The following is a 47,648-nucleotide window of genomic DNA, read 5'->3' as shown; positions in this document are numbered from 1 at the left end:
GGGCCGGCTTGGGAGGCGGCTCGAAGGTGGAGGGGAAGTCGCTGAAGATTTCAGGGAAGTCCGGGGGAGCGCCGTGCTGTTCGTCGAAGTAGTGGCCCAGGGCGGTGCCCAGGATGAGGGCGAGCACGATGGCCCAGGGCCCGCCAATGAGGAGGCCGGCCATGAGACCCAACATCGCCCCGAGAACTTTTCCCGCGCCCATGCCTTCGCTTCGCTCCCTTGTGCCGGGCCAGTCTTGCATAAGGTGGGTCGCATGACGGCTCAGTTGATTGACGGCAAGGCAGTGGCGGCGCGCGTGCGGGCGGAGATCAAGGAGGAGGTGACGCGCCTGAAGGCCGAGCGCGGCATCACCCCGGGGCTCGCCGTGGTGCGCGTGGGTGAGGACCCGGCGTCCAAGATTTATGTGACGGGGAAGAAGAAGGCCGCCGAGGAGGTGGGCTTCAACTCCTGGGAGCACCACCCGGACGAGACCATCACCCAGGACGCGCTCCTGGCGTTGGTGCACCAGCTGAACGAGGATCCGGCGGTGCACGGCATCCTGGTGCAGCTACCGTTGCCCAAGCACATCGACGCGGACGCCATCATCGCGGCGGTGAAGCCGGAGAAGGACGCGGACGGCTTCCACCCGATGAACGCGGGCAATCTGCTCCTGGGCAGGCCGGCGACGCGGGCGTGCACGCCCTATGGCGTGATGCGGCTGTTGGAAGAGGTCGGGTGCAATCCGGCCGGCAAGCGCGCGGTGGTGGTGGGCCGCAGCAACATCGTGGGCAAGCCGCAGGCACTGATGCTGCTGCAGAAGGACGCGACGGTGACGGTGTGCCACCGCAAGAGCGACCTGCCGGCGGAGGTGGCGCAGGCGGACATCCTGGTGGTGGCGGTGGGCGTGCCGGAGCTGGTGAAGGGCGCGTGGATCAAGCCCGGCGCGGTGGTGATTGACGTGGGGATGAACCGCAAGGCGGATGGGAAGCTGGTGGGGGATGTGGAGTTCGCCGCCGCGGCGGAGCGCGCGTCGTTCATCACGCCGGTGCCGGGTGGGGTGGGGCCGATGACGATCGCGATGCTGATGAAGAACACGCTGGAGGCGGCTCAGCGCGTGGGGAAGTGAGCTGAGACTCCGGATTCCCCTGCCCATGCTCGGGCAGGGAGGCGGGGCAGCGCCAATGACGCCAATCCATCAGGGGCTTTCGGAGCGCGTGTTCGCCCTTCTTTCGGAGGGCACGCGGCACGATCCCATCCTTGACGTTGAGCAGGTGAGGGCATGGCTTGTCGAGCGTGGCGTCTCGGAGTGCTCTCAGTTCCTGGATTTCCATTCTCGTTTCGGGGGGCTTGAATACTGGATACCCGGGACGACTGTGTATCTTGGATTGTGGGAACGAGACGTCACGGGGAAGCCCGTGGCTCCTAGTTGTTGGCGGGACACCCAGGGAAGGTTCCACGTTTCGTGTGGGAATCTCCTGATTTCGCAAATCAATCTGTCAATGCGTGAGGATGGCTTTATCTTCGAAGACGAAGACCTTGCGTACACCAGCGTGGCCAAATGCCTTGAAGACCATGCTGCTCTCGCATGGGACGCGCGGAAGAATCCCCGGTGGCATCGGAGAAGCATCAGGGTTCAGTCTGAGCAGTCATTGGATGAGCTTGGGCGCGCTGGCATGGAAATAATGCACGAGGCCAGCGACCAGGATGTTGTCTGGTGGCGCGGTGACGGCTTGCTTGTCCGGGATGTCGCCATGACACCTCCCGAGGAAAAGCTTCGAAGCGTCTTCGTGAGTGCTGAGGACCCACGACAGATCGAGAACGTCCGGGCGTTGCTGCGGGAGAAGATTGTTGTTGGATGAAGCCGGGGCGCGCGTCGTTCATCACGCCGGTGCCGGGTGGCGTGTGTCCGATGACGATCGCGATGCTGATGAAGAACACGCTGGATGCGGCGCAGCACGCGGGGAAATAATCGCTGTCCGCCCCCCGGATGCAGGTGCCCGGGGCGGAGCCCGCCGCGCTCTCTACGGTGCGCTGGTTCCGTCGCTGTTGATGGCCCAGGCGCCGTTCGCGAACCGGACCCAGCTCGTCTTGCGGCCGCAGCCCGTCACGCCGACACCGCGTGCGTCGGTGGGAAGCTTCGGGTCGCCCGCCACGGACAGGACCTGGAGTTCGAGCTGCTCGGAGGGGCAGTTCGTGGCGAACGAGGCCTGCGAACGGATGGCTCGCTCGTCATTCTCCCAGGAGTGTTTTCCGAGCTGGAAGCCATCGCGCTCAACAGTGGGAATCGTGGCGCACGCGGGGCCAAGCAACACGAGGGAGGAGAGGCAGAGCAGGGGGCTTCGCATGCGCGCGCCAGATAGCACCGGCTCTTCGGCGCGGCAAGAAATGGAGGCTCACGTGGATGTGTCACCAAGCTACGCCCTCGGTGCGACCGGCCGCCCTGTCCGATGTCAGGGCCGGGAGGCCAGGTGCGCGGACGCCGACAAAGGACAGACGTACTGCCCGCCGTGGTTCTTACAGGCGGCGTAACGGATGTGCCGGCCAGCTGGATTTGAATAGGCATACGTGTTGAGTCCGTTGGTGCCGTAGACGCTATCAGTGAGAATCCGGCGCCAGCCGACATCCACATCTGGAACAAAATTGGTCGATGGTGCCATGGCGAGCACCCGGTTCTCGTTCGATTCAGTGTGTCCGTGATGGGACTGCCCATGTTCCACGGCCGACAGGTGCTTTCCTTATGCTGAATGTCACCATGGACGTTTGTCGTTTCGTCGCGCTCATGAGCAAGAGGGACTTCACGGCTCGCCGTGACTCTTCTGTGTGTCCGTGGGGAGGAGCCAGTTGCTTGGAGTCTACGGGCAATGCCCTTGCCTTGGTCACCATCACCGCTATTGTGTGTGCATGGCGGAAAACGCGATTGATCCTGATTGGAAAATACGTACAGCGGCATTTTTGGCGCTGGAGAATTTGGTTGCGCACCATGGCCCGGAGGTCACATATGACCAGATTGCTCAGGGTTTTGAGGTGAATGGCGAGCGCATTTTTTTTGCGAATAGAACCAGGGGGGTGTTTTGGCCTCGTCAGATGAAGGGTTCCGTACTGTCGCTTAGGGCTACAGTGCCTCGCGGAAGCGCGGACTTCAAACAAGATAGGCTGGAACTGCCAAAGTCGCTTGGCTACAAGTTGTCGGGCAATGAGAGAGAGCGCGTGCTTGTGTCGAGAGCGCGAGATATAGGTGCTCCGCTCATTTTTTTCTTTGGAGTTAGGCCCTCCGTATATCGCCCAATCTGGCCTGTGTTCGTCGGCGGGGTTGATTCAACTACGGGTGAATGCTCCGTTCTGTTGGAACCAGGAAGGTTCGACATTCAGCGCATTGGCGCGCCTCCAGCCCTCATTTCGGAACCTGAGTTTCAAATTCAAATTGCCGAGGTGAGTCAGGAATTGTTGGAGTGGTTGGCTAGGCATCCTGAGCGGCTTAGGGATTTGAGTTCTCGGAAGTTTGAGCAGGTTGTGGCTGAGATACTTGTGAATCAGGGATTTGAGGTTGTGCTTACAGGGCAGACGAGAGATGGCGGGCGTGACATTCAGGCTGCTCACAAGGGGCCATTTGGTACGTTTATGTACTATGTTGAGTGCAAGCGCTATGCTGAGGACCGTCACGTCGGTGTGGAGATCGTCCGTAATCTCTATGGGGTAGTCCAGCATTCGCGAGTTACGGCAGGGATTCTTGCCACCACCTCGTCGTTTACTCCTGGCGCTGTCAGTTTTGCGCAAGAGGTTCAGTATCAGTTGAGCTTAAGGGATTTTGTGGCGCTCAAGGGGTGGCTTGGGAAATATCTAAAATGAGCTGTTGATTTTGTTTGACTGTTCGATGGTGAAGGCTGGTTTTGGGTGGCAGAACTGCCCGTGTCCGTACCTCCCTGTCCGCTTGAGGGCAGGGAGGCCGGGCACTGGGGGTTACAGACCGCAGACGTACGGCCCGCCCTGGTTCTTGCAGGCGTCGTAACGGATGCACCAGCCGTCCGGCGTCGAATAGGCATACATGTAGAAGCCATTCGCGCAGCGGACGCGGTCCGTGGGAATACGGCACCAGCCGACATCGGTGTCCGGATCACAGCTGGTCGGTGGTGCCATGGCGTGCACCGGACGGCCTGACTCCGAGGACTGCGTCTCCGACGGTGCTTCCTGCGCTGCTTCAGGCCCGCAGGCGACGAGAAGCATCGCAGCGCCAACCGCCATTCCAACTGACTTCGCGAACGAATGCCATTGCATGGCTGCCTCCGTGATGGGGTAGGGACCGCTGGATCAGTCTAGCTTGGAAATCCGAATTGGAAGCCATGGCCCGAGTTACAATCGGCAGCGACTGGAATCGTCACTGTGGACAGATAATTTCGGGACCCTGGCTGTACTTGCAGACGTCGCGCGGGATGCACCAGCCATCCGGTGTCCAGATGGCATACATCTCGATGCCGTTGTTGCAGGGCACGCGGTCGCTGTAGACGCGACACCAGCCGACATCCACGCTTTCGTCACAGCTGTTGGGCGGAGTCATGGCGCGCACCGGGCGGTCTGATGCCGACGCCTGGTCCGCGGGGGATGCCTCCTGCGCGGCTTCGGGGCCGCATCCGGCGAACAGCAACGCGCCAACCAACAGGCTCCAAGACTTCTTTGACGGCTGCATTTGCATGAGCGTGTCTCCAAGCGGAGAGGGGAGTCTAATACTACCCGGTCACTTGAATCCAGGTGGCTGCCATGATCTACGGTCGGGATGACACCGGGACAGCTGCGCAAGCTGGACGAGGCGCTGAGCGCCTACCTTGAGGAGATGGTCGCCGGCATGGGGCGGCTGGAGCGCAGGCGCGCCATGGAGGCCTACGTGACGGGCCTGCTGTTGGACGGGGAGCGCAAGAGCATTGAGCCGATGGCGGCGCGGCTGGTGGAGGACGCGGGCGAAGTCGAGGCGATGCGCCAGCGACTGCAGCAGTGCGTGTCGCAAGGGACGTGGAGCGACGAGGCCCTCCGGGAGCGACTGGCGCGGAAGTTGGAGCGGCGGCTTCCGGAGTTGGAAGCGCTGGTGGTGGACGACACGGGCTTTCCGAAGAAAGGAAAGCACTCGGTGGGAGTCGCCCGGCAGTACTCAGGCACGCTGGGGCGCACGGACAACTGCCAGGTGGCCGTCAGCCTGCATCTGGCCGGGCCTCGGGGAAGCGGGTGCATCGGCATGCGGCTGTACCTGCCCGAGGAGTGGGTGAAGGACACGGCCCGGCGCAAGGCGGCCAGCGTCCCCGAGGCGGTGGGCGCGTCACGCAAGTGGGAACTGGCGCTGGAGCAGGTGGACGACGCGCTGAAGTGGGGCGTGCGCAAGCACGTCGTGCTGGCGGATGCGGGGTATGGCAACTGCCGAGAGTTTCGTGAGGGCCTGACGGCGCGAGGACTGCCGTACCTCGTCGCAGTGCCAGGGCAGCACAAGGTGTGGCCGCCAGGAGCTACGCCGCATCGTCCAGTGAAGAAGGCGGGTGAGAACGGGCGTCCCCGGACGCGCTTCGTCGACGACAGCGGCGTGCAACCCTGGACGATTGAAGAGCTTGCGCGTCAGTTGCCCGAAGAAGAGTACCGCCGGGTCAGCTGGCGCGAGGGCAGTCGCGGCACGCAGTCTTCCACCTTCGCCGCGGTGCGAATCCAGGTCGCCGAAGGCCACGTCATCCGCAAGGCGCCAGGTGCTCCCGAATGGCTGCTGTGTGAATGGCCGCAGGGGGAAGCCGCGCCGACGAAGTTCTATCTCTCATCATTACCGTCCGACACGCCTCTCAAACGCCTCGTCACCCTGGCGAAGCTGCGCTGGCGAGTGGAGCGGGACTACCAGGAGATGAAGGGCGAAGTCGGCCTGGACCACTTTGAGGGCCGCACATGGAGAGGCTTTCACCACCACGCCACGCTCTGCATGGTGGCCCATGGATTCCTCGCGCTCCGTCGAGCGCTTTCCCCCCCGGAGGAGGATTCCTTGGACGCTGCCCCAGGTGCGCCGGCGGCTCCAGCATCTGCTGCTGCGCCGCCTCGGCCATTGTCCGCTGTGCCTCCGCAGACTCGGCGCTCGCGCTCCTCCTCGAGGACCGTCACGCATCTGATCAAGTAGTACTAACCGCCATTCTCCTTCGCCCCGGGCGGGTCCTGACGGATGATGCGCGCATGGGTCCGGCCTTGCACCGATGCGTACGTGGCGGGGCCGCGCTGGGACTGCTGCTGCTCGCAACCCCCGCGCGTGCCCAGGACGCCACGCCCCTGCCCACGTTCTCCCTGGAGCGCCTGGACCCGAACCCGGGCCTGGGGCCCCTGACGATGGGGAGCGGGGAGCTGCTGGCGCCCGGCGCGCTGCGCATCTCCCTGCTGGCGCACTACCAGCGGAGATCGCTGACGGTCCGTAACGGGCCGGACGAATACCCACTCGTCCTGTCCCGGACCACCGGCGTGGTGTCGCTGGCCGTCGGCGTGCTGCCCTGGCTGGAGCTTCAGGCCCAGCTCCCTGGCGTCATCCATCAGAGCGGCGCGGACGTGAGCACCGTGCTGTCCATCTCCCCGCCGTCACGCAGCGGGCTGGGGGCGCCGCGGCTCGCGGCCCGACTGGGGCTGCTGGGGACCACCGCTCCCGAGGCCTTCCATCTGGCGCTCGACCTGGACGTGCGGTTGCCGGTGGGTGGTTCGGGCGCACTCGCGCGTGATCAGGGCGTCCGTGGACAGGGACGGATCATGATGGGCAAGCGCTGGGGGCCCGTGGCTCCGGCGCTGGAAGTGGGCGTGCTCCTGCGTCGCGCCGTTTCGACGGACTCCGGCGTGGACAGCCTCAACGGCGTGGGCAACGAGCTGAGGGCCGGGGTGGGGCTGACCGTAGGGTACGCCCTGCGCGCGGAGGTGTCGGCGCTCGGCGCGTACTCGTGGCGGCAGCAGCGCACCAGCGGAGAGCTGCTGGGCGGCCTGCGATACGCACCGGCCCGGCCCTGGGAGTTCTTCGCGTTGGGTGGGGCGGGCCTGGGCGCGGAGCCGGGGGCGCCCCGATACCGGGTGCTCGCGGGCTTCGCGCTTCTCTTCGACAAGCCGCCACCTCCGCCCCCGGAGGACATCGTCTACGAGCTGGTCCAGGGGCTCCCGCGTGCCCCTGCCGAGCCACAGCTCGAACCCGAACCCACGCCTTCCGAACCTCCACCTCCCGAGCCCGCCAAGGACGAGCCGGTCTCCGAGACCGACTCGGATGGTGACGGTGTCGTGGATGTGTTGGACGCCTGCATCCACGAGCGGGGAACCCGAGAGCACGGCGGCTGCCCGGAGACGGGTGACTCGCTCGTCTCCCTGACCCGCGAGCGCCTCGTCCTCCATGGCCAGGTCTTCTTCGAGGTCGGCGCGACGACGCTGCCGGGCCGCTCGCGCGTCCTGGATCAGGTCGCGCGGGTGCTGCTGGAGCATCCCGAAGTGGAGCGCGTCGTCATCGAAGGGCACACGGATGCGGAGGGGTCGTCCGCATCCAACCAGCGCCTGTCCCTGGCTCGCGCGGAGGCGGTGCGCGACTACCTGGTGCGAAAGGGCGTTCCAGCTCACCGCTTGGAAGCCCGGGGCCTCGGTGCGCGCCGGCCCGCGGGCTCCAACGGAACGTCGGCGGGCCGGGGCGAGAACCGCCGCGCGGAGCTGCTGCTGATCCTGGGCGAGCCCACGTCGGCCCGCACCGTCCCCGCGCCTCCTCCCCCCTGAGTCCAGGAGGGCCTCCCCGGCGGAGGCACCCTGCGGAAACCTGTCCGACAGTCGGACAGCCGTGGCCCGCGGAACCCTGTCCGACAGTCGGACAGGTTTTGGCAGTACCGGGCCCGGGGGCCTAGCGGGCCTGCTGACCGCGACGGGCCCTTCGCCTGGCCAGCATCCACGCCGCCAGCACCCAGACCCCGCCGCTCCCGCCCACCGCGCAGCCGCTGCCCTCCACGGTGACGGCCTCGCCAATCCCCTCCACGGGAACGACCGTGGGGCCCAGTCCGCCACCGCTCGGCACTACGCGGACCTCGCCGCGCACCGTGCCCGTGCGCGTCGGATGGAACGTCACCGGGATGGAGGCTCGGCCACCGGCCGCGATGGCACCGCTCACCGCGCTCGTGTCCACGCGGAACGCGGCATCGGAGGACTTCACCTCCACGGTGACGGGCACGTTGCCCGTGTTGACGAGCTCCAACGAAAGGGGCTGGCTGGTGGCGTCCACCCGCTGGTTGCCGAACACGATGGCTCCGGGCGTCACCGTCAGCCCCTGCGCCACGCCGGACCCCTGCACCGTGATCGTCAGCGGCGTGGAGGACGCATCGTGCCGCACCGCAAGCGACCCTGCGTAATCGCCCGGCCGCGGCGGCTCGAAGACGACGTAGAAGGGATGGCTGGTGCCGGGCCCCACGACATGGGGCAACGGGAGCCCCGACAGGGAGAACCCGTCCACCGGATCCAGTCCCGTGATGGTGACAGGGCTCGTGCCGGTGTTGCGCAACTCCACGACGCGCTGCGAGGCCTCCCCGAGGAACTGGGAACCGAAGGTCAGCGCCGTCACGGAGGTTTCCATCGAGGCAGTGGTCCCCGTGCCCCGCAGCGTCACCTGGGCGGCGCGCGGCGCGTTGCTCTGGACCTCCAGCACGCCGTTCTCCGCGGTGGTCTCGGTGGGCTTGTAGCTGACCTGGAACGTGCGGTTTCCGAGCGGCGGCACGCTGGTGCCCACGTTGAGCCCTGAAACCTGGAACGGGCCGCTCACGTTCACCGCCGTCACGTTCAGCGACTCGCTCCCCATGTTGAACAGCGTGAGCTCCCGGGGCGGGCTCAGGCCCCCCAACCGCTGGCCGCCGAACTCCATCACGTCGCTCGCCATCCGGCCGACGGCCTGGAGCCCCTCTCCGTCCAGCTTCACCACCGTGGGAGACGACGGCGCGTTCGAGAACACACGGAGCACGCCGGTCGCGGCGCCGTCCTCGACCGGGATGAAGGTGACCTCCATGGTGAAGGCGTCGCGCGGCGTGAGCTCCTTCGGCAGCTCCGGAAGCACCACCGAGAACGGCCCCGCCACCGCGATGGTGCTGAGGGTGAGCGTGTCCGTCCCCGAATTGACGATCGTCACCTGCACCGCCTTGCTGTTGTTCCCCACTTCCGTCCGCGCGAAGGACAGCGCCGAGGGAGTGGCGGTCAGCTTTCCTTCGACGCCTTGTCCGCTGAGCAGCACGGTCTGGGAGGAGCCACCCGGGCCGTCCGCGCTCAGCATCAGCTCCTGCGCGAACTGGGCGATATGCGGAGGCTCGAAGGTCACCTGGACCTGGGTCGTGGCACCGGGGGCCAGGCTGAACCGGCCCGCGGGGGTCACGGCGAAGCCCGTGGGCGGCTGGATGGGCTCCACCACGAGCGTCCCGGCCCCCTCGTTCTTGAGCGTCAACGTCTGGGGCGCGCTCACGGAGCTGACCTCGCGCGAGCCGAACTCCAGCGCCGTGCCGCCATCGGACGCGGTGACCTTGAGCGCGGGGACCTCCACGCCCGTGCCGGTGAGCGCCACCTTCACGGCGGGGGTGCGCGGATCATTGCTCCGCAGGATGAGGTCCTTCGCGGCGCGGCCCGCCCCCGGGGCGTAGGTCACCGTCAGGCTCGCCTGCTCCCGGGCCTGGATCGTCAGCGGAAGGCCGGACTCCACCGTGAACGGCGCCTCGACGTCGAAGGCGGTGAGGATGAGGTCGTCCAGGCCGCTGTTGCTGACCGCCAGCGTCTTGCGAACAGGGTCGACCCCCGCGGTGTGCACACCGAAGTCCAGCGAGGTCGCCGCCACGACGATGGCGGGTTCGATGCCCGTGCCATGCAGAGAGACCTCCGCGAGCGGCGTGGCGGACCCCTGGGCCTGGATGTACATCGGCAGGGACGACACTCCCGCCGTCGCCGTGAAGGTCACCGTGAGCGGGAGGACCGTCCCTGGCTGCACCACGCTGCCCCCCGGAGGCAGGCCGCTCACGGTGAAGGGAGCCTGTGTCAGCACGGCGGGAATCGTGAGCGGTAGGCTCCCCACGTTCTTCACCTGGAGGAGCAGGCTGCTGCTCGTGCCCACGCGCACGGCGCCGAAGTCGAGCGCGGCCGGCGCGAGCTCGAGCTTCGGGGCGCCGCCCGTCCCCTCGAGCTTGATCGGCAGGGAGCCCTTGTCGGGGTCGCTGCTCAGCAGGCTCAGGATTCCGGAGTCCACGCGGTCGGCCGTGGGCGCGTATGTGACGGTCACGTCCAGGAACGCGCCTTCCTTGAGTGTGAAGGGCAGGGACACCGGTGTCAGCTTGAAGGGGAGGGGAAGCGACATGGCGTCGATGATCAGCGGGACGGCGCCCTCGTTGCTCAGCCTCACCTTCTGGGAGGCGGACGTGCCCACCGCGATCGAGCCGAAGGACAGACTCGATGGATTGACCTTGAGCAGGGGCCGCCCTGTCCTCAGGCGGATCCGGGCGGCGGCGAAGCAGTTGGTCCGCTCCGAACGCAGCGTGAGGGTATTGGTGTTGCCGTAGCGATAGCCGGGCATCCCCGTGGAGTCGGGCGCCTTGAAGCCGACTTCCGGCGTATAGCAGCCACCGCACACCCGGTAGGGATTCGGGGGCATGCTGAAGGCCCCCAGTTCCTGGCTGTTCAGCAGGACGGTCGTGAGTCCGCCGTCGTAGCCACGGCCGAAGAGTTCCACGTCGGCGGAAATCACGATCCAACCGGTCTTGACGGGATCCGTGAAGCTCCGGGCCCCTCCGTTCCAGTTTCCGGTGTTGTCCGAGCAGGCGTAGGACGGGTACTGGCACGTGGGGCACTTCGCCGCGCCGTCCCACCTCAACTCGAAGTGGTAATCCTGTTGCACCAGCGAGGACTGCGCCCGCGAGGTTTCGCCAAACATCTCGGGCTCATCCGGCGCCTCGGGCTCCACGGTGGAGCAGGCGGTCAGGACAGACAAGCCAAGGACAAGCAGCAGGGGGAGCCGACGCATCCGGAGCGCCTCTCGTGAGGATGGGGAAGCCAGGCCCGAGAAAGAAGGGCGCGAGAGCTTCGCATGAACCGTGGACGGCGCGCGAGCCTTCAGCCTTTACAAGGATGGTGTTTTCGATACACTAAGCTCGGCCCACGGACCTGGGAGATGGGGGAATGATGAACCGCGAGGAGCGCATTGGGGGAGGACTGTATGGGTTGCTCATCGGTGATGCGTTGGGCGTCCCCTATGAGTTCCACCGGCCGGAGACGATTCCGTCTCCCGAGGCCATCGAGTACGACCCACCTCCGGGGTTCGACCGCGCGCATGACCGCGTCCCTCCGGGCACCTGGTCGGATGACGGTGCCCACGCGCTGTGCCTGCTGGACTCACTGACGTATCAGAAGCGGCTCGACTGCGAGGACCTGGGCCGGCGGCTGGTGAACTGGCAGGATTGGGGTTACCTCGCCGTGGATGGCGACGTGTTCGACGTGGGCATCCAGACCAGCACCGCCCTGCGCCGGTTGCGCGACGGCACTCCGGCGATGCTCGCGGGTCCCAGTGGCACGATGGACAACGGCAATGGCTCACTGATGCGTGTGTTGCCATTGGCCCTGTGGCACAAGGGCAAGGACGCCGCGCTCGTCTCGGATGCCATGGCCCAGTCTCGCGTGACACATGGCCATGTGCGCGCCCAGGTGTGCTGCGCGCTGTATTGCCTCTGGGCCCGCCGCATCCTGGAGGGCGCGGCGGACCCCTGGGCCGAAGCCGTGGCCACCTTCCGGGACCTGTACGTGGAAGGCTTCCCGCAACGGGAGGAGTTGGAAGCCCACATCCGCCCGGACGACCCGGCACCGGGGACGGGCGGCGGCTACGTCGTGGACTGCCTGCGCTCCGCCCGCGCTTGCGTGGCGAACGGGAAGACCTACGAAGAGGTCGTCAAATCCGCCATCCGGCTGGGCCACGACACGGACACGACCGCCTGCGTGGCGGGCGGCATCGCGGGTCTCATCCACGGCCTGAACGGGATTCCGCACCGCTGGCGTTCGCAGCTGCGCGGGCAGGAACTCGTGGACCCGCTCCTGGAGCGGCTCATGAAGTCGCTGGGCTGAGACGTCACTGGGATGTGTGAGCCGGGCGAGCGCCTGTGCGCTGTGAGGACTCCACTCCTTCCAACTTGCCGGATGTTGGAGTGGAGCCACGCGGCACTCGAAGGATTTCTTGGGATGCGGGCCGGGCCATTCCCTCTTTGCCCCTGAGAGCTCGGGGATGACCCGAGCCGCCTCCCGCTGACCTGGCGTTTCCGTCCACCCCACTGGACCCACGTGTACCTCCGGGCATGCGTATGCCCGCCCACCGGAGTTCCCCATGGCTCGCGTCGATGAGAAGAAGCCGGTCGTCGTTCCGCCGCCGCCCCCCAAATCGGAGGCGCCCCAGGTCGAGCCGAAGGTGAAGGCCGCCAAGGACTTCCAGAAGGTGGCCCAGCGGCGGCGCGAAGACGCGGCGGTGGGGCAGCAGAAGGCGCATCAGGACGCGACGACGGCCAAGAAGGCCGCGGACGCGGACAAGGTCGCGCAGGCGCAGAAGCGCGAGGCCCGGGAGGACTTGGACCGGGCCCTTGGCAAACGGGATTCGCAGCAGACGCAGCAACTGGACCGGGGCTCCCGCCCGGGAGACGCCGAGCGCCAGAATGCCACCGACCGGAGGGTCGAGGAGTCGCAGGCGAAGTTCGACAAGGCCTCCACTCGCGCCGACAAGACCGCTCGCACGGCGCGGGAGGCCAGGGAGACCGCGGACACGTCCTGGCGCGCGGCCCACGACACGGCCAACGCCGCGCTGGACGCGGAGCGGAAGGCCAATACGAAGGCGAAGGAAGCGGGACTCACGCAGCCCTACCCGGATGCGAACAAGGTCCGGGACGTCTTCGATGCGGGGAGCCTGGACCCAAAGGCGCAGGAGCGGCTGTTCGGGACCCGCGCGGCGGTCACGCCACAGGAGGCCGCGAAGGAGGATGTGAAGCGCGTCGCCGAAGCCACCCAGCGCAGTCCCCGCGAGGGCGCCGAGGAACTCCAGCGTCAGCTCGAGCAGGGACACGACCCCGTCTACCGCCAGTCGCTCGTGAAGGAGAGCGCGCCGCAGACAGAGAAGATGGCGGCGTCCCTGGCGGACTCGTACGTGCGCCCCGAGGACACGAACGCCACCGTGAAGGCCCTCGCCCAGAGCGCGTCGCTGGCGGGGCCGGAGGCGCGCAAGGAACTGGTCCGACAGCTCCTCCAGAATGAGCGAAGCCATGGCACGCTCGGTCAGGCGCTGAAGGCCAACGCGAAGGATCCCAAGGTGGTGGAGCTCGGCGCGGAGGCGAGCCGTCAGCACCGCGCGGCGGGCCGTCAAGAGGCCGCGGACGCCATCTCCGACATCAGCCCCGAGTTCAAGGCCAGCGCCCCCGAGACCCGCCAGGAAGCGGCGCTGCGCGAGGAGGTGGCCCTCCACACGGGGCTAGAGGAGAAGGAGGCGGTGGATGCCGCGCAGGAGCAGACCGACACCCGGGCCCGTGAACGGGCCCGGGAGCTCCTCGACCTGGCGGGCAAGGACCCCAAGGACCTGCCCCCGGGCATATCCGTGGAGCCAGGCTCGACGAAGAACCGCGCCGTCCTGGTCCAGAAGGACAAGGAGGGGAAGGTCGTCGAGCGCACCGAGGCCCGTGTCGAGGGGGGCAAGGTCGCCCTGGACAGCACCCGGTACGACCAGGGGCGCGCCGAGCGCAGCATCGTGGAGAGCACGGGCGTGGGCACCGACACCTCCACCACCGTCACCCAGGCGAGCTGGAAGGAGAGTGCGTCCGGCGCGCCCGCGACACCGCCATCTCCGGACACCCTGTCCTGGGTGCAGGACCCGGACGTGAGGTACTCGTCCGTCAAGGTGGAGAGGACGCGTGGCGAGCTGGCACAGACGTCCATTACGCGGACTCCGGAAGGCGGGTACACCCAGACGGAGAAGCGATACAGCAGCCAGCAGGGCACGGGAGGCATCAAACGGGACTTCGGCGAGCAGTTCGATGACCCCGGCAATCCCATCAACAAGGTGGCGACGACCACGACCCAGCTGCCGCCCGCCGGCGCGAAGGACCCGGACGGGAAGCCGGCCCAGGCCACCGTCACCCAGGGCACGTCGTACTTCCAGGAAGGCACTCCGCTGCGGGTCACCGAGACGCAGAGCAAGGTGCTGGAGTCGCCCGCGGAGGGGAAGCGGGCTCCGACGACGGACGACCTGAGGAAGGTCCGCGAGGAGTCGAAGGACGCGGACAGCTCGCCGAAGACGTGGACGCTGGAGAAGAGCAAGCCCAACGAGCTGAACACCCAGGTGTTCGTCGAGGGGCAGCCTGACCTGACGGTCACCACCCGCAAGAAGGTGCAGGGCGACACCGTCACCGAGACCTCCGAGGGCAAGGTCCCGAACCCGGATGGCAAGGGCGGCCTGGTGGACATCCAGGGCACCACGTCCCGGACCTACAATGCGAAGGGCCAGGTCACGTCCTTCCACTCGGACCAGACGGACGCGAACGGCGCGCGGACGGTGCAGGACTACGCACGCACCGAAACACGCAACAAGAGGGGTGAGCGGGAGGTCACCGAGCGTGCCACGCGCAGCGAGACGCCCCGGGGCGGCCCTTCGCTCACCACCCAGCACGAGCAGACGTCTGTCCTCACGGACAAGGGCCCTCAGCTCACGCGCGCCTCGTTCTCCGTGACCGGTCCGGAGGGGAGCGCCCGGGCTTCAATCGCGGAGGGCGAGGGCACCCGGCTCACCGTCAATGGCAAGCAGGTCAAGACCGCCGACGACCTCCAGAAGTTCCCCAGGGAGCAGGGCGCGCTCGGCGCTCTCAGCATGGATGGGCTGTCGCAGCAGGTGAGCGACTTCAGCAAGACGGCGGCACTCTGGGACGGCAAGCCGAACGCCCCTGAGGCCGGGTATGGGCGGCCTGACCCCGCGGCCATCAAAACCGCGGAGAGCACCAGCGCGTACGGTCTCTTCCTCCTGAAGAAGGAAATCACCACCGACAGCCACAAGAAGCTTGGCATTGGCGACCCGTCCGCGATCAAGGACCGGGCCAGCTGGTCCAAGCGGCCGGAGTTCACCAAGCAGGCTCTTTCCATCAGCCTGAACCCCGAGCAGCGCCTTACGGGTGGAGCCTCTGGCGCCCTCCAGGCCGGCGCGGGCCTCCTGACCGCCTGGGCTGGCGGACGGCAGCTCCTGAACGGCCTGAGCCAGGGGAACCTGACCCAAGAGCAAGCCGTCACCGCGACCAAGTCACTCGGGATGGGGGGGTGGGACCTCTATTCCGGTGGGTTGGCTCTGGCGACGTCGCTGAGCGGCAAGGGCAAGGGGCTCTCCCTGGGCTCATTGGAGGGCCGGCGCAACCCGGCCATTGCCGGAGCGCTGTCCGCGAGGGCCTCCGCGGGCCTGGGGGTGGTCACGGGGGGCTGGGACATCTTCCAGGGCGTCCGGGCGGATGATCCGTGGAGGATTGCCCAGGGTGCGGTGACGGCTGGCGGCTCGGCTGCGGGCTACTTCGCGACGGCCGCGGCCGTGGGAGCCTTCGGTGGCCCGGCGGGCGTGGCGGTGGGCCTGGGCATCGCCGCCATCACCCTGGGCGCGAGCTCCGCCATCAACGCCCACAAGCAGCGCACCATCGCGGACCAGCGCATTTGAGCCTTCGGATGGTGACCCATGGAGCTGATCGGCAGGAGGAGCGGAACGATGAAAACACAGCAAGGTTCCAATGCCAGAATCCGCCGCGTGCGCGTGGGTCCCATCAACCACATCCACATTGCTGGCGTCATCGATGAGACGTTTCCGCTGACGTCGTCCTCGCCAGACCTGGATGGGTTCATCATCGTCGACCTCGGCCGGGTGGAGCGAATCAGCTCCTTCGGTGTGCGGAGGTGGGTGGAGTTCGTCAGCAAGCTGCCTCCGGGAGGCCTGTCGCTCTCCGTGGTCAACGCGCCACCGGTGATGGTGGACCAGCTCAACATGGTGGAAGGCTTCGCCGGCGTGTCGCGGGTGCTGTCGGTGCTGGCACCCTTCGCGTGCCGCGCCTGCGGCAAGGGCCGGTTGCGCCTGGTGGATCTCCGGTCGGAGGCTCCCAGCCTCGCCGAGGGCCGGGTCCCCGGGCATGCCTGCCCGGTGTGCGCCGGCACGCTGGAGTTCGCGGAGCAGCCGAGCGAGTTCTTCGACTACGTGAGGCATCAGCAGCCCGGCACGGTGGAGCCGGTGGTGATGGGCTACCTGCGCGCCGCCACGCCGGGCGCGTCCTTCTCGCTCCCCACGCCCCTGAAGATTCTCCAGGACGACATCACGTACATCACCCTGGCCAGCGAGCTGAAGGGGAGCCTGAACGTGCGACGGTTGGCCTCGGGCCTGGACGGGCGCGTCGCCTTCGACTTCTCCCATGTCACCCGAGTGGAGCCCCAGGCGGTTCCCAAACTGGAGCAGGTGCTGGCCACGGCGGCGCAGGGCGCCAAGGTGGTGCTGTGCCGGGTGCCACCGCCGGTGCTGGGCGCGCTGACGCGCTTCACCCAACAGCTCACCGCGCGGATCGGCACGTTGTGGTTGCCGTGCGAGTGTTGCGACTGCGGCCACTCGCATCACCAACGCGTCCTGGCCTCCGAGTACCTGTCCAGGCTGCGCGCCAATGACAGCCTCGAACGAGAGTGCCCCGTCTGCGGCGGGACCGCGCGCCTGCCGTCCCTTCCCCAGTGGGTGCCGCTGCTGCGCCGCTCGTCGCTGGTAAAGCAGCCGCTGAAAGACATCGAGGCGCTCGAGCTGCGGGCCCTCAGCCAGTGCCTGTTCGGCCCCATTCACCTGGCGCCGAACGCTAGGAGTGGTAGCCCGGACCTCGGCGGCTCCATGGGAGGAGCTACCCGAGTGCAGATCATCCGCCGGTTGGGGCAGGGCGGCATGGCCGGGGTGTTCCTCGCCAGACGGGTGGGCGTGAAGGGGTTCGAGAGTTTCGTGGTGATGAAGAAGCTCCTCCCGCAGCTCGCGGAGAACGCGGAGTTCGTCGACATGCTCTTCGCCGAGGCGCGTGCCAATGCGCGCCTCACGCACCCCAACATCGTGCAGACGTTCGACGTGGGCATGAACGACGGCGCGGCGTGCATCCTCATGGAGTACGTGCGTGGCCCGGATCTCCAGAGGTTGATGAACGAGCTGCGGCGCAAGGGAATCGTCCTCCCCATCGAGCACGCGCTGCGCATCGTCGCCGAGACCGCCGCGGGCCTGCACTACGCGCACAGCTACGTGGACCCGGCCGGTGTGCCCCATCCGGTGGTGCACCGCGACGTGAGTCCCCACAACGTCCTTGTCTCGCTCGACGGCGCCATCAAGCTGAGCGACTTCGGCATCGCCAAGGTGCAGGGCGAGGGGAACACCCAGGCGGGTGTGCTCAAGGGGAAGATCGCCTATCTCTCCCCTGAGGCCATCGTGGGCCAGCCCCTGGACGCGCGCAATGACGTGTTTGCCCTGGGCGTGGTGCTCTTCGAACTGCTCACCGGCCAGGTGCCCTTCAAGCGCGACAACAACGCGGCCACGCTCAGCGCCATCGTGCGGGAGCCGGCGCCCGTGCCGTCGCAACTCGAGCCGGGCATCCCCCGGGATGTGTCGGAGCTCATCCTGCGCGCACTCGTGAAGGATCCTGCGCGTCGCACGCCATCCGCAGCGGCCATGCGCGAGGAGATCGAGGCGGTGATGGCACACCACCGGCTCAACTCGTCGGCGGCGGCCGTGGCCCGGTTCTTCAAGGCCTCGCTGGGCGACTGGCTCGCGGAGTTCGGACCCACCCGGGACGGTCCGTTCATGGGCGCGCTCCCGAGCATGGGAGAACCGCTGCGCACGGGCTCTGGCGGTTCTCCTCGTGTGCACGCGGACCCGCGCCCCCGGCCGGGTGCCGGACCGCATGGAACCGTGCCGCGCAGAGGCCTGGCTCGAGGGCCCGCCGCGACCGCCGGCACCAGCCCAGCTCTCGCGGCCCGGCCCGCCGGGGCTCCGGCCAGGGCCCGGGCGAGACCCGCCACCTCCAGGCCCTCGCCGCTCAAGTGGGTGGTCATGGGCGTCATCGGGCTCGTGGTTGTTGTTGGGGTCGGAGTGGTGGCTCCCAGGCTGCTCTCGGGTGGAGGCGTCGAGGTGAACGACCGCGAGCGGGTTGAGCCGAGACGGCCAGGAGGGGGACGCGAGGGTGATGGGCGTCCTGGCGACGCAGACGCCTCAGGCCGCTCAGCGGAGAGCCCAATCCGTCGGCATGCCGTGGGCGTGGCGCCACCCCTCCGTGTCGCGGAGCGCGCCCACTGATGTCGTCTGCCGCTGACTGGCGTCGATGACCCGGCTGGCGGCGGACGGTGACGGGTTCGACGTGGAGGTCCAGACCCGCGCGGCCTTGCGACGGCTGGGGCTCGGTACGCCCACGATGCTCGCGGACCCGAGCGACACGATGGACCACCACCCTGGCCGCGACGCGCGGATGAGACGCGAAGCCCCCGGACCTGTTCCGTCCGGGGGCGCGCGGCCAGGAACTACAGCGACTGGCTCTGCTCCGGAGCCGTCTGGGGCTGGCTCTGGGGCGCGCACGCCAGGAGCTCCTCCGCGGAGGCTTCGTTCTCGACGCTGGCAGTGCTGGCGAACGGGCAGCCGCACCACGCGGTCCAGAGCACCACGCAGCAGGGGGCAGGGCCGCAGACGGAGCACTTATCGTCTTCGACGGGCGCCTGCACCGAGGACACCTGGGTGTCTTCCGCCGCGAACGCGGGCGCCGCGAACAGCATCAGGAGGGAAGCCATCTTCGGGAGGTCGGAGCGGCGGAGCAGCTTCATGGTGTACCTCGGGGAGAACGGCGCGTCGGGTCCACGCCGGTGGGACCCAGGAGCTTCGCACATCTTCCCCGTGCCCCGTGACGCCCCCTCAGTCCGGGAAGATCTCCAGCACGTCCTTCAGCATCGCCGCGCCCGTGCCCCGCGCGCCCTGCTCACCGTTGATGACGGTGTTCACGCCGTGCAGGTCGCTGCGGAACACCGCGCCCATCTCCATCGCGCCCAGCCGGGCCAGGGGATGGGCCGAGTCCACGGCGGTGGGCCGCACGCTCCACTCCCACTGCTCACCGCCCACGGGCTCGCCGCGCGCCAGCAGCAGCACCTGGCCGCCCTTCGCCGTCGCCGCGTCCAGCTCCGCGCGCGTCACGCCGCGCATGCCCGTTACGGCCACGTCCTTCAGCATCGTCGGCACGCGCATCACCGCGTTGGCCAGGATGACCAGCTTGCCCGCAGTGTCCCAGCCATCCACGTCGAGCGTGGGGTCCGTCTCCGCGATGCCCAGCGACTGCGCCTCCGCCAGCGCGGCCTCGTACGTCCTGCCCTCCGCCATGCGGCACAGCAGCAGGTGGCTGGTGCTGTTGAGCACGCCCTCGAACCGGCCCAGCTTCCCCAGCGCCAGGTCCCGGCGGCCCACGTTCACCAGCGGCATCGACGCGCCCACCGCCGCGCTGAAGCGCAGGGGAGGGCGGCCCGGCGACTCCAGGTCGCTCATGCCCGCCAGCTCCTGGAACCCCAGCACCAGCGGCCCCTTGCTCGCGAGCACCGCCGCCATGCCTCGCGACAGCGCGTCCCGCGTGATGTCCAACCCGGGCTGCCCGTCCTGGAAACTCGTGGGCGTGGCCTCCAGCAAGAGGTCCGCCTTCACCTCGCGCACCAGGTCTCGCCCGCTCAACCCCGGACGCCCCACCACCGGCAGCGACGCCACGGAATGCCGCGCCCGCTTCACCGCCAGCACCGCGCCGATGTCCAATCCGTGCGGGGACACCGCCGCGCCGCCCGAGTCCGCCAACCCCACCGGCAACAGCTCCAGCCGGTAGCGCTCCATCAAGAGAGACGCGCGCGACTGGATGATCTCCAGGAGCGGCACGCCCACGTTCCCAAGGCCCGTGAGCAGGAAGCGCACCGTGCGGACGGCGCGCGGGTTCATGGTGCGAAGGCCTCGCGCACCCCGTCACGGCGCAGCGTGAAGAGCATCCACACCGCCACCGGCACGCCCACGAAACAGCCGGGCGTCAGCGTGTACATCGCGCAGATGGCGCCCACCGTCGCCAGGCCGTACCCCTTGAGGTTCATCGCGTTCCACGCGCCCCAGACGGCGAGCACCCCGCAGAGGATCCCGCCCAGGATGGCCAGCGTGAAGCCCGTCGTGAACTCCAGCACCACCGGCGCCTGCCCCGGCGTCGAGAAGGGCGACGCCACCTTCAGCGCCGCCAGCAGCCCGCCGAGCAGGCTGAAGGTGACGTGCAGCACGCCCACGACGAGCAGGAAGAACGCCGGGAAGCGCACGATCTGGAAGATCTTGATGCGCGGGTCGCCCGACTCCAGCTGAGGACCAGGACCGCTCATGACCGCCCCTTCAGCGCGCCCACGATCATCCGCGTCGCGGGAGACTTGTTCAGCGTGTAGAAGTGGATGCCCGGCACGCCGCGCGCGAGCAGCTCCATGCACTGCACCGTGGCGTGCGCGACACCCAGCTGCACGACGGCGTCAGGCTGATCCTTCACGCGCTCCATCTGCAACGCCAGACGCATGGGCACTGTCGCGCCACACATGCGCGTGAAGCGCTGGACCTGCTCGTAGTTGGTGATGGGCATGATGCCGGGAACGATGGGGACGTTGATGCCCGCCCGCCGCGCCCGCTCCACGAAGTCGAAATAGAAGGCGTTGTCGAAGAAGAGCTGCGTCACCACGAAGTCCATCCCCGCATCCACCTTGGCCTTCAGGTGCTTGAGGTCGTCCTCGCGCGACGCCGTCTCCACGTGGCCCTCCGGATAGCACGCGCCTCCCAGGCAGAAGTTGAAATCCTCTTCTCGAACGAATCGGACCAACTCCTCCGCGTAGCGGAAGCCTCCGGGCACCGGCTCGAACGTCGCCTGCCCCAGCGGCGGGTCCCCTCGCAGCAGGAGCACGTTCTCGATGCCTGCCGCGTCGAGCCGGCGCAGCACGTCACGAAGCTCGTCGCGGGTGTGTCCCACGCACGTCAGGTGCGCCATCGCCTCGATGCCGGTGTGCTTCTTGATGTGCGTGACCAGGTCCACCGTCCGGTCGCGCGTGCTCCCGCCCGCCCCGTACGTCACCGACACGAACCCCGGTTCCAGCGGCGCAAGCTCCTCCACCGTGCGCAGGAGCGAGGCCACGCCCGCGTCCGTCTTGGGAGGAAAAAACTCGAAGGAGAAGCTCGGCTTGGAGGGGTTGAGGCAGTTGCGAATCTTCATGTCGGGAGGAGTTTAGTCCCTTCCGCGTCGGCCTTGATCGGAGAAGGTGCGCCGCTATAGTCCGCGCCGTTTCGCCACCCCCTGCCCATCATGGAGAAGTCAATGACCCGGCGTACGCCCCTCAACGAGGCCCACCGCAAGCTGGGGGCCCGCATGGTCGACTTCGCCGGCTGGGACATGCCGGTGCAGTACTCGTCCCTCACCGCCGAGCACGAGGCCGTGCGCACCGCTGTCGGCCTCTTCGACGTCTCCCACATGGGCGAGATCGAGTTCACCGGCCCGGGCGCCCTGGAGACCGTGAACCGGCTCATCTCCAACGACCTCTCCCGAATCCAGGACGGCCAGGCCGTCTACGCGGGCCTGCTCAACGACCTGGGCGGCTTCGTGGACGACGTCGTCGCCTACCGCTTCAGCCCCGAGCGCATCCTCATCTGCGTCAACTCCAGCAACCGCGAGAAGGACTTCGCCTGGATGAACGCGCGCGCGGAAGGCGTCAAGCCCGTGGACAAGAGCGACGACTACGCGCAGATCGCCATCCAGGGTCCCAAGGCCGTGGGGCTGGTGCAGCGCCTGACGAAGTCGGACCTGTCCCAGGTGGGCACCTACCGCTTCACGGAAGGGGAGGTCGCTGGCGTGAAGGCCATCATCTCCCGCACGGGTTACACCGGTGAGGACGGCTTCGAGCTGTACTGCGCCGCCGGCGACGCCGTGAAGCTCTGGGACGCGCTCCTGGAGGCCGGGCAGCCGGACGGCGTGAAGCCCTGTGGCCTGGGCGCGCGCGACTCGCTTCGCACGGAGATGAAGTACGCGCTGTACGGCAACGACATCGACGACGCGCACACCGCCCTGGAGGCGGGCCTGGGGTGGATCGTCAAGCTGGACAAGGCGGGCGGCTTCATCGGCAAGGACGCGCTCGCCGCGCAGAAGGCCGCGGGCGTGCCGCGCAAGCTGGTGGGCTTCGAGCTCACCGACAAGGGCATCCCCCGCCACGGCTACTCCGTCCTCAAGAACGGTGAGCGCGTGGGCGAGGTGACGAGCGGCACCATGGGCCCCACGGTGAAGAAGTCCATCGGCATGGCCTACGTGCCGGCGAACCTCGCCGCGGAAGGCTCCACCTTCGACGTGGACATCCGCGGCCGCGCCGTGCCCGCCGTCGTCGTGAAGACCCCCTTCCTCAAGAAGTCCTGATTTCCTTCCTTCCCCACCTGTTGTGAGGAGCTGAAACCCCATGGCCAACATCCCGCAGGACCTGAAGTACACCCAGGAGCACGAGTGGGCCCGCGTCGCGGGCAAGAGCGTCGTGGTGGGCATCACCGACCACGCCCAGACCACACTGGGCGACATCGTCTACGTGGAGCTGCCCAAGCTGGGCGCCCAGGTGTCGGCCGGCGACTCGTTCGGCACCGTCGAGTCCGTCAAGGCCGTGTCGGAGCTGTTCGCACCTGTCTCCGGCACGATCGTGAAGGTGAACACCGACCTCACGGAAGAGCCCGAGAACCTCAACACGGATCCGTACGGGGACGGGTGGCTCGTGGAGATCGAGCTCTCGGACGCCGGGCAGCTGAGCAACCTGCTGGACGCCGCCGCCTACGAGAAGCTCACCAAGGAGTAGTTCCGCGCGCGCAAGAAGTCGGGCGTCCCGGTTGTTAGAGACGCTCCATGGAGTGCCGAGCCCGCTCGGACGCCGAACTTCCTACCGCACCTCACGCGAGCCCTTCGACCATGTCCCTCAACTGGAAGTACCAGGAGTCCTTCGCCGGCCGGCACATCGGCCCGGAGACCCCTGAAGTGAAGCAGATGCTGTCCACGCTGGGCGTGGACTCGCTGGACGCCTTCGTGGAGTCCACCGTGCCGCCCGTCATCCGCTCCCCGGAGCCCCTGCGGCTGCCCGCGGGCAAGGGTGAGAACGAGGTGCTGGCGCAGCTGGAGGCCATCGCGGCGAAGAACCAGGTGTTCCGGTCCTTCATCGGCATGGGCTACAGCGACACCCACGTCCCCAACGTCATCCTGCGCAACATCTTCCAGAACCCGGGCTGGTACACCCAGTACACGCCCTACCAGGCGGAGATCGCCCAGGGCCGGTTGGAAGCGCTGCTCAACTTCCAGACGATGGTGACGGACCTCACCGGCATGGAAGTGGCCAACGCCTCCATGCTGGATGAAGGCACCGCCGCGGCGGAGGCCATGGCGCTCGCGCTGCACGCCAAGGGCACCGACGCCGGGGGCGCGTTCTTCGTCTCCGACGGCTGCCACCCGCAGACGGTGGACGTGGTGCGTACGCGCGCCCTCCCGCTGGGCGTGGAGGTCGTCGTGGGCGACCACCGCACGGTGGACCTGTCCCAGAAGAAGTTCTTCGGCGCGCTGGTGCAGTACCCGGCGACGGACGGCGTGGCGCACGACTACCGCGCCTTCGGTGAGAAGGTGCACGCGGCGGACGGCCTGCTCGTCGTCGCGGCGGACCTGCTGGCCTTGACGCTGCTCACCGCGCCCGGCGAGTTCGGCGCGGACGTGGTGGTGGGCAGTGCGCAGCGCTTCGGCGTTCCGCTGGGCTACGGCGGCCCGCACGCCGCCTACTTCGCCACGAAGCACGCCTACACCCGCGTGATGCCGGGCCGCCTCATCGGCGTGTCCGAGGACTCCGGGGGCCGGCCCGCGCTGCGAATGGCGCTGCAGACGCGCGAGCAGCACATCCGCCGTGAGAAGGCCACGAGCAACATCTGCACCGCGCAGGTGCTGCTGGCCGTGATGGCCGGCATGTACGCCGTCTACCACGGGCCGGAGGGGCTCAAGGCCATCGCGGAGCGCGTGCACGGACTCACCGTGGTGCTGTCTCGCGGCCTGGCGAAGCTGGGCTTCAAGCCGAAGCACGAGCAGTTCTTCGACACGCTGCGCGTGGAGCTGACGGCCCCGCAGGTGCGGGGCGTGCTGGCCGCCGCGGAAGGCGCGAAGATGAACTTCCGCCGCATCGACGAGAAGACGCTCGGCCTGTCGCTGGACGAGACGACGCGCGCCAAGGACGTGGAGGACATCCTCGCGGCCTTCATCCAGGGCGCGAACAAGTCCGCGTCCCCGGTGAACCTGGACGAGGTCGCCGAAGGCCTGGAGAGCCCGCTCGCCCCCGAGCTGCGCCGCCAGAGCGCGTACCTCACGCACCCGGTCTTCAACCGCTACCACTCCGAGACGGAGATGCTGCGGTACGTGCGCCGGCTGGAGGCGAAGGACCTGTCCCTCACGCACTCCATGATTCCGCTGGGCAGCTGCACCATGAAGCTCAACGCCACCGCGGAGATGATCCCGGTGACGTGGCCCCAGTTCAGCAAGCTGCACCCGTTCGCACCCACCTCGCAGGCGGCCGGCTACAAGGTCATCTTCGAGCAGCTGGAGCACGCGCTGTCGCAGGTGACGGGCTTCGCCGGGTGCTCGCTGCAGCCCAACGCGGGCAGCCAGGGTGAGTACGCGGGCCTGCTCGTGATTCGCGCCTACCACCAGGCGCGCGGGCAGGGGCACCGCGACGTGTGCCTCATCCCGTCCTCCGCGCACGGCACCAACCCCGCCTCCGCGGTGATGGCCGGCTATCGGGTCGTCGTCACGAAGTGCGACGAGAACGGCAACATCGACCTGAACGACCTGCGCGCCAAGGCGGACCAGCACAAGGACAAGCTGGCCGCGCTGATGGTGACGTACCCCTCCACGCACGGCGTGTTCGAGGAGGAGATCCGGGAAATCTGCTCCGCCATCCACGAGCGCGGCGGCCAGGTGTACATGGACGGCGCCAACCTCAACGCGCAGGTGGGCCTCACCGCGCCGGGCCTGGTGGGCGCGGACGTCTGCCACATCAACCTGCACAAGACGTTCTGCATCCCGCACGGCGGTGGCGGCCCGGGCATGGGCCCCATCTGCGTGGCGTCCCACCTGGTGAAGTTCCTCCCCGGACACCCCGTCATCCAGACGGGCGGAGGGGACGCCATCGGCGCCATCTCCGCGGCGCCGTGGGGCAGCGCGAGCATCCTGCTCATCTCCTGGATGTACATCCAGATGATGGGCGGCGAGGGCCTGACGCAGGCCACGAAGATGGCCATCCTCAACGCCAACTACGTCGCGGAGCGGCTCCAGCCGCACTACCCGGTGCTCTACCGGGGCAAGCGCGGCCGGGTGGCCCACGAGTGCATCGTGGACCTGCGCCCGCTCAAGAAGACCGCGGGCGTGGAGGTGGAGGACGTGGCCAAGCGCCTCATGGACTACGGCTTCCACGCGCCCACCGTGTCGTTCCCGGTGGCGGGCACGCTGATGATTGAACCCACGGAGTCCGAGTCCAAGGCGGAGTTGGATCGCTTCTGCGACGCGATGATCGCCATCCGCCAGGAGATCCGCGACGTGGAGGAGGGCCGTGCGCCCAAGGACAACAACGTCCTGAAGAACGCGCCGCACACCGCGCGCACGCTCACCGCGCCGGAGTGGAACCGCCCGTACACCCGCGAGCAGGCCGTGTTCCCCACGCCGTGGGTCCGCGACAACAAGTTCTGGCCGTCCGTGGGACGCCTGAACAACGTGCTGGGTGACCGCAAGCTCGTGTGCTCGTGCCCTCCCATCGAGGACTACGACACGCCCGCGCAGAAGGTCGCTTAAGCCGTCTTCGACAGCAGCAGTCACCGGGGCCGTCTTCCAGCGCATCGGAAGGCGGCCCTCGTGTTTTCAGCGGGCCCGCGCGGGCTCCACGTGGACCACCACGTCCACCACCTGCGGATAGGCCCCTTGCAGCGTCTCCTCCACCTTGTCGGCCACTTCGTGGGCCTGCGCGGTGGTGAGCTGCGGGTCGACCTCGATCTTCAGGTCCACGTAGACGCTCTCCTCCATGCCCCGGCTGCGCACGTCGCGGCAGGAGCGCACGCCGGCCACCGCCAGCGTGTGCTGGGACACCTGCGCCGGGTCCAGGCGCGCGGTGTCGGAGAGGATGCCCACCGCCTGCCGGACGATGCCGTAGGCCACCCGCGCGACGAAGACCATCACGGCCAGCGCCACCAGCCCGTCCGCGCGAGGGAAGCCCATCGCCACCAGGCCAATGGAGATGAGCACGGCGATGGTCACGAACACGTCCGACAGCGTGTGCTGCGCGTCCGCGAGCAGCAGGGCGCTCTTGTACTTCTCCCCGTAGTGCCGCTCCACGCGGGTGACGGCCAGGTTGATGAACAGCGTGGCGACCATCACCGCCGCCATCGTCACCGACACCGTGGGGTGCTTGTCGTGCAGGAGCGAGTCGAACGCCATGCGCCCCAGCTCCAGCATGCCCACGCCAATCATCGCGCCAATGCCCAGCGACGCGAGCGCCTCGAACTTGCCGTGGCCGTAGGGGTGGTCCGCGTCCGCCGGCTGCGACGCGACGCCCATGGCGACCAGGCCCAGCACGTTGGAGCCGCCGTCAATGAACGAGTGCAACCCGTCCGCCGTCACCGACGCGGACTGGGCCATGAGGCCGAAGACGAGCTTGGCCACGGCCACGACCCAGTTGGCCACGAGGATGGCCAACAGGACGAAGCGGACCTTCCGGTTGCGCTCCTGGAGCGCGGCGCCACGGTCGACGAAAGAGGCTTCCACGGCGGGGCAGGGTAGTGCCTTCGCGCCGTCCACCGCGAGGCCTCCGTGGGTCCTACTGTCGGAACAGCCGCATCCGGGGGCCGCCGCCCATCTCCAGGAAGAAGCCGAACTGGAAGCGCACCGTCGCGTCCTGGCTCAGCAGGCCGGACGGCGGGTTGGGGAAGGGCTGCGCGCGCTTGAAGGACGCCACGGCCTCCATGTCCAGGAAGTCCAGGCCGCTGCTCTTCTCCACCTGGATGTCCTTCACCGCGCCGCGCTCGTCCAGGGTGATGGTCAGCAGCGTCTGGCGGTCGCGCCCGGAGTAGATGTTCCCCGTCGGGTCGCGCATGCGCAGTTGCTCGTTGGGGTTCCAGTGCATGCCCACGCTCTGCTTCACGCGGTTGAAGAAGCTGGCGTACTTCCACTCGCGCGTGTTGAGGAAGGTGCCGTCGCCTTCCTCCTGGTCGCGGAGCATGTCGTTGGGCGCCGCGCCCACGACCTTGTCCATGGCCGCCTGCGACGGCATCAGCGTGGCCAGGCCCGGGGAGCCCACGCGGCCCGTGGAGCCCTCCTGCTCGCTTTCCTCGCCCTGGCCGGGCTGGATGCGCAGGCGCTTGGCGTTGCCTTGCGTGGCGTCGCTCTCCGACTGGTTCTTCACCGCCATGCCCGGGCCGCGCTCGCGCGGATCCGTCCTCATGGCGATCTCCTCCTTGCGGCGCGTCTCCGGCATCTCGAAGACGGGCTTCTTGCCACCCTGGGACTGGGCCCGGTCGTCCGCGCCCGTGCCGTTGTTGCCGGACACGCGCGGGGGCTGCACCTGGTCCTGCGCCGCGCCCTCCTGCTTCTGGGGCGCGGTCCGCTGGGGCATGGCGTTGCGGTAGAAGGCCGTCTGGTCGCGCGCGCGCGTCTCCTTCTCCGTCGTGTTGTTGTGCTCGGCCAGGTACTTCGCGTCCGGGGACTGCTGATCATTCCCCGGCGCCACGTCCACCACCTGGCCCTGGGGCTTCGTCTCGTCCGGCTTCTTCTCTTCCTTCGGCTCGCGCTTCTCCGTGGGGCGGGGCTTCGTCTGCTGCGGCGTCACCGCCCCCCGGTTCTTCGCCCACTGGTCCGACGTGAGCGGCCTCACCGCCACGGACGTGGGCCGGGCGGGGCGCTTCTCGTGAGGGAAGTTCGCCTGCACGGCCGACACCAGGAGCACGAAGCCCACGAAGGCGACCTGGGCCAGGAGCGCCAGGATGCCCGCCACCAGGTAGCGCAAGGGCCCACGCTGCTTCCGCGCGCGCCGCTGACGCCAGTCTGTCGAGGAACCCGTGCCCACGGCCTGATGATAAACCTCCGGACCGCTTCTACAGTCCCGAACGTGCGGCCCGTAACACCTGGGACATGGAAGAGATTCGCGAGCGCGTGCGTTGGTGCGTTCGAAATGTCCGCTTCATCTCAGTAGATGGGGGCGACCTCCGCCCCGTTGAAGTAGAAGCGAAGGATCTCCGGATAGCTCTGCCCGGCCTCCGCCCGGCCGATGGCGCCTGTCTGACACATGCCCACGCCGTGGCCCCAGCCGCCGCCCCGGAACAGCCATCCGGTGGGCCGGCCCTCGGCGTCCCGCTCGGCCTCCACGGTGGCCATGCTGCTGTTGAGCATCCCGAAGAGCCGCCGGATGTTCAGCTCCCCGCGCACCTGGGTGGCGCCCTTCGTCCCGGACACGGTGAGCAGCCGGGCGCGCCCGGACACCCCGCGCTCGGACAGGGCGAGCCCCTGGATGGACCCCACGCCCAGCTTCTCCGTGAGCGCGTCCACCTGGTTTTGCGTGAAGCGCTTCTCCCACCGGAATTTCGTGGGCTGCGCGAAGCTGGACAGCTTGCACGCGGCGGGCACGTCCGAGGTCGCCAGCCACGCCTTGAGGTTCGACGGGCCGGGGACGCCCGGCGCGGGCTCCAGCAGGTCCGGCCGCCCGCGCAGGCTGGGGTCCGGCGCGCCACCCCACACCACGTCGTTGTCCTCGGTGTGGCCGCCGCACACGGCGCTGTAGACGGAGTCCACCAGCCGGCCCTCCTGGCTGAAGAGGGCCTGGCCCCGGGTGGCCTCCACCGCGGCGGTGGTGCTGGCCGCCTCGCCGGTGCGGCCCCGGTACACCGCGCAGTGCTGCTCCGAGCAGAGCAGGTACGGATCCGCCAGGTGCTTGATGCCCACCTTCGCCAGCACCTCGCCACGCGCGGTGACGGCCTGGGCCTTGAGCGCCTCCGGGTGCGCGCGCGCGAAGATTTCGGACGGCACCAGCCCCTTGAGCAGGTCCTCCAGGCCCACCACGTTCACCACCGCGAGCTTGCCGCCGCGGTCCACCGCGAACTGGAGCGCGCCGCGGAAGCTGCGGTCCTCGAAGGCGTGGAAGTCGTAGCCCACGCCGTACTCCACCTGCCGCACGTCGAAGCCGGTGCCGTCCGGCGTCTCCGCGTCCAGCCTGTCTTGCGCCAGACCCACCACGGCGTCGTTCTCGTCCTTCAGCTCCAGGATGGCGCGGGAAGGCTTGCGGACCTCCTCGAAGAGCGTGGTGCGCAGGCCGTAGCGGCGCAGCAGCTCCGCCTGCTGCTTCGCCGCGGCCTCGGGTGTCAGCGCCTCGTCGCCCAGGAGGAGATAGCGCCGGTTGTCGATGACCTTCCCGGCGATGCCGTACACGGAGCCCAGCGTGTGCGTGCGCACCGCGAGCCCTCGCGCGCGCCATGTCTCCTGCGCCTCCGCGAGCCCCGCCTTGTCCGCGAAGCGGAACTCGCCCAGTTGCAGCCGCGCGCTCCACTGGGCCGGTTCGCCCTGCGTCACCCGCACCGTCCAGCGCGAGCCCGCGGGCGCGTCCAGCACCTTGTCTCCCGGCCCGCCGAAGCGCAGCCGCATCCGCGCGCGCGGCGAGAACGTCACGACCTCGCGCCCCTCCATCAGCTTGATGGGGAGTCGCGGCTCGCCGTTGCGGAAGTCCAGGCGCTTCAGGTCCTGCGGCCCGGGCAGGCCCGACGTGAGCGGATCCTCCAGGCCACTCGGAGCGGGGGGCTTCACGCCCGCGTCAGCCGGCTTCGCGGGGATGGAGACCTCCGGCTCGCCCAGGCCCCGGGTGCTGGGGGCAGGTGAGGGCGCCGGCGTGGCGCAGGAGGCGAGCAGCAGGGCGGTCAGGAGCAGGACGGCTTTGGACACGGCGGCGGCACCGTAGCCGCCATGGGGCCGAGCGTCACGGTTCTCCCTCCCGCTGCGGCGCGTCTCGGCCTGGATGACCGGCAGTGAATAGAACGCCCAACGCCGTGCGTTGCCCCTGCTCATGCAAATTCTTGGAGGCAACGGCTTGAAGACGCGACACACCCTGGTGGCCTCCCTGGCTGCCTGCACCCTGGCTCTTGGGCTGACCGCTTGTGGCGGCGGCGGTGGCTCTGGCGGAGGCACTGGCGGTTCGTCGGGCGCCGGTACCCAGGCCCCCGCGACGAACACGGGGACCCCCAAGGTCGAGAAGGCTCCCACCGCTCCGGGCAAGGCGCCCCCCATCGGCGTGCAGCCGGTGGAGAACACGCCCGCCGCGCAGATGCCGGATCATGCGGACCACACGCCCATCGCGGAGCCCGGTCCCCAGCCCGCCGTCAGTGCCCAGGCGATGCAGGAGACCCCCGCCACCACGCCCGCCCATGATTGGGTTGTGTCGCCCAACGGCGACGACGGCGCCCAGGGCACGGAGGCCGCGCCGCTGCGCACCATCGCCATGGCGGTGAGCAAGGCGGGCCCTGGCGACCGCATCCGCGTGCTCGCGGGCGCCTACGCCGAGCGCGTGGTGCTGGGCGACAACACCAAGGCCGGAACTCCCGAGGCGAAGATCACCCTCCAGGGCGAGGGCCGTCCCAAGCTCACCCCGGGCAGCGGCTCCGGTGCGGCGGTGCAGGTGCGCCGCGCGAACTGGGTCATCGACGGGTTCGACATCGACGTGGAGGGACAGCCCATCTTCGGCGTCACCTTCGAGGGCGACGTGCAGGGCACGGTGCTGGCCAACTCGGAGCTGCACAACGGCACCGGCGGCGCGGGCGTCACCATGTTCAACAACGCCAAGGGCCCCACCATCGAGAACAACAACATCCACGACTTCGTGCGCACCACCGGCAACAAGGACTCGCACGGCATCGTGATGCAGCCCGCGTCCTACGACGCGACGGTGCGCAACAACGACATCCACGACAACTCGGGTGACTCCGTGCAGTGCCTGGGGCCCGAGGGCTTCAGCGACCTGCCGCCCGCCACGGGCCTGCTGGTGGAGAACAACCACTTCTTCAACAACCGGGAGAACGCCGTGGACATCAAGACGTGCCACGACGTCACCATCCGCAACAACCGGATGCACAAGTTCCAGCCGTCGGAGACGGCGAAGGGCGATGCGCTCGTCATCCACTACTCCGCCAAGAACGTGCTGGTGGAGGACAACGAGCTGTATGACGCCGCGAAGGGCATCTCCGTGGGCGGCAACCACGAGGGCCCCGTGCCCGAGGCCGTCGTCGTGCGCCGCAACCGCGTGCACGACATCACCGACGCGGGCGGCGGCGAAGGCACCGCCATCCGCCTGGAGAACTCCAAGGGCACCGTGGTGGTGAACAACACCATCACCCGCGCCAAGGCCGGCATCATCCTGGGCCACGGCACGGGCGGCCCCACGGAGTCTCTGCGCGTGGAGAACAACCTCGTGGACGCGCCCGTCAGCGTGGACGTGGGCGGCCAGGCTCCCGGCCTCCAGATGAGCAACAACCTCTATCCGTCCGGCGCGCAGTTCAAGACCAACGGCCAGCTCCAGGCCCTGGACGCCTTCAAGGCCGCCGCGAAGGACACCACCTCCAACGGGGGTGACGTGACGGTGTCGGACACCTTCGCCCCGTCCGCCGCCGCCCAGGACCAGGGCCAGGACCAGGGCCAGCCCTTCTGCGGCGCGGCCCCGGACATCGGCGCGGTGGAAATGGGCTGCTAGGCCCACCCGGGAAAGCACCCCCGGAAAAGCAGAAGGCCCGATGCGGAGACTTCCGCATCGGGCCTTTTGTCTTATGAGGCGCCACCCGGATTCGAACCGGGGAATGAAGGTTTTGCAGACCTTTGCCTTACCACTTGGCTATGGCGCCGCAGCGATTGGGGCCGGGGTTATACGCAGCCCGGTAGGAGCCGGTCAAGGAAGCAACACCATCCAGCCCCGCTTCTCGTCCCGCTACCATACGGCGCGGGGTGTCAGACCCTGACAAGCGAGGGAGCACACGATGCTGCACGGCCATGGCGTCTTCCAAGAGGAGCACGAAGCCTTCCGCCGCACCGTCCGGGCGGTGGTGGACAAGGAGCTGCGCCCGTTCGCGGCGGAGTGGGAGTCCCGGGAGGAGTTCCCCCGGGAGCTCTTCACCCGCTTCGGCGAGCTGGGCTTCCTGGGCCTGAAGTACCCGGAGGCCTACGGGGGCACGGCGGCCGGGGAGCTGTACGAGGCGGTGCTCCTGGAGGAGTTGGGCCGCTGCGGCTCCGGCGGTGTGGCCGCGGGGCTGGCAGGGCAGTTCACCATCGCCACCGGCCCCGTGCACCTGTTCGGCACGGAGGCCCAGAAGCAGCGCTGGCTGGCCCACGCCATCCGGGGGGAGAAGATTGGCGCCCTGGGCATCACCGAACCGGACGCCGGCTCGGATGTGGCGGGGCTGCGCACCACCGCCCGCCGCGACGGTGACCACTACGTCATCAACGGCTCCAAGACGTACATCACCAACGGGGTGCGGGCGGACTTCGTGGTGCTGGCGGTGAAGACCGACCCGTCGCGCGGCCACAAGGGCCTGTCCATGCTGGTGGTGGAGAAGGGCACGCCGGGCTTCAGCGTGGGGCGCAAGCTCCAGAAGGTGGGCTGGCGCGCGTCCGACACGGCGGAGCTCTTCTTCGAGGACTGCCGCGTGCCCGCGGAGAACCTGCTGGGCGTGGAGGGGCAGGGTTTCTCGCAGATCATGGGCAACTTCCAGTGGGAGCGCCTGTCGCTCGCGCTGGGCGCGGTGGGCGCCATGGACGACATGCTGGAGACCGTGCTCAAGCACGTGAAGCAGCGCCGCGCCTTCAATCAGACGCTGGCCGGCTTCCAGGTGGTGCGCCACAAGCTGGCGGACCTGCACACCGCCCGCGAATGCGCGCGGCAGCTCACCTACCACGCGCTGCGCCTGCACGTGGCCGGCGAGTACGCCGTCGCGCAGACCTCCATGGCCAAGAAGGTCGCCACGGAGACGTGCTGCCGCGTGGCCGACGAGTGCCTCCAGCTCCACGGCGGCGCGGGCTACATGATGGAGTACGACATCCAGCGCCACTGGCGCGACGCGCGGCTGGGTCCCATTGGCGGCGGCACCAGTGAGGTGATGAACGAAATCATCGCGAAGCAGCTGGGCCTCTGAGCCCGCGGGCCTTCCGGGAAGCAGGCGGGCGGACAGGCGGGAAGAGGGGAAAAAGCCCCCTGGTTCATGTTCGATGGAGCCCGTCGCCTCGGGGAGGTCCCGGTGGAGCCCAGCATCATTTGCGAGGAGCTGTTCATGCGTCTGGGGGACGAGGAGGTGCTCGTCCTGGATTGCCGCGACGCGATGGACTGGGAGCGGTTCGAGATCCACATCCCCGGCGCGCTGCGTATGACGGCCTCGGAGATTGCCCGGGACCTGGCGATGCTGCCGGACGACGAGCTCATCGTCCTGTGCGGCACCACCCAGGACTGCGCGGACATCCGCCGCATCTGCCGCGTGTTGCGCCTGAGGGGGCGCAACGCCGTGTGTCTCGCCGGCGGGCTCCACGCCTGGGTGACGGGGGGCTACCCCACGGAACGCCACGCACGCGCCCCCTCCCACGCCCACCGTTGAGCGGCGGATGCAGCGCGTCGTGAAACGGTGTAAGGAGCGCCCTGCCTCCCCCACCGGAGATCCCCCACGATGGCCAAGCTTCGCGCCGTACTCATTGGCGCCACCGGACTCGCGGGTCAGCAGTTCATCGCTGCCCTGAAGGACCACCCGCTCATCGAGCTGACCGGGCTCGCCGCTTCGCCCCGCTCCGCTGGAAAAACGTACGCGGACGCCCTGCGCGCCTCCAACGGCATGCTGGCCTGGTTCGTCCCGGAGCCGCTCCCGGAGTCCATCGCCCGCATGACCGTGGTCAGCGGCGACGCCGTCCAGGCGAAGGACTACGACATCGCCTTCTCCGCCGTGGAGGCGGACGTCGCCCGTGAAATCGAGCCGCGCCTGGCCCGGGACATCCCGGTGTTCTCCGCCGCGAGCGCCTTCCGCTACGACGAGGACGTGCCCCTGCTCCTCCCCCCCGTGAACGCCGCCCACGCCCCGCTCATCAACGAGCAGCGCCGGCAGCGCGGGTGGAAGGGCTTCATCGTCCCCATCCCCAACTGCACCACCACGGGCCTCGCCGTGACGCTGGCCCCCCTGGCCGAGCGCTTCGGCGTGAAGGCCGTGCTGATGACCAGCCTCCAGGCCATGTCCGGCGCCGGACGTTCGCCCGGCGTCATCGGCCTGGACATCCTCGACAACGTCGTGCCCTACATTCCCAAGGAGGAGCACAAGGTCGAGGTGGAGACGAAGAAGATCCTCGGGGCGCTCAACCCCGCGGGCGCGGCGCTCACTCCGCACGACGTGCGCGTCTCCTGCACCTGCACCCGCGTCGCCGTCCTGGAAGGCCACACCGAGTCCGTCTTCGTGTCGCTCGGGAAGAAAACCACCGTGGCGGAGGTCGCCCAGGCGATGCGCGAGTGGCAGGGCGCTCAGGTGGCGAAGGACCTGCCGTCCGCTCCGCCCCGGTGGATTGAAGTGCTGGACGACCCGTTCCGCCCCCAGCCCCGCATGGACCGGGACACCCACGGCGGCATGGCCACCACGGTGGGCCGCATCCGCGAGGACGGTGTGCTGGAGAACGGCTTCAAGTACGTGCTCGTCTCCCACAACACGAAGATGGGAGCCGCAAAGGGCGCCATCCTTGTCGCGGAGCTGCTGCGGGCGCAGGGCTTGCTGGGCTGACCGGGGAAGCGGGCCGGGCTGGTACCTAAATTCAGGGTGCCAACACTGGCCGCAACCATCTACTGTGCGCGGCCACGGACGCGCGGAATTCCGCACAGAGGAGACATCCACATGGCCTACGTCGTCGCCGAGCCTTGCATCAAGTGCAAGTACACCGACTGTGTCGAGGTGTGCCCGGTCAACTGCTTCTACGAGGGCGCGAACTTCCTCGTGATCCACCCGGACGAGTGCATCGACTGTGGCGCTTGCGAGCCCGTCTGCCCGACCAAGGCGATCTTCCCCGAGACCGAGCTGCCCTCGGAGTGGTCGGAGTACAAGAAGCTCAACACCGACTTCGCCTCCAAGTGGCCCAACATCGCGGAGAAGAAGGCCGCCCTGCCCGAAGCCGAGGAGTACAAGGACAAGAAGGGCAAGCGCGCGGAGCTGAACCCCGCCGGCGGGAAGTAGCCGCGGGCCGAATCGCCCGAGCGCGCCCGTCGTGATGCAGGCCCTCGCGCCCCCTGGCGTGAGGGCCTTCATCGTTCCTGGAGTCTGGCGCGGAAAGGGCATCGTCGGACGTTCACTCCGCCTGGAGGACGCTGAGCCGCAGCCCCCGGGCTTCCAGCGCGTCGCGCAGCCGCGCCACGTCCTCGGTGGGAACGGGCCCATGGCGGCCCTGGATGCGCAGGGCCACCTCCCGGGGCCCCGTGCGCTCCACCTCCACGGTGGCCTCCAGCGCCCCGCGCAGGCTGAGGCCCAGCGCCGGCCGCTGTGACTTCACGAAGACCTCGATCTTCTCGATGAGCGCCAGCGCGGACTCGACCTGCGCGCCGGGAGGGCTGGCCGGTGCGGCGCTCTCCGTGGCTCCACCCGCCGCGCGAGCACCTTCGGGTGCGGAGACGCGCGACAGGCCTTCCGAGGAACGGTCGTCACGCGTGGGCGAGGGGAGGGGACACGGCGCCGGACGGGGCTCCGCGCGGAAGGAGCGCTCCACCTCGCGGGCCAGCAACTCCGTCACACGATGAGAGGCCTGCGTGCCGCCGTCCGCGAGCGCCTCCTGGCGCACCGACCCCAGCCGCTGCGCCTCCACGTGCATGCCCTGCCGGGCCTGGCGGAGCGTCTCAGTGCTTCCCAGGGCGCTGCGCGTCGTTGCGAGGAGCGCCCCCGCCGCACGGACGCCGGGAAGCGCCGGAGTGGCCCGCGTCGCTGGCCCTGGCCCCTGCCCACCGGTACGGAGCAGGCCGGGTTTCGGAAGCAGCGTCCCTGGAGCCACCGGCTCGCGGCGGGCCCCGGGACGAGGTGGGGTGTCATTCCGTCCAGAGGTCCGCTGGAGGACCTGTTTGAACGCGTCCTTCTCCGGGGGGGCCTTCTCGTTTCCGGAAGGGGCGTCCTGACCTTCGACCTTCATGGCATGCCTCGCGCGCAAGGGATGCGCGGGCATGAGCAGCGGCCGTGCCAGTCAGGCGGGGCGCGCTCCCGGGAGGAGGGCGCGGAAGGAGGCGGCACGGCAGGGGTGCCGCCCCCGGGATGGGCGTGCGGAACGTGAGACGGCGCGCTTTTAGCGCTTGCCGCCGAAGCCGCCCGGCTGCACGGGCGCGGTGCCCGTCAGGTCGTTGAACGCGAGCGGGCAGGACGCCACGGCGTTGGGATCCGCGAGCGCGGGGTTCTGGGCCCAGTCGCGGTCCTGGAAGAGGTACGCGTCGCGCACCTCCAGCTCCTTGAGCTGCTTGCGGTACTCCCAGAAGCGGCCGCGCAGGACCACGCGCGCTCCCTTCGGCAGCTGCGTCAGCGGCGTGTACTGGTCGTCCTTCAGCCGCGCCGTGATGTTGATGGAGGGCCGCACCTTGGGCTTGCCGTAGGTGAGCCCGGACAGCAGGCCGTCATTGCCCGGATCCGGCAGGTAGAAGACGAGCCGGGCCACCAGCGCGGGAGGCTCCGGCGGAGGGCCCTTCTTGCTCTTCTTCTTGGGCTTCTCCAGCTTCGCGTCGATGAACTCCAGCCCTCCGAAGGCCACCTCCTTGTCGAGGTAGTCGTCGCGGAACTTCGCGTCCGCCACGCTGGCCGCGGTGGTGTTGGCCTTGAGGACCTCCGTGTCGTAGCGCTCCAGCATCGCGGGCAGCGTGAAGAAGAAGCTGTCCACGGGCTTCACGCCATCCGCGATGAAGCGCAGCTTGCTCAGGTCCAGCGGCGGGTAGTACGGCGCGAGCGCCACCGCCGTCTGCATCCACTCCGGCGGCAGCCGCTTGTCGATGAGCACCCGGCGCATCATCGACACCAGGAACATGTTGGCGGGGAAGCGCGGCGTGGACAGCTGCGTGCCCAGCACCTGGATCAACACGGGGTCCAGGTAGAAGTTCTCGTCGCGCTTGTGCAGGTACGGCGCGGACTCGCCCACGATGGTGAGCAGCGCGCCCACGAGCTGCGCGCAGTTCGCGTCGCTCGTGCCCTGCACCAGGGCCTGATTGACGCGGGAGCGGAGGAACCGCTTGTCCATGTCCGCTTCGCGGAACACGGGCGGCTCTCCCGTTCCGAAAAAGAACTCCTTCTGGGCGAGCGCGGGCGTCGACAGCAGGCCCAGGGCCAGGGCGATGAGGGCACGGGTACGCATCGGCCTGAACCCTACCACGCCCTCCCCTGGATGATCCTCCTCCGCTCCGCCCGCCCATGCGCGGAGTGGAACCCGCCCGAGAGCCCGACGTGAGAGGGCAATTGCAACCGGATGACCCGATGCGGCGGGGCTTTCGCGACAAGCCCTTTCACGGGCAGGCGGCAGGTGACGGGCCGACCGCGCGGGGGGCATGGCGGGCCGGCCGGCGGTGGTTTTTTCCGCCTGTTGGCGGCGCGGGCTTTTGTGTACCTTGCCCTCAGCCATGCCGACGCCTCCCGAGACCTCCCCGGCACCCGTCACCGTCGCCCACATCAAGGACGAGGCGGAGCTCATGCAGGCCCTCGCCATCCGTGAGGTGGTGTTCATCGAGGAGCAGCACGTCCCCGAGGGCATCGAGCGCGACGCCGAGGACGCCCTCGCCTACCACGTCATCGCCTACCAGGGCGGTCACGCCATCGGTACCGGCCGGCTGGTGAAGCTGCCGGAGCCGCCCGCCGGGCAGCCTGGAACGTGGGGCCAGATTGGCCGCATGGCGGTGCTCCAGGCGCACCGCAAGGCCCGAGTGGGTTCGCTGCTCCTCACGTCGCTGGAGGAGGAGGCGCGCCGCCGCAACGTGAGCGGCATCATGCTGCACGCCCAGCTCTACGCGCTCGACTTCTACAAGAAGCACGGCTACCAGCCCGTCGGCGCCGTCTTCGACGAGGCCGGCATCGACCACCTGGAGATGCACAAGCGGCTGTAGTCCCGCGCCGCGCGCTTCAGCGCCTCGGAGGACGGGGTGCGGGCGGCTCGGCGTGGCGCGGATCCTCCGGCCACGAGTGCCGGGGGTACTTGCGGCACAGCTCCTTGCGGATCGCCGGGTAGTGACGTTCCCAGAAGCCCGCCAGGTCGGTGGTCACCTGCACGGCGCGCATGTTGGGAGCCAGCAGGTGCAGCACCAGCGGCACGCGGCCCGCGCCAACGCTGGGCCCCTGCGCCATCCCGAAGAAGTCCTGCAGCCGTGACTCCACCCAGGGTGGCTTGTTGGGCTCGTAGTGCACCTTCACGCCGCGACCGCCGGGCAGGGTGACGCGCTCGGGGGCGTGGTTCGCCAGCAGGCGCTGCTGCTCGGAGGTGAGGCGCGCGTAGAGCGCGTCCAGCAGCGACACGCCCTCCAGGTCGGAGAAGCTGCGCGCGCCCACGCACAGGGACGCCAGCGCGTCGCGCATGAAGCCCGCGTCCACGGTGGGAAAGCCCGTTTCGGGGAACGCCTTGCCCAGGAGCTCCACGCGGGTGCGCCACTGCTCCAGCGCCTCGGGTTCCGCGAAGCGCTCCGGGCCCGCGGCCAGGGCCGCCTCGGCCAGCACGCGCGCGGCCTCCTCGGACGGGGGCGCGGGTGTGCGCGTCTCCTCCAGCATGAGGTTGCCGTAGGCCAGCCGGGTGAGGCGCTCCACGCGGCGCGAGTCCGCGTTCCACTGGAGGGTGTCCACCTCCTCCAGCGCGTCCGGGTAGAGGTCCAGCAGCCACTCGGCCTCCACGGTGCTGGCGAGCCGCACGACGGCGCCGCGGCCGGGGCGCTCCTCCGCGTCCACGGCGACCATCAGCTCCGCGTCCTGGACGACGCTGAACTCGGACAGGCTGGTGGTGCCGCCGCCGAACATGAGCAGCTCCGGGGAGCGGGGCCGCCGCCTGCGGGCCACGCGGTCCGGGTAGCCCGCGAGCACGCTGAGCATCAGCGCCTGCTCCACGTCCTCGGGGCGGCCGGGGCGGGAGCCCTGTTCCCGCACCGTGCGGCGCAGCTGCTTCTGCACGCGCTCCACGGCCTGCACCGCGCCCGCGTCCAGTGACAGCGACTGCATGCGGCCGGAGGCGAAGCCCGAACGGCCGGCCTCGCGGAAGCGCTCCAGGAGCTCCAGCAGGTCGGAAGGCCCGCTGACGAGCGCGGACGCGCGGCCTCCGCCGCCCAGGTTGGCGCGGGCCTCGCGGCGGATGTCGCGTTCGCCCATGAGGGCCGCGAGCACGGCGGCATCACCGCCCACGCCCCGGCGCTCGCCCTCGACGATGACGCGCGCCTGGCGAGGGTGGACGGGGAATCGCAAGAGCCGCTGGCCCACGTCCGTGACCTGGCCCTTCGCGTTCACCGCGCCCAGGCGGCGCAGCAGCGTCTCCGCGGCCTCCAGGGCGGGGGCGGGGGGCGGCTCGAAGAACGGGAACGCCGTCAGGTCCTTCACGCCCGACGCGCGCAGCGAGAGCACCGTTTCGGCCAGGTCGGTGCGGCGGATCTCCGGGGCCTCCTGATCAGGCCGGCCATCGAAGTCGTGCTGGGTGTAGAGGCGCACGCAATGCCCGGCGCGGGTGCGGCCCGCGCGACCGGCGCGCTGGACGGCGGAGGCCCGGCTCACCTTGCCCAGCTTGAGCTGCGGCAGACCGGACCAGGGCGAGTGGGACGCCACGCGAGCAAGCCCGCTGTCGATGACGACCGCGACGCCGTCGATGGTGACGGACGTCTCCGCGACGTTGGTGGACAGGATGATCTTCCGGCGCGAGCTGCGGCGCACGGCGCGGTCCTGTTCCGCGGGAGAGAGGTCGCCATGGAGCGGGAGCACGTCGGCGTCGTGGCGCTCGGCGAACTCCGCGCAGGTGTCTCGCGCGCGGCGGATCTCCCCGGCCCCGGGAAGGAACACGAGCACGTCGCCATCGACGCCCTGGGTGAACAAGCGCTTGAGCGCGGAGAGCACCTGTTGATCCAGGTGCCGCTCATCCGGGGCGGCAAGGTATTCGACGCTGACGTCGAAGCGGCGGCCCTCGGAGCGCAAGGAAGGAGCGCCACCCAGATACGCGCGGACGGGCTCGGCCTCCAGGGTCGCGGACATCACCACGAGCTTGAGGTCCGGGCGGGCCGTCTCCTGCAGCCGCCGCAGAAGAGCGAGCGAGATGTCCGCGGACAGGTGCCGCTCGTGGAACTCATCGAGCACGACGATGCCTACGTCGCGCAGGGTGGGGTCGGTGAGCAGGCGGCGTCCGAGCACGCCTTCGGTGACGAAGGACATGCGCGTCTTGGGCCCGCGGACGTCCTCGAAGCGGACCTGGTAGCCGACGGTCTCGCCCACGCGCTCGCCAATCTCCTCGGACACGCGCTGCGCGGCGAGCCGGGTGGGCAGACGCCTGGGCTGGAGGACGACGATCTCCTTGCCCGCGCCCAGCCCAGCCTCCAGCAGCGCGCGGGGAACGCGGGTCGTCTTGCCCGCGCCAGGGGGCGCCTCCAGCACGAGCGACCGCGAGCTCCGGAGCGTGGAGACGATGTCTGGCAGGAGGGGATCGATGGGAAGGGCGACGTCCGCCATGTCCGGGTTCCTCTTCACGGCGGGGGACTCACCGCGCGTCGGGTCTCAAGGCGTGCCAGCCTCGGACGGGTCGGTCTTCTTGCGTCGCTTGGGGCGCACGGCCTCCGGAGCACCGGAATCGGGGGCATCCGTAGAAGCGTCGGTCTGGGTGGTCTCGGCAGCCGGAGCGGCGTTCTTCGGAGGCCGCCCCCGCCGAGTGGGACGCGCCGCGACGGGAGCCTCCGGAGCCACGGGTTCGGAAGCAGCGGTGACATCCTCGGATCCACTGTTCGAAGCCTCAGCCTCGGAGCCGCCAGCCTCCGCCGCGGTCTCATCGAGGGGCGCCTGGGCCTCCGACTCGTCGGGAGCCGCCTCCATCGATTCGTCCCCGGAATCCTCCTCGAAAGCCTCCTCCTGGCTGGCATCGCCCTCTTCACCAAAGAGGTCCGAAGCCCCGTCCTCGGCGGAGAGCGCGAGCGACTTGCCCGCGCGCTTCCGGGGCTTGAGGGTGAGGCCCGCGGCCTCGAAGACCCCGGGCACGGGAACGAGCGCGGCCTCGGCGAGCAGCCGTCCCTGCCGCAGCGCCACGTCCAGCCGCCGTCCCAGTGCCACCAGCGCCTCGCGCAGAGCGGCTTCCTGATCCGGGGGCAGGGGAGTCGGGGACAGGCTCGCGGTCCACGCGGCGAACGTCGCGGCGACCTGATCCACGACAGGGCGGACCATGGCGAAGTCGTCGCGGGAGAAGATGCGGGTGACGTAGGCGCTCTTGAACCGCCGCTCGTACGACGTGGCGTACTCGTTGACCAGCTCCAAGGGTGCCCGGCGCAGCTGCGGGAACTTGAGGTGGGGGAAGAGGGCCTCGATGACGGGGGCGCGGCTGCTGGCGGTGAAGGTGATGCCGGCGTGCAGCTTCTCCAGCGCATCCACCCAGCGGCCCTGCTGATCGAACGAGAACTCCTCGCGGGCCTCGTCGAGCTCCGGCAGGTCCTTCACCTGTTCCAGCAGACCGCCCGCGGGCTCACGGGCCTCGCGCAGGCGCTCCAGCGCGGAGGCCAGCCATTGCTTCTCGGCCTCCAACCCCGGCCGGCCGACGACCATCTCCTCCGCCGTGGCGAGTCGGGCCTCGAAGGCCTCGGCGAAGCGGATCAGCTCATAGGATTCGAGCGTGGACGACATGCGTGGACGACTCCTCGGAGGGGCGGCGGAGATACCACACCTTCACCGTCCGACGAGCAGGGCCTCCATGGCGCCGGGGGCGGAGAAGTCCGCGAAGGCCCACTCGGCGCCGGCGTCGCGCAGCGCCTGGGGCGTGAAGTTGCCCGTGCCCACGCCAATCGTCTCCGCCCCAATGCCCTTGGCGGCCGCGACGTCCTTCGGCGTGTCGCCAATGATCACCACCCGGCACTCCTCCAGCGGCTGACCCAGCTGCGCCGCCCCGGCCTGGGCGCCGTGACGGATGAGCGCCACGCGGTCCTCGAAGTCGCAGCCAAAACCGCCGAAGGCGAACTGGTCGTGGATGCTCACGCGGTCCAGCTTCACCTTGGCGCCCGCGCGCACGTTGCCGGTGCCCAGGCCCACCGCGTATCCCGACCGCGAGCGAGCCTCCATCACGGCCTCGCGCATGCCCGGATGCAGCCGGTACTCACGTGCATCGACCTTGGGAACCTCCAGTCCCAGGTGGGCGACGTACGCGTCGATGACCGCGCTGATGGTGTCCTCGGTGTCGGACTGGCCGATGACGCCCAGGCCCTTGCGGACGATGGCCCGGTCCGTCATGCCGGACATGCTGAAGCCGTCGCACGCGTCGCGCCGCCGGTGGAGCTGCTCGAAGGCCAGGCCCATGGCGCGGCGGCCTGCACCGCCGGTGGTGACGAGGGTGCCATCGATATCGAAGAGAAGGACGGTGGGGCGCATGGCCTCCCATCTAACGGAAGGCCCCGCCCGACGCGAGCCCCGAGCAGCCCACCAGGGCGGCCGCCACCGCCATGCCCGGCGCCCGCTCAGGGCTCCGCGAGCGTGAGGCCCTGCTGGAGCGCTTCACGCACCTGGGGAACGTCCTCCAGGGGGAGCCGCTCCTCCAGCACCTCGCGCACCCGCTGACCGCCCAGCCGGCCAAGCGCCTGGGCGACGGCCTCACGCAGTCGCAGGTCGCGGTCCTCCAACCGGGCCTGCAGCGTCTTGACGGCCTCGAACCCCAGCCGCTGGCCCAGCGCGGCCGCGGCTTGTGAGCGGACATCCGAAGGCCGGTGCGGATCCTCCAGCATCGCCTGGAGCGTCTGGCCCGCTTCGGGCGACTCCACGCGAGCCAGCGCCGTCACGGCCCGCATCCGCTGCGCATCCGGGACGCTCGTGTCCTCCGCCAGCGCCGCGAGCACGGGCACGACCTCCGGCCCGAACCTGCGCCACGCCGCCTCGGGCGCCACGGAAGCTTGTGAGAGCAATCCCAGTGCCTCCATGCGCAGCGGTCCGGGAACAGGGGGGGGAGGCACGGGCACGGAAGCCGCGGTCGGGGCCTTCGCGCTGGCGGGAGCCGCTTCGGACACGGGCCCCACGCCCGCGAGCACGGCGAGACCCGCCAGCGCCACCCATCGCGAGGAGGCGGAACGGGACGGGACCCGCGAGGGACGAACACCGCGGGGGCGGGACGGCTGGCTCGGCATGCGGAGCTCCCGGTGGGGAAGGGGAGCCCCGTTATACGACGGCTGCCGGTCCGGACTCGATAACGCTAAGGTCGGTCCACCATGGCCGGACGCGTCTTCTTCTTCCTCCAGCACGCCACGTACGAGCCCGCCTATCAGGCGGCCTCCATGGGCATCACCGCCGCCGCGATGGGCGACGACGTCTACTTCGTCTTCGCCTTCGAGGCCCTGCGCCAGCTGGTCCGCGGCGGCTTCGGCCTGGCGCACAGCGAGCGGGAGCGCACCGAGGCGGCCCGGGCCGAAGGGCTCAATGTCCCCACACCGGCCCGCATGCTGGAGGAAGCCCGAGCCCTGGGCGCGAAGCTCGTGGCCTGCGACACCACGGTGCGCATCTGTGGCCTCTCACCCCAGGAACTGCACGGCACGCTGGACGACGTCATGGGCCTGGCCTCCATCTGGAGGCTGACCGACGGCGCGCGCGTCCTCACGCTCTGAGCGGACACCCGAGCCGGTCCCCTCCCTCCAGAAGGAGGCGGATGTCCGACAGGGGAACCGGACTCGCCCTCGCGGATCGCCTGACGTTGCAACTTGGCAGCATTACCTGAATGGAACCTGCCTGCCGCGCGTCGCTGTAGCCTCGGTGGGCGTCCACGCGTTACGCTGGGGCATTCGCAGTTCGTTGTTCCCCCCGGAAGGAATCCTCAAAGCCTATGCGCGCCAAGTCGACCCCCCTGAGCGCACTGCTGGCCGGCACGCTCGGTGTTGCCGTGATGGCCGGCTGTCAGACCTATGACTTCGAGCCGGTGGATCCACTCGCGATCGCCCAGACGACCGTGGAGTCGGTGATCACCGCCCGCAGGAGCAAGCCGGACGTGATGCTCCTCGTGGACATCTCCGGCTCCATGACAAAGCCGGTCAACAAGGACCTGGTCGTCAACGGCACGCGCGTGTGTGACTTCCAAGCCGAAGACGGCAAGTTCTACATGTGTGAGGACGACAATCCCTGCGACACCTCGAAGTGCCCCACGCGCTGGTCTGAGCTCCAGGGCGCCATGGGCCCGTTCCTCGCGGAGAGCGGCAAGCTGGTCCGTTTCGGCCTGACGACCTACCCGGAGCCTCCTCCCGTCAAGCCACCGCCGCAGACGACGACCGTGCCCGAACTGTGCGCACCTGCCACCGCCGCCGCTGGCAGTCTGAGCATCCGCGCCAGTGTTCCGTTCGAGCTGGATTCAGACACGGAGCTCCAGGACTATGCGAGCCTGGTTAACGACAAGCTTCAGGGTATCCCCAATGGTGGCGCTGGCCGGCCCCGGGGCGGTACGCCGACGAGCGCGAGCCTGGAGTTCGTAGGCACGCAGCTGCGGGCCAACTCCGAAGATCGCGATCAGATCATCATCCTGCTGACCGACGGTCTTCCCAACTGCAACGACAAGAACGAATACGATGGCAGCAGCGCTGAGTGCCGCTGCACGCTCGATGTTCTGTCGCAGTGCACGACGAAGGGGAGCCCGTATTACCAGCGGGGTTGCCTTGACAAGAACGCCTCCGTGTCGGCGGTGTCGGCGCTCAAGGCGAACATGATCTCCACCATCGTCATCGGCTTCGGCGCTGAGACGTCGGCGGGTGATGGCCCCAGCGTCCTCAACGAGATGGCGCGCGCGGGTGGCTACGCACGTGACTGCAAGGCCAGCGTCGATTGCGGAGCGGGGGACACCTGCGACGTCGCTACCGGCTTGTGCGGCCGCTCCTTCTACCAGGCGGGCAATCGCGAGGAGCTGGCGGCCGCGCTGAAGTCGATCAGCGAGGAGATCCAGCCGGGCGAGCCGTGCTTCACCAAGCTTGAGCCGAGCCAGCTGCCCTCCGATGAAAAGCTCATCGTCGTCTACATCGACGGCGAGCGCACGCTCGCGGGCCCCGACACCTGGTCGCTGGACCTGTCGGTTCCCGAGAAGCCGGGCGTGCGGTTCACGGGCAGCGCCTGCGCGAAGCTGGAGTCGTCGCGTCCGGAGGACCCCGTCAGCGTCGAAGTCCGCGCCATCCGCCAGCTCTAGGCGGCAGGCAGGCGGAGGCGGCTTTACGCGGGCGGAGGCGAGGATTATAGGGTCCTCGCCGGGCCGGTCGCCTCCGCCATGAAAATCACTGTCCTCTCGCGCTCCGCTTCCATCTCGTCCACGCGGCGAATTGTCGAAGCAGGCCGCGCGAGAGGACACCGGGTCCGCGTGCTCAACCCGCTCCGGGTGCAGATGCATCTGGACGGGGGCAGCCAGGCGACCCTGTTCTACGACCGCAAGAAGCTCACGCCCACCGACGTCGTCATCCCGCGTATCGCCCTGTCCATCAGCACCTACGGGCTCGCGGTGGTGAACCAGTTCGGTCTGGCGCGCGTGCCCTTGGTGAACCACGCCCAGGCCATCGCGCAGTCGCGCAACAAGATGCGCGCGCTCCAGCTCCTGTCCGCCCACGGGATCGACATCCCCGCCACGGTGATGGCCCGGGACGCGGCCCACCTGAAGGAGATGGTCGGCCTGGTGGGCGGGGTGCCCGTGCTGGTGAAGCTCCTCCAGGGCCAGGAGAAGCACGGCGTGATGGTCTGCGAAAGCCTCCAGTCGCTGGAGGCCGCGCTCGAGGCGGTGCTCGGTCTGGGGCACAACCTCGTCATGCAGGAGTACGTGCGGAGCACCGGCCAGGACGTGCGCGTGCTCGTGGTGGGCGGTGAGGCCATCGCCGGAGTGCTGCGCAAGCCGCGCCCCGGGCGCCTCTCGCACACGCTGAACCGGGGCGCCCGCCTGGAAGCCCTGCCACTGTCCCCCAGCCATCGCGCCATGGCGGAGAAGGTCGCCCGGCTGGTGGGCCTGGAGGTGGCCGCGGTGGACATCCTGGACGTCCAGGGACACCCTAAGGTCTTCGAAGTGAACAGCTCGCCCGCGCTCCTGGAGATGGAGGCCGCGACGGGCCTGGACCTGGCCACGCCCATCATCCAGCGGGCGGAGGCCCTCGTCGCCGGCGCTGTCCCCGTCTGGACCGCCGCGCTGGAGACGCCCCAGGCCCTGCCCCCGCCGTCGCCGGGGCGCAAGGGCGCCGTGAAGGTGAACGCGCCGCGGAGTTAGAAGAGAAAGCGCTCCCCGCGCGTCCGAAGCCCCGGTATACGAACGCCGCCTTCCTGGAGACACCCATGCCCAGCACCCGCCGCCTCCCGACCCTGGCCCCCCTGCTGCTGACGCTCGTCGGCGCGCCGGTGCTGGCCCAGGACGTGGACCCCGCCACCCTCTACGAAGTCACCACCGAGGGGACGTCGACGCAGGTGAAGGCCGGAGGGCAGGGCTCGTTCGTGCTCGCCATCAAGTCGAAGCCCGGCGCCCACGTCTCCGACGAGGCCCCGCTGAAGCTGGAACTGACGGGCAAGCAGCTGACGCCCGCCCAGAAGACGCTGACCCGTGAACAGTCGGTGGCGAAGAAGGCGGACGGCCAGCAGTTCGTGGATCCCCGCTTCGAGGTCCCCTTCACCGCGGTGTCCGCCGGCAAGGGCACGCTGGACGCGACGCTGACCTTCTTCATCTGCACGGAGAAGATCTGCGCCCGTCAGAAGAAGACCTTCTCGCTGCCCGTGGAGGTCCAGTAGCCCCCATGCGCGAGCGCTCCCCCAAGCCTTCCAGTGGTGAACGCGGCGGCCACGAAGCCCCGCGCTACGTCCATGGCGTCAACCCCGTGCTGGAGGCCCTGCGCGCCCATCCCGACGCGGTGGAGCGCCTCTTCATCGTCGACGGGCAGGTTGGCGCCAAGGCCGCGGGCGAACTGCTCAGCCGCGCGCGTGACGCGGGCGTCCGGGTGGAGAAGGTCGGCCGGGAACGGTTGACCTCCATGGCCGAGGGCGGCGTGCACCAGGGCGTCGTCGCCGAGCTGCGCGGCTTCCAGTACGTCGAACTGGAGGACGTGCTGGAAGTGGCGAAGGCCAAGAAGCAGCCCGCGCTCGTCGTCGTGCTCGACGGCATCCAGGATCCGCACAACCTGGGCGCCATCATCCGCTCGGCCCATGCGCTCGGGGCCCATGGCGTCGTCCTGGCGAAGGACCGCGCCGTACAGGTGACCGGCACGGTGGCCAAGGCCTCCGCGGGCGCCGTCGAGTACTGCCCCATCGCGCGCGTCACCAACATCTCCCGCGCCCTGGAGCAGTTGAAGGAAGCGGGCCTCTGGGTCGCGGCCGCGGACGTGGAAGGCGCCGAGCCTCTGTGGAGCGCCCGTCTGGACGGGCCCCTGGCGCTGGTGGTGGGGGCCGAGGG

At 69.2% G+C, this 47,648-nt stretch carries 39 protein-coding genes, 1 tRNA gene and 1 pseudogene; 23 read left to right on the top strand and 18 right to left on the bottom strand.

Going from position 1 to position 47,648, the window contains the following annotated elements; translation table 11 throughout:
• Window positions 1-253 precede the first annotated feature (253 nt).
• The 3 genes and pseudogenes from folD to D7Y11_RS13120 all read left to right on the top strand — a co-directional run.
• Window positions 254-1,105 carry a bifunctional methylenetetrahydrofolate dehydrogenase/methenyltetrahydrofolate cyclohydrolase FolD gene (gene folD, locus D7Y11_RS13130; protein WP_121756199.1) on the top strand — a complete coding sequence of 284 codons (852 nt, stop codon included), beginning with the start codon at window positions 254-256 and terminating at the stop codon, window positions 1,103-1,105.
• 25 nt (window positions 1,106-1,130) lie between these two features.
• On the top strand, window positions 1,131-1,838 hold the full coding sequence (locus D7Y11_RS13125; protein WP_126933861.1) for a hypothetical protein: 708 nt from the start codon (window positions 1,131-1,133) through the stop codon (window positions 1,836-1,838).
• Between the two features lie 8 nt (window positions 1,839-1,846).
• A pseudogene (locus tag D7Y11_RS13120) lies at window positions 1,847-1,948 on the top strand (bifunctional methylenetetrahydrofolate dehydrogenase/methenyltetrahydrofolate cyclohydrolase); the annotation flags it as partial.
• Window positions 1,949-2,000: 52 nt separating this feature from the next.
• Here D7Y11_RS13120 and D7Y11_RS13115 read toward each other — a convergent pair.
• Window positions 2,001-2,324, bottom strand: coding sequence for a hypothetical protein (locus tag D7Y11_RS13115; RefSeq protein WP_120599939.1), 324 nt, complete (start codon window positions 2,322-2,324; stop codon window positions 2,001-2,003).
• A 556-nt stretch (window positions 2,325-2,880) separates the two neighbouring features.
• On the opposite strand from D7Y11_RS13115, the gene D7Y11_RS13110 reads away from it, so the two are divergent.
• On the top strand, window positions 2,881-3,825 hold the full coding sequence (locus D7Y11_RS13110; protein ID WP_126933860.1) for a restriction endonuclease: 945 nt from the start codon (window positions 2,881-2,883) through the stop codon (window positions 3,823-3,825).
• Window positions 3,826-3,936: 111 nt separating this feature from the next.
• Here the strand turns inward: D7Y11_RS13110 and D7Y11_RS13105 are convergent, their stop codons facing one another.
• Together D7Y11_RS13105 and D7Y11_RS13100 are read right to left on the bottom strand one after the other, a co-directional pair.
• Window positions 3,937-4,218 (bottom strand): hypothetical protein, encoded by a 282-nt coding sequence (locus D7Y11_RS13105; RefSeq protein ID WP_148139203.1) that lies wholly within the window; start codon window positions 4,216-4,218, stop codon window positions 3,937-3,939.
• Window positions 4,219-4,351: 133 nt separating this feature from the next.
• Entirely contained in the window at window positions 4,352-4,666 is a 315-nt protein-coding gene (locus tag D7Y11_RS13100) for a hypothetical protein (RefSeq protein ID WP_126933858.1), read from the bottom strand.
• Between the two features lie 81 nt (window positions 4,667-4,747).
• Here D7Y11_RS13100 and D7Y11_RS13095 point away from each other — a divergent pair, with 81 nt between their 5' ends.
• Together D7Y11_RS13095 and D7Y11_RS13090 are read left to right on the top strand one after the other, a co-directional pair.
• Window positions 4,748-6,112, top strand: coding sequence for an IS701 family transposase (locus tag D7Y11_RS13095; protein ID WP_121756214.1), 1,365 nt, complete (start codon window positions 4,748-4,750; stop codon window positions 6,110-6,112).
• 53 nt (window positions 6,113-6,165) lie between these two features.
• A complete protein-coding gene (locus D7Y11_RS13090; RefSeq protein WP_126933857.1) occupies window positions 6,166-7,716 on the top strand; it encodes an OmpA family protein in 1,551 nt (516 codons plus the stop codon).
• A gap of 121 nt (window positions 7,717-7,837) precedes the next feature.
• On the opposite strand, the gene D7Y11_RS13085 is transcribed toward D7Y11_RS13090, so the two are convergent.
• On the bottom strand, window positions 7,838-10,975 hold the full coding sequence (locus tag D7Y11_RS13085) for a choice-of-anchor D domain-containing protein (protein WP_121755982.1): 3,138 nt from the start codon (window positions 10,973-10,975) through the stop codon (window positions 7,838-7,840).
• A 155-nt stretch (window positions 10,976-11,130) separates the two neighbouring features.
• Between D7Y11_RS13085 and D7Y11_RS13080 the strand changes: the two genes are divergently transcribed.
• The 3 genes from D7Y11_RS13080 to D7Y11_RS13070 all read left to right on the top strand — a co-directional run bounded on the left by D7Y11_RS13080 (window position 11,131) and on the right by D7Y11_RS13070 (window position 18,301).
• Window positions 11,131-12,066: an ADP-ribosylglycohydrolase family protein gene (locus D7Y11_RS13080; protein WP_121755981.1), complete on the top strand. Its 936-nt coding sequence runs from the start codon at window positions 11,131-11,133 to the stop codon at window positions 12,064-12,066.
• A gap of 256 nt (window positions 12,067-12,322) precedes the next feature.
• Entirely contained in the window at window positions 12,323-15,664 is a 3,342-nt protein-coding gene (locus tag D7Y11_RS13075) for a hypothetical protein (protein ID WP_126933856.1), read from the top strand.
• Window positions 15,665-15,712: 48 nt separating this feature from the next.
• On the top strand, window positions 15,713-18,301 hold the full coding sequence (locus D7Y11_RS13070; RefSeq protein WP_126933855.1) for a serine/threonine-protein kinase: 2,589 nt from the start codon (window positions 15,713-15,715) through the stop codon (window positions 18,299-18,301).
• Window positions 18,302-18,522: 221 nt separating this feature from the next.
• Here D7Y11_RS13070 and D7Y11_RS13065 read toward each other — a convergent pair whose 3' ends face one another.
• From D7Y11_RS13065 to metF, 4 genes are all read right to left on the bottom strand, one after another.
• Window positions 18,523-18,819: a hypothetical protein gene (locus D7Y11_RS13065; protein ID WP_121754196.1), complete on the bottom strand. Its 297-nt coding sequence runs from the start codon at window positions 18,817-18,819 to the stop codon at window positions 18,523-18,525.
• 88 nt (window positions 18,820-18,907) lie between these two features.
• Window positions 18,908-19,963 carry a homoserine dehydrogenase gene (locus tag D7Y11_RS13060; protein ID WP_126933854.1) on the bottom strand — a complete coding sequence of 352 codons (1,056 nt, stop codon included), beginning with the start codon at window positions 19,961-19,963 and terminating at the stop codon, window positions 18,908-18,910.
• Entirely contained in the window at window positions 19,960-20,382 is a 423-nt protein-coding gene (locus D7Y11_RS13055; protein ID WP_120577397.1) for a hypothetical protein, read from the bottom strand. The genes D7Y11_RS13060 and D7Y11_RS13055 overlap by 4 nt, the downstream gene beginning before the upstream one ends.
• Window positions 20,379-21,251, bottom strand: a complete 873-nt coding sequence (gene metF, locus D7Y11_RS13050) for a methylenetetrahydrofolate reductase [NAD(P)H] (protein WP_120577398.1) — start codon at window positions 21,249-21,251, stop codon at window positions 20,379-20,381. The genes D7Y11_RS13055 and metF overlap by 4 nt, the downstream gene beginning before the upstream one ends.
• A gap of 102 nt (window positions 21,252-21,353) precedes the next feature.
• On the opposite strand from metF, the gene gcvT reads away from it, so the two are divergent.
• From gcvT to gcvP, 3 genes are all read left to right on the top strand, one after another.
• Window positions 21,354-22,439 (top strand): glycine cleavage system aminomethyltransferase GcvT, encoded by a 1,086-nt coding sequence (gene gcvT, locus D7Y11_RS13045; RefSeq protein ID WP_126933853.1) that lies wholly within the window; start codon window positions 21,354-21,356, stop codon window positions 22,437-22,439.
• A gap of 40 nt (window positions 22,440-22,479) precedes the next feature.
• Window positions 22,480-22,863, top strand: a complete 384-nt coding sequence (gene gcvH, locus D7Y11_RS13040; RefSeq protein ID WP_120577400.1) for a glycine cleavage system protein GcvH — start codon at window positions 22,480-22,482, stop codon at window positions 22,861-22,863.
• A gap of 110 nt (window positions 22,864-22,973) precedes the next feature.
• Window positions 22,974-25,877 (top strand): aminomethyl-transferring glycine dehydrogenase, encoded by a 2,904-nt coding sequence (gcvP, locus tag D7Y11_RS13035; protein WP_126933852.1) that lies wholly within the window; start codon window positions 22,974-22,976, stop codon window positions 25,875-25,877.
• Between the two features lie 66 nt (window positions 25,878-25,943).
• On the opposite strand, the gene D7Y11_RS13030 is transcribed toward gcvP, so the two are convergent.
• The 3 genes from D7Y11_RS13030 to D7Y11_RS13020 form a co-directional block, all read right to left on the bottom strand.
• The gene (locus D7Y11_RS13030; RefSeq protein ID WP_120577402.1) at window positions 25,944-26,843 is read right to left on the bottom strand and encodes a cation diffusion facilitator family transporter; all 900 of its coding nucleotides are present in this window, start codon (window positions 26,841-26,843) and stop codon (window positions 25,944-25,946) included.
• A 52-nt stretch (window positions 26,844-26,895) separates the two neighbouring features.
• Window positions 26,896-28,140, bottom strand: a complete 1,245-nt coding sequence (locus tag D7Y11_RS13025; RefSeq protein WP_126933851.1) for an energy transducer TonB — start codon at window positions 28,138-28,140, stop codon at window positions 26,896-26,898.
• A gap of 119 nt (window positions 28,141-28,259) precedes the next feature.
• Entirely contained in the window at window positions 28,260-30,125 is a 1,866-nt protein-coding gene (locus D7Y11_RS13020) for a SpoIID/LytB domain-containing protein (protein ID WP_233607275.1), read from the bottom strand.
• A gap of 22 nt (window positions 30,126-30,147) precedes the next feature.
• Here D7Y11_RS13020 and D7Y11_RS13015 point away from each other — a divergent pair, with 22 nt between their 5' ends.
• On the top strand, window positions 30,148-31,800 hold the full coding sequence (locus D7Y11_RS13015; RefSeq protein WP_306770433.1) for a nitrous oxide reductase family maturation protein NosD: 1,653 nt from the start codon (window positions 30,148-30,150) through the stop codon (window positions 31,798-31,800).
• A gap of 76 nt (window positions 31,801-31,876) precedes the next feature.
• Here the strand turns inward: D7Y11_RS13015 and D7Y11_RS13010 are convergent.
• Window positions 31,877-31,948 (bottom strand) — tRNA-Cys (locus tag D7Y11_RS13010).
• Between the two features lie 132 nt (window positions 31,949-32,080).
• Here D7Y11_RS13010 and D7Y11_RS13005 point away from each other — a divergent pair.
• From D7Y11_RS13005 to fdxA, 4 genes are all read left to right on the top strand, one after another.
• A complete protein-coding gene (locus tag D7Y11_RS13005) occupies window positions 32,081-33,232 on the top strand; it encodes an acyl-CoA dehydrogenase family protein (RefSeq protein WP_126933849.1) in 1,152 nt (383 codons plus the stop codon).
• A 102-nt stretch (window positions 33,233-33,334) separates the two neighbouring features.
• A complete protein-coding gene (locus D7Y11_RS13000; protein WP_169821069.1) occupies window positions 33,335-33,685 on the top strand; it encodes a rhodanese-like domain-containing protein in 351 nt (116 codons plus the stop codon).
• Window positions 33,686-33,754: 69 nt separating this feature from the next.
• Complete coding sequence (asd, locus tag D7Y11_RS12995) at window positions 33,755-34,843, top strand: aspartate-semialdehyde dehydrogenase (RefSeq protein WP_121754188.1); 1,089 nt, start codon at window positions 33,755-33,757, stop codon at window positions 34,841-34,843.
• Window positions 34,844-34,954: 111 nt separating this feature from the next.
• The gene (fdxA, locus tag D7Y11_RS12990; RefSeq protein WP_120566041.1) at window positions 34,955-35,290 is read left to right on the top strand and encodes a ferredoxin FdxA; all 336 of its coding nucleotides are present in this window, start codon (window positions 34,955-34,957) and stop codon (window positions 35,288-35,290) included.
• A 112-nt stretch (window positions 35,291-35,402) separates the two neighbouring features.
• Here fdxA and D7Y11_RS12985 read toward each other — a convergent pair whose 3' ends face one another.
• A complete protein-coding gene (locus D7Y11_RS12985) occupies window positions 35,403-36,230 on the bottom strand; it encodes a hypothetical protein (protein WP_126933848.1) in 828 nt (275 codons plus the stop codon).
• A gap of 150 nt (window positions 36,231-36,380) precedes the next feature.
• Window positions 36,381-37,430, bottom strand: coding sequence for a hypothetical protein (locus tag D7Y11_RS12980; RefSeq protein ID WP_126933847.1), 1,050 nt, complete (start codon window positions 37,428-37,430; stop codon window positions 36,381-36,383).
• Window positions 37,431-37,692: 262 nt separating this feature from the next.
• On the opposite strand from D7Y11_RS12980, the gene D7Y11_RS12975 reads away from it, so the two are divergent.
• Window positions 37,693-38,172: a GNAT family N-acetyltransferase gene (locus D7Y11_RS12975; protein WP_120577409.1), complete on the top strand. Its 480-nt coding sequence runs from the start codon at window positions 37,693-37,695 to the stop codon at window positions 38,170-38,172.
• A 16-nt stretch (window positions 38,173-38,188) separates the two neighbouring features.
• Here the strand turns inward: D7Y11_RS12975 and hrpB are convergent, their stop codons facing one another.
• The 4 genes from hrpB to D7Y11_RS12955 form a co-directional block, all read right to left on the bottom strand.
• Window positions 38,189-40,753 (bottom strand): ATP-dependent helicase HrpB, encoded by a 2,565-nt coding sequence (gene hrpB, locus D7Y11_RS12970; RefSeq protein ID WP_126933846.1) that lies wholly within the window; start codon window positions 40,751-40,753, stop codon window positions 38,189-38,191.
• 45 nt (window positions 40,754-40,798) lie between these two features.
• Window positions 40,799-41,908, bottom strand: coding sequence for a hypothetical protein (locus D7Y11_RS12965; protein WP_121754184.1), 1,110 nt, complete (start codon window positions 41,906-41,908; stop codon window positions 40,799-40,801).
• A gap of 42 nt (window positions 41,909-41,950) precedes the next feature.
• The gene (locus D7Y11_RS12960) at window positions 41,951-42,646 is read right to left on the bottom strand and encodes an HAD family hydrolase (protein WP_121754183.1); all 696 of its coding nucleotides are present in this window, start codon (window positions 42,644-42,646) and stop codon (window positions 41,951-41,953) included.
• A gap of 86 nt (window positions 42,647-42,732) precedes the next feature.
• Window positions 42,733-43,317, bottom strand: a complete 585-nt coding sequence (locus D7Y11_RS12955; protein WP_233597071.1) for a HEAT repeat domain-containing protein — start codon at window positions 43,315-43,317, stop codon at window positions 42,733-42,735.
• Window positions 43,318-43,473: 156 nt separating this feature from the next.
• Between D7Y11_RS12955 and D7Y11_RS12950 the strand changes: the two genes are divergently transcribed.
• The 5 genes from D7Y11_RS12950 to rlmB all read left to right on the top strand — a co-directional run.
• Window positions 43,474-43,866 (top strand): DsrE family protein, encoded by a 393-nt coding sequence (locus tag D7Y11_RS12950; RefSeq protein ID WP_120566049.1) that lies wholly within the window; start codon window positions 43,474-43,476, stop codon window positions 43,864-43,866.
• Window positions 43,867-44,081: 215 nt separating this feature from the next.
• A complete protein-coding gene (gene cglB, locus D7Y11_RS12945; protein WP_120577413.1) occupies window positions 44,082-45,422 on the top strand; it encodes an adventurous gliding motility lipoprotein CglB in 1,341 nt (446 codons plus the stop codon).
• A 78-nt stretch (window positions 45,423-45,500) separates the two neighbouring features.
• Complete coding sequence (locus D7Y11_RS12940; RefSeq protein ID WP_120577414.1) at window positions 45,501-46,478, top strand: RimK family alpha-L-glutamate ligase; 978 nt, start codon at window positions 45,501-45,503, stop codon at window positions 46,476-46,478.
• Between the two features lie 65 nt (window positions 46,479-46,543).
• Window positions 46,544-46,990: a hypothetical protein gene (locus D7Y11_RS12935; protein WP_199745985.1), complete on the top strand. Its 447-nt coding sequence runs from the start codon at window positions 46,544-46,546 to the stop codon at window positions 46,988-46,990.
• A gap of 5 nt (window positions 46,991-46,995) precedes the next feature.
• The coding region (gene rlmB, locus D7Y11_RS12930) for a 23S rRNA (guanosine(2251)-2'-O)-methyltransferase RlmB (protein WP_126933845.1) at window positions 46,996-47,648 on the top strand (653 nt) is incomplete at its 3' end.

The sequence above is a fragment of the Corallococcus sp. AB018 genome (assembly GCF_003986945.1).
GTDB classification, from domain to species: Bacteria; Myxococcota; Myxococcia; order Myxococcales; family Myxococcaceae; genus Corallococcus; species Corallococcus exiguus.
This window is presented reverse-complemented; position numbering and strand designations above follow the sequence as displayed.

Excerpts from the sequence above, each read along its gene's own strand:
- D7Y11_RS12935 (WP_199745985.1), top strand. The coding sequence starts at position 46,544 with ATGCCCAGCACCCGCCGCCTCCCGACCCTGGCCCCCCTGCTGCTGACG.
- gcvH (WP_120577400.1), top strand. The coding sequence starts at position 22,480 with ATGGCCAACATCCCGCAGGACCTGAAGTACACCCAGGAGCACGAGTGG.
- hrpB (WP_126933846.1), bottom strand. The coding sequence starts at position 40,753 with ATGGCGGACGTCGCCCTTCCCATCGATCCCCTCCTGCCAGACATCGTC.
- D7Y11_RS13060 (WP_126933854.1), bottom strand. The coding sequence starts at position 19,963 with ATGAACCCGCGCGCCGTCCGCACGGTGCGCTTCCTGCTCACGGGCCTT.
- D7Y11_RS12975 (WP_120577409.1), top strand. The coding sequence starts at position 37,693 with ATGCCGACGCCTCCCGAGACCTCCCCGGCACCCGTCACCGTCGCCCAC.
- fdxA (WP_120566041.1), top strand. The coding sequence starts at position 34,955 with ATGGCCTACGTCGTCGCCGAGCCTTGCATCAAGTGCAAGTACACCGAC.
- D7Y11_RS13085 (WP_121755982.1), bottom strand. The coding sequence starts at position 10,975 with ATGCGTCGGCTCCCCCTGCTGCTTGTCCTTGGCTTGTCTGTCCTGACC.
- D7Y11_RS13125 (WP_126933861.1), top strand. The coding sequence starts at position 1,131 with ATGCTCGGGCAGGGAGGCGGGGCAGCGCCAATGACGCCAATCCATCAG.
- D7Y11_RS13100 (WP_126933858.1), bottom strand. The coding sequence starts at position 4,666 with ATGCAAATGCAGCCGTCAAAGAAGTCTTGGAGCCTGTTGGTTGGCGCG.
- asd (WP_121754188.1), top strand. The coding sequence starts at position 33,755 with ATGGCCAAGCTTCGCGCCGTACTCATTGGCGCCACCGGACTCGCGGGT.
- D7Y11_RS13105 (WP_148139203.1), bottom strand. The coding sequence starts at position 4,218 with ATGGCGGTTGGCGCTGCGATGCTTCTCGTCGCCTGCGGGCCTGAAGCA.
- D7Y11_RS13080 (WP_121755981.1), top strand. The coding sequence starts at position 11,131 with ATGATGAACCGCGAGGAGCGCATTGGGGGAGGACTGTATGGGTTGCTC.
- D7Y11_RS13110 (WP_126933860.1), top strand. The coding sequence starts at position 2,881 with ATGGCGGAAAACGCGATTGATCCTGATTGGAAAATACGTACAGCGGCA.
- D7Y11_RS12960 (WP_121754183.1), bottom strand. The coding sequence starts at position 42,646 with ATGCGCCCCACCGTCCTTCTCTTCGATATCGATGGCACCCTCGTCACC.
- D7Y11_RS13090 (WP_126933857.1), top strand. The coding sequence starts at position 6,166 with ATGGGTCCGGCCTTGCACCGATGCGTACGTGGCGGGGCCGCGCTGGGA.
- D7Y11_RS13075 (WP_126933856.1), top strand. The coding sequence starts at position 12,323 with ATGGCTCGCGTCGATGAGAAGAAGCCGGTCGTCGTTCCGCCGCCGCCC.
- D7Y11_RS13070 (WP_126933855.1), top strand. The coding sequence starts at position 15,713 with ATGAAAACACAGCAAGGTTCCAATGCCAGAATCCGCCGCGTGCGCGTG.
- D7Y11_RS13115 (WP_120599939.1), bottom strand. The coding sequence starts at position 2,324 with ATGCGAAGCCCCCTGCTCTGCCTCTCCTCCCTCGTGTTGCTTGGCCCC.
- D7Y11_RS12985 (WP_126933848.1), bottom strand. The coding sequence starts at position 36,230 with ATGAAGGTCGAAGGTCAGGACGCCCCTTCCGGAAACGAGAAGGCCCCC.
- gcvP (WP_126933852.1), top strand. The coding sequence starts at position 22,974 with ATGTCCCTCAACTGGAAGTACCAGGAGTCCTTCGCCGGCCGGCACATC.
- gcvT (WP_126933853.1), top strand. The coding sequence starts at position 21,354 with ATGACCCGGCGTACGCCCCTCAACGAGGCCCACCGCAAGCTGGGGGCC.
- D7Y11_RS12980 (WP_126933847.1), bottom strand. The coding sequence starts at position 37,430 with ATGCGTACCCGTGCCCTCATCGCCCTGGCCCTGGGCCTGCTGTCGACG.
- D7Y11_RS13005 (WP_126933849.1), top strand. The coding sequence starts at position 32,081 with ATGCTGCACGGCCATGGCGTCTTCCAAGAGGAGCACGAAGCCTTCCGC.
- D7Y11_RS13065 (WP_121754196.1), bottom strand. The coding sequence starts at position 18,819 with ATGAAGCTGCTCCGCCGCTCCGACCTCCCGAAGATGGCTTCCCTCCTG.
- D7Y11_RS13020 (WP_233607275.1), bottom strand. The coding sequence starts at position 30,125 with ATGAGCAGGGGCAACGCACGGCGTTGGGCGTTCTATTCACTGCCGGTC.
- D7Y11_RS13095 (WP_121756214.1), top strand. The coding sequence starts at position 4,748 with ATGACACCGGGACAGCTGCGCAAGCTGGACGAGGCGCTGAGCGCCTAC.
- metF (WP_120577398.1), bottom strand. The coding sequence starts at position 21,251 with ATGAAGATTCGCAACTGCCTCAACCCCTCCAAGCCGAGCTTCTCCTTC.
- folD (WP_121756199.1), top strand. The coding sequence starts at position 254 with ATGACGGCTCAGTTGATTGACGGCAAGGCAGTGGCGGCGCGCGTGCGG.
- D7Y11_RS12950 (WP_120566049.1), top strand. The coding sequence starts at position 43,474 with ATGGCCGGACGCGTCTTCTTCTTCCTCCAGCACGCCACGTACGAGCCC.
- D7Y11_RS12940 (WP_120577414.1), top strand. The coding sequence starts at position 45,501 with ATGAAAATCACTGTCCTCTCGCGCTCCGCTTCCATCTCGTCCACGCGG.
- cglB (WP_120577413.1), top strand. The coding sequence starts at position 44,082 with ATGCGCGCCAAGTCGACCCCCCTGAGCGCACTGCTGGCCGGCACGCTC.
- D7Y11_RS12965 (WP_121754184.1), bottom strand. The coding sequence starts at position 41,908 with ATGTCGTCCACGCTCGAATCCTATGAGCTGATCCGCTTCGCCGAGGCC.
- D7Y11_RS13055 (WP_120577397.1), bottom strand. The coding sequence starts at position 20,382 with ATGAGCGGTCCTGGTCCTCAGCTGGAGTCGGGCGACCCGCGCATCAAG.